This is a genomic window from Pseudomonas sp. NPDC087626 (genome assembly GCF_044743405.1).
Lineage (GTDB): Bacteria > Pseudomonadota > Gammaproteobacteria > Pseudomonadales > Pseudomonadaceae > Aquipseudomonas.
This window is the reverse complement of sequence record NZ_JBIUWJ010000039.1, coordinates 1-53,070: the sequence shown is the minus strand read 5'-3', so window position 1 is coordinate 53,070 and position 53,070 is coordinate 1. Positions and strand designations below refer to the sequence as shown.

The 53,070-nt window shown below is 62.5% G+C and carries 44 protein-coding genes; 16 read left to right on the top strand and 28 right to left on the bottom strand.

The genetic code is table 11. The annotated features are described in order from the left end of the window. Window positions 1–290: 290 nt before the first annotated feature. Together ACIOVD_RS24720 and ACIOVD_RS24715 are read right to left on the bottom strand one after the other, a co-directional pair. On the bottom strand, window positions 291–686 hold the full coding sequence (locus ACIOVD_RS24720; protein ID WP_159993879.1) for a DUF4440 domain-containing protein: 396 nt from the start codon (window positions 684–686) through the stop codon (window positions 291–293). Further along, on the bottom strand, window positions 686–1,921 hold the full coding sequence (locus tag ACIOVD_RS24715) for an MFS transporter (protein WP_401130749.1): 1,236 nt from the start codon (window positions 1,919–1,921) through the stop codon (window positions 686–688). The genes ACIOVD_RS24720 and ACIOVD_RS24715 overlap by 1 nt, the downstream gene beginning before the upstream one ends. Window positions 1,922–2,031: 110 nt before the next feature. On the opposite strand from ACIOVD_RS24715, the gene ACIOVD_RS24710 reads away from it, so the two are divergent. Then, complete coding sequence (locus ACIOVD_RS24710; protein WP_401130747.1) at window positions 2,032–2,913, top strand: LysR family transcriptional regulator; 882 nt, start codon at window positions 2,032–2,034, stop codon at window positions 2,911–2,913. Window positions 2,914–3,020: 107 nt separating this feature from the next. Here ACIOVD_RS24710 and ACIOVD_RS24705 read toward each other — a convergent pair whose 3' ends face one another. The 18 genes from ACIOVD_RS24705 to ACIOVD_RS24620 form a co-directional block, all read right to left on the bottom strand. Further along, on the bottom strand, window positions 3,021–3,845 hold the full coding sequence (locus ACIOVD_RS24705) for an SDR family oxidoreductase (protein WP_159993883.1): 825 nt from the start codon (window positions 3,843–3,845) through the stop codon (window positions 3,021–3,023). A 35-nt stretch (window positions 3,846–3,880) separates the two neighbouring features. After that, the gene (locus ACIOVD_RS24700) at window positions 3,881–4,345 is read right to left on the bottom strand and encodes a multidrug transporter (RefSeq protein ID WP_159993885.1); all 465 of its coding nucleotides are present in this window, start codon (window positions 4,343–4,345) and stop codon (window positions 3,881–3,883) included. Between the two features lie 151 nt (window positions 4,346–4,496). Then, the gene (locus ACIOVD_RS24695) at window positions 4,497–5,948 is read right to left on the bottom strand and encodes a mannose-1-phosphate guanylyltransferase/mannose-6-phosphate isomerase (RefSeq protein WP_095171920.1); all 1,452 of its coding nucleotides are present in this window, start codon (window positions 5,946–5,948) and stop codon (window positions 4,497–4,499) included. 225 nt (window positions 5,949–6,173) lie between these two features. Next, window positions 6,174–6,827, bottom strand: a complete 654-nt coding sequence (locus tag ACIOVD_RS24690; protein WP_095171922.1) for an alginate O-acetyltransferase AlgF — start codon at window positions 6,825–6,827, stop codon at window positions 6,174–6,176. Between the two features lie 14 nt (window positions 6,828–6,841). After that, window positions 6,842–8,017 (bottom strand): alginate O-acetyltransferase, encoded by a 1,176-nt coding sequence (locus tag ACIOVD_RS24685; protein ID WP_401130744.1) that lies wholly within the window; start codon window positions 8,015–8,017, stop codon window positions 6,842–6,844. Between the two features lie 11 nt (window positions 8,018–8,028). Then, the gene (locus ACIOVD_RS24680; protein ID WP_401130742.1) at window positions 8,029–9,507 is read right to left on the bottom strand and encodes an MBOAT family O-acyltransferase; all 1,479 of its coding nucleotides are present in this window, start codon (window positions 9,505–9,507) and stop codon (window positions 8,029–8,031) included. Window positions 9,508–9,701: 194 nt separating this feature from the next. Then, complete coding sequence (locus ACIOVD_RS24675) at window positions 9,702–10,823, bottom strand: mannuronate-specific alginate lyase (RefSeq protein ID WP_320333697.1); 1,122 nt, start codon at window positions 10,821–10,823, stop codon at window positions 9,702–9,704. Between the two features lie 8 nt (window positions 10,824–10,831). After that, window positions 10,832–12,280: an alginate O-acetyltransferase gene (locus ACIOVD_RS24670; RefSeq protein ID WP_095171929.1), complete on the bottom strand. Its 1,449-nt coding sequence runs from the start codon at window positions 12,278–12,280 to the stop codon at window positions 10,832–10,834. An 11-nt stretch (window positions 12,281–12,291) separates the two neighbouring features. After that, the gene (gene algG / locus ACIOVD_RS24665) at window positions 12,292–13,872 is read right to left on the bottom strand and encodes a mannuronan 5-epimerase AlgG (protein WP_320333698.1); all 1,581 of its coding nucleotides are present in this window, start codon (window positions 13,870–13,872) and stop codon (window positions 12,292–12,294) included. 26 nt (window positions 13,873–13,898) lie between these two features. Then, complete coding sequence (locus ACIOVD_RS24660; protein ID WP_401130739.1) at window positions 13,899–15,386, bottom strand: alginate export family protein; 1,488 nt, start codon at window positions 15,384–15,386, stop codon at window positions 13,899–13,901. Then, window positions 15,383–16,768, bottom strand: coding sequence for an alginate biosynthesis TPR repeat lipoprotein AlgK (gene algK, locus ACIOVD_RS24655; RefSeq protein WP_194240663.1), 1,386 nt, complete (start codon window positions 16,766–16,768; stop codon window positions 15,383–15,385). Before algK ends, ACIOVD_RS24660 begins: the two co-directional genes overlap by 4 nt. 165 nt (window positions 16,769–16,933) lie before the next feature. Next, entirely contained in the window at window positions 16,934–18,103 is a 1,170-nt protein-coding gene (locus ACIOVD_RS24650; RefSeq protein WP_401130737.1) for a PilZ domain-containing protein, read from the bottom strand. Between the two features lie 35 nt (window positions 18,104–18,138). Then, entirely contained in the window at window positions 18,139–19,620 is a 1,482-nt protein-coding gene (gene alg8, locus ACIOVD_RS24645) for a mannuronan synthase (RefSeq protein WP_095171938.1), read from the bottom strand. 103 nt (window positions 19,621–19,723) lie between these two features. Then, the gene (locus ACIOVD_RS24640; protein WP_159993898.1) at window positions 19,724–21,040 is read right to left on the bottom strand and encodes a nucleotide sugar dehydrogenase; all 1,317 of its coding nucleotides are present in this window, start codon (window positions 21,038–21,040) and stop codon (window positions 19,724–19,726) included. Between the two features lie 810 nt (window positions 21,041–21,850). After that, window positions 21,851–22,630, bottom strand: coding sequence for a peroxide stress protein YaaA (yaaA, locus tag ACIOVD_RS24635; protein ID WP_401130734.1), 780 nt, complete (start codon window positions 22,628–22,630; stop codon window positions 21,851–21,853). 941 nt (window positions 22,631–23,571) lie between these two features. Next, window positions 23,572–23,916 (bottom strand): cupin domain-containing protein, encoded by a 345-nt coding sequence (locus tag ACIOVD_RS24630; RefSeq protein WP_095171292.1) that lies wholly within the window; start codon window positions 23,914–23,916, stop codon window positions 23,572–23,574. 104 nt (window positions 23,917–24,020) lie between these two features. Beyond that, on the bottom strand, window positions 24,021–24,392 hold the full coding sequence (locus tag ACIOVD_RS24625) for a MerR family transcriptional regulator (RefSeq protein ID WP_095171290.1): 372 nt from the start codon (window positions 24,390–24,392) through the stop codon (window positions 24,021–24,023). 55 nt (window positions 24,393–24,447) lie between these two features. Then, the gene (locus ACIOVD_RS24620; protein ID WP_401130731.1) at window positions 24,448–25,023 is read right to left on the bottom strand and encodes an NAD(P)H-dependent oxidoreductase; all 576 of its coding nucleotides are present in this window, start codon (window positions 25,021–25,023) and stop codon (window positions 24,448–24,450) included. A gap of 223 nt (window positions 25,024–25,246) precedes the next feature. Between ACIOVD_RS24620 and kynB the strand changes: the two genes are divergently transcribed. Both kynB and kynA read left to right on the top strand, forming a co-directional pair. Further along, the gene (gene kynB, locus ACIOVD_RS24615; protein WP_401130729.1) at window positions 25,247–25,912 is read left to right on the top strand and encodes an arylformamidase; all 666 of its coding nucleotides are present in this window, start codon (window positions 25,247–25,249) and stop codon (window positions 25,910–25,912) included. After that, window positions 25,909–26,763, top strand: coding sequence for a tryptophan 2,3-dioxygenase (gene kynA, locus ACIOVD_RS24610; protein WP_095171285.1), 855 nt, complete (start codon window positions 25,909–25,911; stop codon window positions 26,761–26,763). The genes kynB and kynA overlap by 4 nt, the downstream gene beginning before the upstream one ends. A gap of 78 nt (window positions 26,764–26,841) precedes the next feature. On the opposite strand, the gene ACIOVD_RS24605 is transcribed toward kynA, so the two are convergent. From ACIOVD_RS24605 to antA, 4 genes are all read right to left on the bottom strand, one after another. Beyond that, the gene (locus ACIOVD_RS24605) at window positions 26,842–28,245 is read right to left on the bottom strand and encodes an amino acid permease (RefSeq protein ID WP_401130726.1); all 1,404 of its coding nucleotides are present in this window, start codon (window positions 28,243–28,245) and stop codon (window positions 26,842–26,844) included. A 77-nt stretch (window positions 28,246–28,322) separates the two neighbouring features. Next, entirely contained in the window at window positions 28,323–29,345 is a 1,023-nt protein-coding gene (gene antC / locus ACIOVD_RS24600) for an anthranilate 1,2-dioxygenase electron transfer component AntC (protein ID WP_159993635.1), read from the bottom strand. Between the two features lie 134 nt (window positions 29,346–29,479). Next, window positions 29,480–29,971: an anthranilate 1,2-dioxygenase small subunit gene (gene antB, locus ACIOVD_RS24595; RefSeq protein WP_401130724.1), complete on the bottom strand. Its 492-nt coding sequence runs from the start codon at window positions 29,969–29,971 to the stop codon at window positions 29,480–29,482. 2 nt (window positions 29,972–29,973) lie between these two features. After that, on the bottom strand, window positions 29,974–31,362 hold the full coding sequence (gene antA, locus ACIOVD_RS24590; protein ID WP_095171278.1) for an anthranilate 1,2-dioxygenase large subunit: 1,389 nt from the start codon (window positions 31,360–31,362) through the stop codon (window positions 29,974–29,976). Between the two features lie 399 nt (window positions 31,363–31,761). Between antA and ACIOVD_RS24585 the strand changes: the two genes are divergently transcribed. Further along, window positions 31,762–32,775 carry an AraC family transcriptional regulator gene (locus tag ACIOVD_RS24585; RefSeq protein ID WP_320333591.1) on the top strand — a complete coding sequence of 338 codons (1,014 nt, stop codon included), beginning with the start codon at window positions 31,762–31,764 and terminating at the stop codon, window positions 32,773–32,775. A gap of 12 nt (window positions 32,776–32,787) precedes the next feature. Here ACIOVD_RS24585 and ACIOVD_RS24580 read toward each other — a convergent pair whose 3' ends face one another. Then, a complete protein-coding gene (locus ACIOVD_RS24580) occupies window positions 32,788–33,261 on the bottom strand; it encodes an Lrp/AsnC family transcriptional regulator (RefSeq protein WP_095171274.1) in 474 nt (157 codons plus the stop codon). Between the two features lie 186 nt (window positions 33,262–33,447). Here ACIOVD_RS24580 and kynU point away from each other — a divergent pair, with 186 nt between their 5' ends. Both kynU and ACIOVD_RS24570 read left to right on the top strand, forming a co-directional pair. Next, the gene (kynU, locus tag ACIOVD_RS24575) at window positions 33,448–34,698 is read left to right on the top strand and encodes a kynureninase (protein ID WP_401130721.1); all 1,251 of its coding nucleotides are present in this window, start codon (window positions 33,448–33,450) and stop codon (window positions 34,696–34,698) included. A gap of 179 nt (window positions 34,699–34,877) precedes the next feature. Continuing rightward, window positions 34,878–36,281 carry an amino acid permease gene (locus tag ACIOVD_RS24570; protein ID WP_401130719.1) on the top strand — a complete coding sequence of 468 codons (1,404 nt, stop codon included), beginning with the start codon at window positions 34,878–34,880 and terminating at the stop codon, window positions 36,279–36,281. 19 nt (window positions 36,282–36,300) lie between these two features. Here ACIOVD_RS24570 and ACIOVD_RS24565 read toward each other — a convergent pair whose 3' ends face one another. Beyond that, window positions 36,301–37,185, bottom strand: coding sequence for a LysR substrate-binding domain-containing protein (locus ACIOVD_RS24565; RefSeq protein ID WP_401130717.1), 885 nt, complete (start codon window positions 37,183–37,185; stop codon window positions 36,301–36,303). Window positions 37,186–37,477: 292 nt separating this feature from the next. Here ACIOVD_RS24565 and ACIOVD_RS24560 point away from each other — a divergent pair, with 292 nt between their 5' ends. Further along, on the top strand, window positions 37,478–38,242 hold the full coding sequence (locus ACIOVD_RS24560; RefSeq protein WP_095171267.1) for a sulfite exporter TauE/SafE family protein: 765 nt from the start codon (window positions 37,478–37,480) through the stop codon (window positions 38,240–38,242). Here ACIOVD_RS24560 and ACIOVD_RS24555 read toward each other — a convergent pair. Continuing rightward, window positions 38,232–38,546: a putative quinol monooxygenase gene (locus ACIOVD_RS24555; RefSeq protein WP_320333594.1), complete on the bottom strand. Its 315-nt coding sequence runs from the start codon at window positions 38,544–38,546 to the stop codon at window positions 38,232–38,234. The genes ACIOVD_RS24560 and ACIOVD_RS24555 overlap by 11 nt on opposite strands. 203 nt (window positions 38,547–38,749) lie before the next feature. Between ACIOVD_RS24555 and ACIOVD_RS24550 the strand changes: the two genes are divergently transcribed. From ACIOVD_RS24550 to ACIOVD_RS24525, 6 genes are all read left to right on the top strand, one after another. Further along, the gene (locus tag ACIOVD_RS24550) at window positions 38,750–39,346 is read left to right on the top strand and encodes an NAD(P)H-dependent oxidoreductase (protein WP_401130714.1); all 597 of its coding nucleotides are present in this window, start codon (window positions 38,750–38,752) and stop codon (window positions 39,344–39,346) included. A gap of 44 nt (window positions 39,347–39,390) precedes the next feature. Further along, on the top strand, window positions 39,391–40,302 hold the full coding sequence (locus tag ACIOVD_RS24545) for a LysR family transcriptional regulator (protein ID WP_095171262.1): 912 nt from the start codon (window positions 39,391–39,393) through the stop codon (window positions 40,300–40,302). A 139-nt stretch (window positions 40,303–40,441) separates the two neighbouring features. Continuing rightward, window positions 40,442–42,109, top strand: a complete 1,668-nt coding sequence (gene ggt, locus ACIOVD_RS24540; RefSeq protein WP_401130712.1) for a gamma-glutamyltransferase — start codon at window positions 40,442–40,444, stop codon at window positions 42,107–42,109. Window positions 42,110–42,456: 347 nt separating this feature from the next. Then, window positions 42,457–43,806: a GntP family permease gene (locus ACIOVD_RS24535; RefSeq protein WP_401130710.1), complete on the top strand. Its 1,350-nt coding sequence runs from the start codon at window positions 42,457–42,459 to the stop codon at window positions 43,804–43,806. 13 nt (window positions 43,807–43,819) lie between these two features. After that, the gene (locus tag ACIOVD_RS24530; RefSeq protein ID WP_095171256.1) at window positions 43,820–44,680 is read left to right on the top strand and encodes a MurR/RpiR family transcriptional regulator; all 861 of its coding nucleotides are present in this window, start codon (window positions 43,820–43,822) and stop codon (window positions 44,678–44,680) included. A gap of 1 nt (window position 44,681) precedes the next feature. Next, window positions 44,682–46,151 carry an amidohydrolase family protein gene (locus ACIOVD_RS24525; protein WP_401130708.1) on the top strand — a complete coding sequence of 490 codons (1,470 nt, stop codon included), beginning with the start codon at window positions 44,682–44,684 and terminating at the stop codon, window positions 46,149–46,151. Between the two features lie 517 nt (window positions 46,152–46,668). On the opposite strand, the gene ACIOVD_RS24520 is transcribed toward ACIOVD_RS24525, so the two are convergent. Further along, complete coding sequence (locus ACIOVD_RS24520) at window positions 46,669–47,697, bottom strand: AraC family transcriptional regulator (RefSeq protein ID WP_095171252.1); 1,029 nt, start codon at window positions 47,695–47,697, stop codon at window positions 46,669–46,671. Between the two features lie 211 nt (window positions 47,698–47,908). Here ACIOVD_RS24520 and ACIOVD_RS24515 point away from each other — a divergent pair, with 211 nt between their 5' ends. From ACIOVD_RS24515 to ACIOVD_RS24505, 3 genes are all read left to right on the top strand, one after another. After that, the gene (locus tag ACIOVD_RS24515) at window positions 47,909–49,504 is read left to right on the top strand and encodes an FAD-binding oxidoreductase (protein WP_320333599.1); all 1,596 of its coding nucleotides are present in this window, start codon (window positions 47,909–47,911) and stop codon (window positions 49,502–49,504) included. Between the two features lie 4 nt (window positions 49,505–49,508). Next, window positions 49,509–51,092, top strand: a complete 1,584-nt coding sequence (locus ACIOVD_RS24510; protein WP_401130705.1) for a glycerol-3-phosphate dehydrogenase/oxidase — start codon at window positions 49,509–49,511, stop codon at window positions 51,090–51,092. 75 nt (window positions 51,093–51,167) lie between these two features. After that, entirely contained in the window at window positions 51,168–52,736 is a 1,569-nt protein-coding gene (locus ACIOVD_RS24505) for an FGGY-family carbohydrate kinase (RefSeq protein ID WP_095171246.1), read from the top strand. Window positions 52,737–53,070: the final 334 nt, after the last annotated feature.

The following is a 53,070-nucleotide window of genomic DNA, read 5'->3' as shown; positions in this document are numbered from 1 at the left end:
CGGCGGCCCACGGATTCAAGCCGGAGTGAGGGCACACCGAGCCCAAGCGAGGTGCCGAGTGGTGGGGCAAGAGCCTTTTGCTTACTTTTGGGCTCTCAAAAGTGAGCCGCTGTAAAAGCGGAACCATAGGTGGCCGTTACCGCAGAAATGGATATGTACCCCGCCTAATCCAACACGCCAGAAGCCCAGAGGCCGCCACGGTAGCAAGCTCCTCCCTCGCCACAGGCCGCTACAAAGTTGGGTAGATACCTATGGATATCGCAGGCTCGACAGCTGCTACAGGCACCTCGTCATTGGCAGAAGGTTTCGTGCAAATGCCGCCACAGCAATTTGCCTGACGGCAGTTTCTCGATCACCACCGTGGCCCGGCGATCGTTGAGGACGCCGCTGGCATCCGACTGCAACTCGCGGTAGCTGAGGGTCGCGCCTTGGGCATGCTGGTCGAGCCCGCGCATGTCGCTCAAGTCGATGCGCAGCCCCGGACGCGCACCGCCCAGGGTTTCGAACAGTTGCTGCAAGGCGGCAATGTCCAGGCTGTTGCCATTGGGGGCAATCATCGAGAACTGCGGGGAGAAGCGCGCCAGCAAGCGCTCCAGTACCCCCCGATCGGGCGTGCCGGCGAACCATTGTTCGATGTTGGCGAGGGTCTGGGTGACTTCAGTAAAATAATCGCGATAGTCGTTCATCAGGTTTTTTCCAGGAGTGGGTGGGCGGTGACGAGCGCTTTCACGCCCGATGAATCAAAGCGCAATACGGCCCACAGCGGTACCAGCGAGAGCAGTGCGGCAGCCAGGAAACAGCGTTCGAAGGCATACGCCGAGTGCGGGCCGAGGACGCTGAGCAAGCCACTTAGCACGGCGCCGCCGAGGCAGAAACTCAGTTGCCGATTGATGTTCCACAGGGCGCTGGCGTGGTTCATGCGCGCGGGAAGAATGTCGATAAAGGCCAGGGTCTGCGCGCAACTGCTGCACAGGCTGCCACCCAGGCCCATCAAGGCATAAGCCAGCACCGGCAGCCAGCCTTGTGGTTGCTCGATCAGCACCAGCAGGCCAATGCCCAGGCTTTGCAGGAGGGCGCCGACCACCAGCAATGGCTTGGGACCCCAGCGGTTGAAACCCCGTTTGCCGACGGCAATCGCCAGTGCCGAGCCCAGCGCCCAAGGCAGCATCAGGGCGCCGATCTGCGCGTTACCCCAACCCTGTTGGTGCAGGTACAACACGGCAATCAGACTGGTGCCGATGAACACGCCGGGGATCAACAGGTAGACCCACATGGCCAGCCGCAAGGACGGGCTGTGCAACAACTGCAGGTCAAGCAAGGCCGAGAGTGTGCCCGCGCCATACTGGGCGCGCTGCACGACCCGCGGCGGATCGGCCTGCAACCAGCAAGTCGCGAGTACCAGGGCCAGCAGGGTCAGTGGCAGATTGAGGTAGAACACCCAGCGCCACGACAGCGCTTGCACGATCAGCCCACCCGCGGCCGGCGACAACGCGGGGACCAGCAACGCGACCGACATTACCCAGGTGGTCAGTTGGGCCCGTTGTTGCGCCGGGAATTGGCGAAACGCCAAGGCCTGGCCGAGGGGGATCAACAGGCCTCCGCTGAGCCCTTGCAGCAGTCGCCAGCCGATCAGCGCTTCAATCGAGTCGGCACCGGCCACCAGCAGTGAGGCGCCGCCGAACAGCAGCAGTGAAGCGAGGATCAACCGCCGCTCGCCGAACCGCGCCGCCAGCCACACACTCAATGGAATGATCAAGGTCAGGCCGAGCATGTAGGCGTTGCTGATCCACGCCAGTTGGGTCACCGAGGCGTGCAATTGCTGCGCGATGTCGGGGTAGGCAATGCTGGCGACGAACATGTTCATCAGGTCGAGGGCAAACCCCAGCAGATACACCAATGCGACTTTCCAGCGATAGGCCATGACGACTTCCCGGTCAAAGAGACGGGCAGGGTAGTGCGCTGCAAGTGCTAGAGAAACACTGGTTTGCCTGCTAGTTTGTCAAAATTATTTTGACAAGGAATGCCCTCACCATGGTCAGCCTGGACCGTTTTGATACCTTCAAGGCCGTCGTCGAGGCCGGCTCATTGACCGCAGCGGCCGATCTGCTGGGGCAGACCCGGGCGGTGGTCAGCTTCAATCTCAAGCGTCTGGAAGCCGAGTTGGGGGTAACTCTACTGACCCGCAGCACCCGGCAACTGGCGCTGACCGATGCCGGTGAGCGTTTTTATCTGCGCTGCCTGCGCACCCTGGATGAAGCGCGCCTGGCGATCGAGGAGGCGCGCTCCGAGCACACCCAGCTCAAGGGCACGCTGCGAATCACCACCACCCTGGAATTTGCCCTGGCCCAGGTGGTGGGCGCGCTGGAGGTGTTTCGCCAGGAGCATCCGCAGTTGAACATTCACTTGTCGACGTCCTCGACCCATGCCGACCTGATTTCCGAACGGTTTGACGTGGCGATTCGTCTGGGGCGGATGCACGACTCCAACCTGCGCGCCGTGCAGTTGTCGACCTTCGAGATTTACCCGGTGGCGACGCGCACGCTGCTCGAACGCCACGGGCCAGTGATCCGCCTGGCCGAGCTGGAGGCACTGCCGACCCTGGGGCACGGCCGGGTGCCCGAGTTGACGGTCACGGACCCCGCAGGCACTGAGCATGTCTATCAACCGCTGCCTGGGAAAACCGCAATCATCGCCGACAACTCGGCCACCCTGCGGGCATTTGCCCTGACCGGGCAGGGGGTGGCGATTTTGCCTGAATGGCTGGTTGCCGAGGATCTGCAGCAGGGTCGATTGCAACGCTTGTTGCCCGATCACCGGTTTGCCCTGCAGGGGGTGTATGCCTTGTACCCGGACACCCGGCACTTGCCGCTGAAAGTGCGGGCGTTTATTGATTTCATGAAGGATTGGAGCTGAGGTTGGCGGGTACCTGTTCGGACGCCATCGCGGGCAAGCCCTGCTCCGACACCTCTCCTGTGGGAGCGGGCGCCCGCTTGCGGCTTGCCCGCGATGCTTTTCGAGCTTCAGAGCTGCCCGCGCAAGCCAAACCGCTTCATCAACACCGACTCCAGCAAGCCCTTGGGCAGCAACCCCGCCAACAGTGGCAGGGCGCGGCTGCCGTTGCCCAGGCGCAGCAGGCGCGGTGGTCGGTCTTGCTGCACGGCCTTGAGCAGGTCGGCGGCGAACTCGCTGGCGGCGGTCGGCTTGTCCTGGGACGCCTTGGCCCGCGCCCGAATACCTTCGCGCAGCGGCCACCAAGGTGACTGTTGGTTGAGCAACTGTTCGGCCTCAGCCCCGGCATTTTTCGCAAAGCTGGAAGCAATCGCCCCCGGCTGCACTTCCAGCACCCGAATGCCGAACGGTGCCAGCTCCATGCGCAGCGCGTCGCTCAAGGCATGTACCGCGGCCTTGGAGGCGCAGTAGGCGCCGGCAAACGGGGTGACCAGCACCCCGGACACGCTGCCGATATTCACCACCAGGCCCTTGTTGTGGCGCAACAGCGGGAACAGCGCACGGGTGACGCCGACCAGGGCGAACACGTTGGTTTCGAACTGGCGCTGCATGGCCGGCACCCCGCCATCGAGCAACGGCCCCATGGCGCCATAGCCGGCATTGTTGATCAATACATCCAGGCCGCCATGCTGCTGGTTGATCTGTTCGCTCAGTTGCTCGAGTGCCGGGCCATCGTTGACGTCCAACTGCACGGCGGTGAAACCGGCGGCGGCGAGGGTCGTCACATCCTCAGCCTTGCGCGCAGTGGCCCAGACTTGGTAACCGGCCTGTTTGAACACATCGGCCAGGGCGCGGCCGATGCCACTGGAACAACCGGTGATTAACGCGATGGGCATGGCGCGATCCTTGTGCAATCAGCAGAGAAGGGGATTCAGTCGGAGAAGCTACCTTGTAAACGCTCGGCACGAAACTCCAGCGTTTGTGGACGATAGCCAGGGCGCAGCGGCGGCATCGGCAGGCAGTCTTGCCAGTTGGCCCCGGCCTGCAATTCACCTGGGCCGCGGTAGCGCGGTGCGGCGTATTGATTGTCCGCCAGGTTGACCGTATCGCCCGGTGCATAGGCGCCGATCCGCCACCGCAATTCGGTCAGCGGCACAGCGTTGCCGTTGTTCATTTTCAGCAGCAACGGCCGGTCCGCCGGGCACTGCTCGGGGGCGTAGCTGATGCGCAACTCCAGGCGTGCCAGTTGCTTGACCTCGCGGTTGTCCAGCCATACCACCCAGATAGCCACCAAGCCCAATCCAAGCGCCGCCGCCAATGACACCGGCAAGGCCTTGGCCGGATAACGCAACAACAGAATCAACCAGGTGATGACCAACAGAACGCCGATGAACATGGAGCAAACCTCGCAAGCGGGAAACAGCATCCTACCTAAGCGTAGGGGAGGTTGGCGACCAGGCTGGCTGGGGATGCAAAAAAGCCCCCGCCCAACCTACTGCGGATAGGGGACGCAGTCGGCTGGACGGAGGCTGGTTTGTTGCCCGTGATTATTGCGCGATAGTTTTCACCGACACCCCACGCTCAAGCGGGGTGGAGCGTCCGTAGATATCCTCGAACCGCTCGATATCGTCCTCGCCCAGGTAGCTGCCCGATTGCACCTCGATGATCTCCAGCGCGATCTTGCCCGGGTTGCGCAGGCGATGCACCGAGGCGATCGGAATGTAGGTCGACTGGTTCTCGGTCAACAGGAACACGTTTTCATCGCAGGTCACCTCGGCGGTGCCGCTGACCACGATCCAGTGTTCGGCGCGGTGATGGTGCATCTGCAGCGACAGGCAGGCGCCCGGCTTGACCGAGATGTGCTTGACCTGGAAACGCCCGCCCATGTCCACCGAGTCGTAGGAACCCCATGGGCGGTAGACCTCGCAGTGGTTCTGGGTTTCGCTGCGGCCCTGTTCGTTGAGGGTGTTGACCATCTGCTTGACGCCTTGGACCTTGTCCTTGTGGGCGATCATCATCGCGTCCTTGGTCTCGACCACGACGATGTTGTCCAGGCCGATCACCGACACCAGTTTGCCGTTGCCGTGGATCATGCAGTTGCGGCTGTCCTGGATCACCACGTCGCCCTTGCTGACGTTGCCGTTGCTGTCTTTCTCGTGCACGTCCCACAACGACGACCAGCACCCGACATCGCTCCAGCCGGCGGTCAGCGGCACCACGCAGGCGCGCTGGGTTTTTTCCATCACCGCGTAGTCGATGGAGTTGTCCGGGCAGCAGGCGAAGGTGGCTTCGTCGAGGGTCAGGGTGTCGGCATCCTGCTCACTGCGTTCAAGGGTCAGCAGGCAGGTGTCGTAGATGTCCGGGTCGTGCTTTTTCAGCTCTTCGAGGAAACGACTGGCGCGGAACAGGAACATGCCGCTGTTCCAGAAGTAGCCCCCGGCCTGGACGAACTCGGTGGCGCGCTTGACGTCGGGTTTTTCGACGAAGTGCGAAACCCGGCTGACGCCTTCGGGCAGCAGCGCATCGTTGCAGGACTTGATGTAGCCATAGCCGGTTTCAGGTTTAGTGGCCGGCACGCCGAACAGCACCATCTCACCGCGCTCGGCGGCCACGGTGGCCAGGGCCAGGGCGCGTTGCAGGGCTTTCTGGTCTTCGAGCACGTGGTCGGCCGGCAGCACCAGCATCAACTCGTCGCGACCTTCGTTGAGCAGCATCATCGCGGTCAGCGCCACGGCCGGTGCGGTGTTGCGCCCGAAGGGCTCCATGAGGATGCGCTGGGCCTCCAGCTTGCGGTTGCTCAGTTGCTCGTTGACGATGAAACGGTGGTCCTTGTTGCAGACCACGATCGGTGTGTCCATGCCATCGAACACCAGGCGCTCGAGGGTCTGCTGGAACAGCGTGTGTTCACCGGTCAGGGCGAGGAACTGCTTGGGGAACTGTTTACGCGAAAGCGGCCAGAGACGTGAACCGCTACCACCTGACAAGATCACTGGAATCATGGTGTTACTCCTCGAAAATCGTTTGGATAGAGCTACGAACGCTGTGTCGTTTCACTCTTGTTCTTGTTCCGTGTCCGGATTGACGCCTCGGTCCTCTGTAGGAGCGAGCCTGCTCGCGATGGTCGTCAACGAAAACGCGTGCTGTCTGGATAACGCGTTGTCCTGACGTTTTTCGCGAGCAGGCTCGCTCCTACAGGGGGGACATATGCCAGTCCGGAAAATTTGTTAGCGCGTCGACACCGGGCGTTTCACCCAGACGGGCGACAGGCTGCTGCCGTTGCCGGTGACGTACAGCACCGCGGCTTCACCGCGTTCCAGGGCGACGGGCTTGAGGTCGCCGACTTTTTTCTCGCCGTCGTACAGCGCCAGGCTGACTTTCACCGGATTGATCTCGCGCTCGCCACGACCCTTGGCGGCGACGGTCTTGACCACTTCGGTCTTGCCATCGGCAGTCTTCAGGGTCAGGGGCTTGTCGGTGAGGTTCTGCACCCGTACCAGGGACTTCTGCTTGTTCTTGAACGGCGGTTCTTCGATCAGTTGCGGCTGGCCACTGGCGTTGTTGACCAGGGTGTAATAGTGATCGGCGGCCAGCTTCACCGGCAGGGTCTGGCTGCCGACCTTGGCGCTGTAGTCGCCGCCAGGCATGAAGCTGAAGTCACTGCTGGCCAAAGGCGCGACTTCGCTCAGGTTGGTGCTGCCGACCGTAGCGCTGACTTCGGCGTTGCTGGCGTTGTAGATGCGCACGAAGCTCGAGCCCTTTGGTGCGACGGGACCGTAGAGGGCGGCATCGCCGGCGAACGCCGACATCGACAGCATGCTCATGCCGGCAACGAGGGCGAAGGTCTTGGCGAGACGACGAGGATTGGAAGTGCAAGTCATGGGAGTTACCTCTTTCAGTTTTGCGCCCGGTCGGGCGTCTCGGATTGAGTGTTTGCGGCTACGTTCTGTTGGCGCGCACCGGCTTGTTTGAGTTCCGCGACCCACTGCGGGTCGGCGTCGCCGATTTCGTTGTTCACGGGCAGATAACGTTCAGGAAACTCCCAGATCAGCACCTGGGGCGGGCTGTTCTTGAAGTCGTCACTTTTCAGGTAGCTGAGCATCGGCAGGATCGGCCCGTGGCCGTCCTCGGCGTAACTCACCACGTCGCTGTTCAGCGCTTGCTTGAGCGCACCGACAAAATTCCAGCTGGGGTTGGCGCTGTAGCTGGTGCCGATCAGGGCCACCGGCACTTCGCTGTTGGCGAACAGCGCGTCGTCACCGGCAGGCTGGTCGACAGCTGCCACGGTGTTGCGCTTTTGCAGCGACTCTTGCGCCGGCATCAGGTTTTCGAACAGCGGGTCCAGCGGCAGGAATAGACGCAGGTCGCCCTTGTGGGTGATCTTTTCCGCGGGTTCAGTGATGAAACGCTGTGGCTCGCCACTCAGCGGGTACTTGTCGGCAATGGTTTTAGCCAGACGGTTGGCGGCGATCTCGGCGCCTTCCGGGGTCCAGTGGGTGTCGGTGCGCAGGAACACTTGCTGGCCCTTCTGCTTGGCCGCTTGCAGCGGGCCGAGCAGGTCCGGGGCCGGGATTCGGTCGGCGGCCAGGCGCTGGTGGAAGTCCTGGTAGAGGTTGGCGTGGATGCTCGCCGGCTTGACCTCGCCCAGGTGTTCCGGGTACAGGCGCACCTTGGCTGGCACCACCGCCATCACCAGTTGCACGCCGCGCGCCTTGAGGGTCTGGCGCACGCCCTCGACCAGCGCGTAGTTGCCTTGCAGGTTCAGCTCTTCGTTGACGATCGGGTTGAACTCTTCATCGCTGTACAGCCACTGATCGCGGCCGAGCACCACGCCCGGACGGCCTTCGTTGAACAGCTTGAAGTCCAGCGCGGCCCACAGGTTGGTGCCCAGGCGCTTGATCGGGAACTGCTCGTCGTAGTGGGTTTCCACGGCCTTGCTCCAGCGACCGTTGAGCACGGTCGCCTCGGCGTTGGTGCTGAAGCCGAAGAAGCTGCGTACCGACCACAGGCCCAGGACCATCAGGGTCACCAGGAACAGGGCGATGTAGAACACGCGTAATGAGCGGGTCATGGTCAGATCCCTCAGAACTGGAAGTAAAGGAACGGCGAGAAGCTTTGCGCCGAGAGTTTCAGGATGGAGGCGAGGAACAGCAGCAGGACCAGGGCGCGCATGGCGTAGCGTGGCCATACCGCCACCGTGCCACCCGCCAGCACCAGGGCATCGGCGCCGGACGCCATGTTGGCCGTTGTGCCGTGAGGGGCTGCCGGGCGGTTGCGGTAGAAGTCCCGCAGGCCAAAGAAGGCCAGGGTCGCGTAGGCCACCACCAGGGTTGCCACTTGCAGGCCGGTGAGGCTGGCGCGGTTGAGCTCCGACAGCGACCAGTCGCTGAAGCTGAACATGGCGCCGTACATCCGCCCGGCGACATGCAGGTTTTCAGCGCGGAAGATCACCCAGCCCATCACCACCAGCAGGAAAGTCAGGGCCCAGCGGATCGGGTTGAAGCTGTGCGGCGAGGTGTTGAGACCGATGGCTTTCTCGATCGCCAGCCACATGCCGTGCCAGGCCCCCCAGACGATGTAGGTGATGTTGGCGCCATGCCACAGGCCACCGAGCAACATGGTCAGGAACAGGTTGCGGTAGGTGGTCAGGGTGCCTTTGCGATTGCCGCCCAGGGTGATGTACAGGTAGTCGCGCAGCCAGGTCGACAGGCTGATGTGCCAGCGCCGCCAGAACTCGGTGATCGACTGGCTGATGTACGGTTGCTTGAAGTTTTCCATGAAGCGGAAACCCATCATCAAGCCCAGGCCGATGGCCATGTCGCTGTAGCCGGAGAAGTCGAAGTACAGCTGCGCGGTGTACGCCAGGGCCCCGAGCCAGGCGTCGCCGGTGGTTGGGTTCTGCAGGGCGAAACAATGGTCGGCGACCACCGCCAGGGTGTCGGCGATGAACACTTTCTTGATGAAACCCTGCATGAACCGCGTGCAGCCCTCGGAGAACTTATCGAGGGTGTGGGTGCGGTGGTTGAACTGGTCGGCGAGGTCGCGAAAACGCAGCACGGGACCGGCGATCAGGTGCGGGAAGATCGCCACGAACGCCGCGAAGTCGATCAGGTTGCGGGTCGCCGGAGTGTCGCCACGGTAGACGTCGATGATGTAGCTGATGGACTCGAAGATGTAGAACGAGATCCCGATCGGCAACAGCACGTGGGTCAGGATGAATGGCTCAAGCCCTACCGAGGTCATCATGGCGTTGATGCTGTCGACGCCGAAGTTGGCGTACTTGAAGTAGCCGAGGATGCACAGGTCCACGCCCACGCCCAGCAGCAGCCAGCGTTGGGCCGGCTTGGTGCGCACGCCGGCGGCACCGACCTTGAGGCCGATCCAGTAGTTCCACAGCGTGACGGCGGCGAACAGCGCGAGGAAGTCCACTCGCCACCAGGCATAGAACACGTAGCTGGCGATCAACAGCAGCAGGTTGCGATAGCGTTGCCCGCTCAGGTAGTACAAGCCGAGGAAGATCGGCAAGAACAAAAACAGGAACACGTTGGATGAAAATACCATCCCGATCTCTCCTAGTTGAACTCACATTCAAGGGCCAACGGCCCCCCCAAACCCCCCGGTCGAAATTTGGAGGGCATACATCTTCACTGTGGGAGCGGGCTTGCCCGCGATATCGGTCTGACACATCACCAATGTTGTCGACTGATCCACCGCTATCGCGGGCAAGCCCGCTCCCACAAGGTTTCGTGTTGGTCTTAAGAGCCTTTGCCCTTCTCATGGCTCGGGTCGTAGACCCTGGTCAGGTCACCCCCCAGGCGGAAGGTCTTGAACGGTTGCATCTCGCGCTTCTTCTCCAGCACATCCGGCGTGCAGGTGTAGAGCGAGCAGTAGGGTTCGAGCCAGGCGAATTTCGAGTCGACTTTAAGGTCGGTCATGTCCTGCTCCTGGCCGTTCTTGTCCTCGAACTCGTCCGGGTCCTTGACCCCGGCGAGTACCCGGTCGCCCAGGCGCTTGAGCGCGCCCTGGTTTTCCTGGCGCAGGTCGACACCGTTGACCTGGGCGAAGCTGGCGATCATCGCCAGCGGCGGCAAGGCGTAGTTGTGGTAGGCCAGTGCCCGCTGTTGGCGCTTGAGTTCGTTGGGCAGGAAACCTTCGGCGTCGACCTGGTTGGCAGCGACCTTGAATTCCTTGACGGACCAGTCGAACAGATCGCGGCGGTTGGTCGCGACGGCAGTGGCCATCACCGACCAGGCGGCCCAGTACGAGTGGTTGTTGGTTTTTTCCAGCGGCAGGTTGTCCCAGTCGCTGACGACCTGGTCGGCCATTCGGCTGAACCAGGCCTCGATCTGTTGCGCTTGCTGTTGGTGAGTCGCCAGCGGCTGGGAGCTGGAGAACTTCAGGCGGATGTAGGCCGAGGCCATGCTGCCCAGCGCCCATTTGCGCATCGACTTGCCGGTATGGTTGAAGTCCTTGGACATCAAGGCATCGGCGCTGGCCCAGGCGCTCAACTGGTTGAGCGTGCATTCGAGCTGTTGCGCACGACCGTCGCGCATGAACTGCATCACCTGTTTGCTGGTGCCCCGTTCGATGCGAGTGATGTCGGCGGTGGCGTCGCGAAAGGCTTTTTCCGATTGCACGTTGAGGGTCGAGCGAGCCTTGTCGGAGCCTTCGTATTTGCTGCGAAATTGCAGCGCGCCGGTGTAGGGCGTTGGCGTGGCGTCGCAATTGCTCTTGCTGTCGCCAGTCTTGAATTTCTCCACCGGGGCCAGATAGCCCTGGGGCGGACGCAGCGGCGCGGCGGCCTGCGTGACGCCGGCGAACAGCGCCAGGCTGAGCAGGGCGGGCGCCAAACGGCTGTGCAGTTTTCGGTTGTGCATGGCAGACCTCATTGCCCGACCTGGGCGGTACGTTGCCCAGCGCTCGGGAATACGTTGCGTTTGCAGATTTTCGCTTCGACTTTCTGTGGCGCAGCACCCGCTTGCGGGCCCTGGACTTCAACGGCCAGCAGGTTCTGCGTGGCCCAGTCTTCGTCGGTGCGCAGTTCAAAGGCGAAACGACCGTCGGTGTCGGAGGTTTCCGGTTTGTCGATCTTGATGTCCTCGTGGCGACCGTTCATGTACCAGAGGGTGGCTTGCAGGGTTTTCACCGAAGGGTCGGCGAAGCGGATGTCGATCTGATGGCTGCTGTTGCGCAGGTCCATGTTCTTGCTGTTGACCATCAACTCGTTCTTGCCCGGCTTGAGGGTCGAGTTGCTGCTCAGGAGCGCGTCCTTGCCTTCGCAGCCGTTATCGAGCAGGGCCATCATCTGGCGGTAGATGGTTTCCTGGTCCAGGCGATACAGCGGCGAGAACTCCCAGATGAGGATCTTCGGCGGGGTTTTCTGGAACTCCTCGCTGCCCAGGTACTGCAGCATCGAACCTTCCAGGCCACCGCCGGGGAAGGCAACGTTGAGGATGTCGGCGCCGATGGCCTCTTCCAGGAAACCGGCGAAGTTGTAGTTCTTGCCGCTGTGGCTGGTGCCGACCAGGGTGATCTGTGGGTTGCCGGCATCGCTGAAGAGGTCACCGTCCGCCGCCTCGCCCTTGGGCTCGGTGGTGAACTGGTCCATGTACTGGATGGCGTAGCTGGTGCCGCACAGTTGCCCGGCCATGTTATGCAGGGTACCGGTCTTGCCCATGCGCCCAGACTTCTTGGTCTCGAATTCACGCTTGGGAATGTCGGCGAATTCGGGCAGGTGCTTGACCTTCTCGGCGACGATTTTCGCCGTGCGCTGGGCGCCATAAGGGGTCCAGTGCTGGTCACCGCGGAAGTAGAAATCATGCGCGGGCAGGGTCTCGGGCAGCGCTTCGTTGGTCAGCGGCGAAAGGTCCGGCACCACGTAGCCCATCTCGGCAAAACGCGCGAGCATGCCCTGGTAGTTTTTCAGCGCCTTGTCGTAATCGAACGCGGCCTTCTCTTGTGGGTTGAGCTTGTTGCGGTTCACCAGGCCACGGGTCGGCTGGTAGACCACCACCAGTTCAATGCCCTTGCTCTTGAAGGCTTCGCGCAGTTGCTTGAGGCGACGAAAGCCTGCCGGCGTGGTGGTGAATTCGGTGCGCAGGTCTTCCTGGGTACGGAACAGCCAATCGCCCTGGGCTTGCACCAGGGTGGTGAAGTTCTGTTGGTAACGCGTGGTGTAGTTTTTCGCGTCATGGGCTTCGGGGCACAGGTTGCAGCACGGCTCGGCACTGAAGTTCGGTGCCTTGGCCGCATCGGCGCTGGCCGCGTCACTGACGCTGAACAGGGCGGCGGCCAGGCCGGTGAGGCTGAGCAGTTTGATCAAGTGGGGTTTCATGAATGTCATCCTCAGTCGCGCATTTCGGTCTGGCGTTCGACGGGGTCGATCAGCACGGCTTTTTGCTGGCGCACCAGCAGGTCGAGGATTTCGTCCTGGCGTTCGCCGAGGATCCCCGAGAAGCTGATGCCACTGGATTTGGTCGGGGCAAGCATCGACACCCGGTACAGCTCGACGCTCAGCGGCGAGTCGATGGACAGCGGTCCGCTGCCGTTGGCGGCCAGCTCACCGCCGACCACGATCAGCGACACCTGGGCGTCGAACGGGTCGAGCTTGATGTCGCGGTCGGTGTCGGAAAGGTCCTTGATGTGGCCGTAGACCCCGGTCAGGCCGTTGGCCATGGCGATGTTTTCGTAGAGGCGGATGTTCACGCTGTTACGAATGCGAATGCCGTGGCGCCGGTTGCTGATCACCTTGTTGCCCCACAGCAGGTTGTCGCCACTCTCGTAGAGGGTGATGCCGTCGGTGTGGTTGCGGTAGATCTCGTTGTAGGCCACCAGGTTGTTGACGCTGTTACGGTCGATCACCAGCCCCGACAGTTTGTTGTCGTAGCTGCGGTTGTTGAAGATGAAGCTGTCGTTGACTTCCCGGGAAATGATGATGCCGTGCTTCTTCTTGGTGCCATGCACGGTGTTGTCGGCAATGATCAGCCCGTGGGAGCGGTCATGGGGGTCGATGCCGTAGACGATGTTGTCTTTGTAGGTGTTGCCCTTGACCACGAAGTCGCGGGTTTCATAGCAGTAGAAGCCGTACCACATGTCCGAGAATTCGGAGTCGATGATCCAGCCGCTCGGTTCCGAACGCTTGAGCACCTTGGCCATGTTCGGCGTGTACTGGGAAATACTCACCCCGTAGGACTTGCTGTTGGCGTAGCCGAAGCTGGCCATCTGGCTGTTGACGATGTAGGTCTGGGTGCCGCCCCAGGCCAGCAGGAACGGGCGGAATTCCTTGGGCGAGCGGAAGGTCGCCGGGCCGTTGGTTGATTCGCGCCAGCCGGTGATTTTGCTGTCGCGCACAAACAGCTGGCCGTCGTTGACCAGGAACGAACCGGCCTCCTCGGACAAACGCAACTCTTGGGTCTGCTTGTCGATATCGAGGATTCCCTTGGCGCCGACCACGATCGGCAAGCGGGCCAGGAACACCCCGGGCGAGGTTTCGCTGAAGTACTGTTTGGGCAGTTTTTTACTCAGGTCCTTGAGGTTGAGGTAACCGTCGTCAATGAAGATCGCCTGGGGGATGCCGTGTTGGCGCACCACCCATTCGGCCATCTTGTTGTCGCCGCCGATGAAGTCCTTCAATGCGTTTTCCTGCATCATCCGCCGCACGCTGACCTTGCCGGCCTTGCTGCGCACGATCTTGGCTTCCACCGCTTGCGCGGTGTAGCCGGACAGGTCGGGCAGCGTCGGTGCCGCCAGTTCCAGGGGCGCCGTCGGCGCACTGCTGACGGTGTAGGTCTTGGCCTGTTGCAGCTCCTTGGCCACGGTCACCGGCTGGCTTTTGCCCACCGGCGCGCCAGGCTCGACGCTGGCGAACGCAGCGTTGCCCGCCAGCAGCAGGGCGGCGGCCAACAGGTTGATCGCAGGGTTGTTCATCCGGGGCACTCCCTTGGCGGCTCGCATCAGAAGCGCCAGATCACGTCGACGAACGCGCGGTGCATGTACGAGTCGACCTGGTTGCCGTAGGCATCGCCGGGCTTGAACACACCGCCACGAAAGCGCACCAGCGCCGCCGGTTCGTCGATCGACTTGCTCAGGCTGGCCGGCAGCAAGCCTTGCTTGAAGTACTTGGTGACCACCAGGTCGACTTCCTGGCCGAGGTCCTTGTTACCGTCTTCCAGCGGCAGCGAGGTGCTCGACAGCAGCGCGCCGGTGACGTCGTCGTAGTTGTTGTCCACGGCATTGATGCCGTTGCTGCCGACCGGCTTGTTGCCGTCGACGCGCCAGAACTTGTGGTAGACCAGGCTGGCGTCGTAGTCGTCCTGGAGCATCCAGGAACCGAACAGGGTGGCGCTCTGCATGTTGTTCATTTCGCCACGGAAAGCCTCGCCAAAACGGTGGACCCGGGCGCGGGTGCCGGTGTAGTTGGAGCGGTTGCTCTGCAGGCCGTTCTGCTCGTAGTCGGCGCTGGAACGGGCGTAGGCGGCACCGACCTGCCACTTCGGATCGAGGCGCAGGCGCACCCCCAGGTCGGTGGCCCAGCCATCGACATCGCCGCTGCGTTTGGCCTCGGCCGGGTGGCTGCCATCGGCGTTGAGCGGGTTGACCGTGTCGCGCTCGCCGGACATGCCGGTGACGCTGGCCCAGTAATTGACCGTATTGGTATTGCGCCAGTTGTAAGCGTCGCTGTTGGCTTCCAGGCCGACCCAGCTCAGGTCGCCATTCTGTTTTTTGTCGCTGGCGTCGCTCGCCTCGCCCGGTGTCGGGTAATCGAGCTTGCCGTCGTCATGGGTGTGATGGGCGCGCAGGCCGACCCATTGCCCCGGTGTCCATTGCGTTGCGATATCGCCGAACACATGCAGGCGGTCCTTGTCCTGAGGGGCCAGTTCGGTGAGGTCGGTGCGGTATTCGCTGAAGCGTTCGGCGATCCCGACGTTGGCTTTCAACAGGGTGGTGTCGAAGGTCCAGTTCAACGCTTCGATGTTGGTGTCGCGCCATTGTCCGTCGTCGTTGCGCAGGCGTTGGCGACCGAACTTGAGAACCTCGCCGGGGTAAGGGGTGAGGCCGCCGTAAGCGACCCAGAACTCGCGCATGGCCAGGTAGTTCTTCTTGCTCTTGCGACCGTCGTCGTTGCTGCCCTGGGTGCCTTCGGTGTCGGACTGCTGCAGGGTGTCGGTCTCGATGATGTCGGTGGAGGTCACGGCCTGGCCCATGGCGTAGGCGCTCCAGTTGCCGCTTTCGCCATAGACCCACGGACGCAGGTCCAGGCCCACGCCGTTGACGTCGCCGCCAGGCGCGGTGCCCAGGTCGCGGTCGTCTTCGGATTGACCGGTGATCTTCACGTCCAGGCCCATGTGCTTGGTATCAGTCATCGCGGCCAGGGTCGGGCAGGACCACAGCAGGGCGAAGCTCAGGCCGATGCCAGCCTTTACAAAGGGATTCAACTTCATAGGGATTCCTCACCATCTTCTTGCAGGGCCTGCACGTTCAAGGGGGTCTGGCTTACGGCGCCACGGATTGCCTGTTCCTGTTGCAACAGGCGTTGCGCCTCGGCCAGTTGCGCGGGCGGCAATTGGGCTTCGAGTGTCTGTGCCAGCTCAGTGGCTTGCGGGGTGTTCTGGGCCTTGGCCAGTTGGCTGAAAACATAGGCGTTGAGCAGGTTGGGCCGGGTGCCCTTGCCTTGGGAGAACAGTTGGGCGATGGCGAAGTCGGCACTGTTCTGGCCATTGCGCGCAGCGGTCAGCAGGTGCTCCAGGGCTTTTTGCGAATAGACCTGGCCCAGGTAGCCCCGGCGGTAGATCTGGCCGAGGTAGTAGTCGGCGGCGACTTCTCGGCCCACGGCTTTCTGGAAGTGGGATTGCGCCTGCTTGGCGTCGGCCGGCACCCACTTGCCGTCGTAGTAGAGTTTGCCCAGCAGCAGTTCGGCCCGTGGCTGGTCGGCCGCGCGGCCGTTTTCCAGGTACTCCATCAGCTTGTCGACATCCCCCAGTTCAGGGAAGTCGTAGAGCAACTGGGCCAGGCTGACCCAGGCGGCGGGGTAGGCGGGGGCGATCTGCTCCAGCATGGTCTGGGCGGTTTTTTCGTCCGGGGTGCCGAGGCTGGCATCCGCCAGGACCCGTGCCACGCTGTCCATGCGCTGGGCCGACACGGTGCCGCGGCTGAAGCCGGCCTGCAGTTGCTTGAGCAGTTCAGCTTGTTGCTCGGGTTGGGCACGTTTCTGATAGACCGTGGCCAATTCGACGTAGCAGATGTCGGTGCTGCTCAGCGCCACTTTGCAGATTTTCTCGATGTCATCCAGGTGCTGGTCGTAGGTGCCCTGGGTGCGATACAGCAGCACCTGGGCCAGGCCGGCTTCCGGGTAACCGGCGCTGCGCCATTGGCTGATCTGCTGCTGCGCGTTCACGTTGGGAAAACTGTGGGGATACTGCAGGTAGAGCATCGCCAGGGGGATCAGGGTATTGCCCTCGCCATTGGCGAAGGCCTTTTTCAGCAGGCCTTCGGCTTCGTGCTGCTCGGCTTCGCTGGAACCCGGCTTGGCCACCAGCAGGCGGCCCAGACGGGCCTGAGCTCGTGGCGAGATTTCGGCGGCAGCCCGGTAAGTGGCTTCGGCGGCCTTGATCTGCGCCGGGTCACGGGTTTCCACCTGCAGGTCGGCCAGGCCAACCTGGGCTTCGCTGTAACCCAGCTCGGCCAGTTGTTGATAGTTCTGCTGCGCCAGCGCGGTGTCGCCACGCTTCAAGGCTTCATTGGCCAGGCGCTGGTCGGGCAGGCCGGCGCAGCCACTGAGGCCGATGGCCAGGGCCAGTGCGCAGAACGCATAACCCTTGTGCAAATAGGCTTTTGTGGGAGCCGGGCTTGCCCGCGATGGGCATGGTTGGGTGTGCCTGGCGGACCGAGGCGTTGCTTTCGCGGGCAAGCCCGCTCCCACAATGGCTCGCTCCCACAGAGGCTGCGGTGTTCTTTGGAATGGGGGCGTGATCACAGGCATGTCCTCCGCTTAAAGACCTTTGGTCATGGCTTTGTCGATCAGCCAGTTGAGGGACGGACCACGGTCGCTGCTGACTTCCACCGGGCGGCCGGCGAAGGTGCTGTCCAGGGGAGCGTCAGGCTTGATCTGCACGCGGATGTCGGAGGACAGGTCGGCGCTGTTGAGGCTGGTGCTGCTGACGATCTTGCCGCTGCGCAGCTCGTCGTCGCCGGCCACCTGGAAGTTCACTGCGGTGCCTGGGCGCACGTCGGCGAACTGGCGATAGGTGAAGCGCGCCTCGACGTTGGCCTGGCTGTTGCGCGGCACCAACTGGAAGATCACATCGCCCTTGCTGGCGTACTGGCCGTCGGCAACCATCTGCTGGGCCACGGTGCAGTCGCAGGGGGAGGTGAGGGTGCCGGTCATCTGCTTGCCGAACAGTTCCTCGACCTTGGCCGGCTGCAACTGGTCTTCGTCCAGATGGCCCTTGAGTACGTCGAGCATGCTGGTGCTGAAGGTCGCCAGGGGCGCGCCCTTGGCGGCCACGCCGTCGGTTTGCACCAGGCTCTGCACCGTGCCATCGCGGGGCATGGTGACGTTCATTCCCGGCACGCTGACCAGGCCCGCCTGGGCATGGCTGACGAAGTACATGCCGTACACCGACTTGAGGATGAAGCCGAACGCCGCCAGGCCAATGACGAAGATCCCGGCGCTGAAGGTCACCGCCCGCAGGCGACCGAAGGCGGTCATGCCGCTGCCACCGTCCTTGAGCTTGCGCGCCTTGGTGAAGTTGTCCCGTTGCAGGGTCGCCAGCACGTCGCCCATGGTCACGATATCGCCAGATAGGTGCGAGGTGATCAGGTGGCGCAAGGTCGAGATGTCCTGGGGTTCCAGGTTCTGGAACTGGCAGCCGACGCGACCGGTCTGGCGGTCGAACGAACGGACCATCAGCTCGACGTCCATGGCCAGGCCAAGGTTGTCGATCAGAAACTGCAGCCGCCCCTTTTTCACCTCACCGACCTTGAACGGGATCTGCCCACCATTGAAGCTCAGGCCACCGGCCGACAGGTCGATCAGGCGCGCCTCCACGGGCGTGCGGTCCGGGCCGAAGAAGCGCAGCTTGGCCGGGATCTTGACTCGGGCGTGTTGGCGTTGGGCTTCGGATTCATGCACTACGTTGACGTTCACGGCGGTATTCATAGGGGCGATTTCCTAGTTAATTCAGGCAAGGCGGGTCAGACCATCAGCAACAGCGCGGCGACAAAAATGCTGCCGGCGGAGAAGGTCATGGTCCGAGACGACCAGGTGTTGAACCAACGTTGAAAGCTGGCCAGGTCACGGGTCAGGGAAGTGGGCTGGCGAGTCCAGGACTGTTGATCGAGGCGGAAGAACACGTAGATCTTCACCAGCGCGCCAACGATCTGGTTGTAATAGAGAATCACCGGGTAGGCCGGGCCGATCCGGTGTCCGGAGCAGGACAGCAGCAGGGTCAGGAGCAGCCGGGTGATGCCGATCCACAGCAGGTACACCAGGATGAAGGCGGTGCCGTACTTGAAGCTGGCGATGATCGCCACGGTCAGGCCCAGCAGTGAGGTCCACATCGACACGCGCTGGTCGAACAGCACCACTGAGGTGAACAGGCCCAGGCGTTTCATCCCCAGGCCCAGGGCCCGGGAGTTCTGCCGCAGGTTGTTGCCGTACCAGCGGAACATCAGCTTGCGACTGGCCTTGATGAAGCTCTTCTCCGGTGGGTGCTCCACGGTGTTGATCGCGGCATCCGGCACGTAGAAAGTGTCGTAGCCCAGGCGCATCAGGCTGAACCAGCTGGATTTGTCGTCACCGGTGAGGAACTTGAAGCGGCCCAGGCGCCAGTGCTGCAGCGAGTCGCTTTCGACATCGGCGATGAAGTCCGGGTTGGTGACCACGGTGGCGCGGAACACCGACATGCGCCCGGTCATGGTCAGCACGCGCTTGGACAGGGCCATCGAGCACATGTTGATGTGGCGCTGGGCGAAACGCAGCTTGTGCCATTCGCTCATGATGTAGCCGCCGCGCACTTCGCAGAATTCGTTGGTGGTCAGGCCGCCGACGTTCTCGAACAGTTGGAACCACGGCACGGTCTTGCGCACGACACCTTCGGCGAGCACGGTGTCGCCATCGATCACGGCGACCACGGCGCGGTTGTCCGGCAGGTGGCGGGAGATGGCGCGAAAACCGTAGGCCAGGCCGTCACGCTTGCCGGTGCCAGGGATGCGCACGAAGTCGAGTTTGACGTGAGCCGGCGGGTTCATTTTTGCCCACAGGCTTTTCACCAGCAGCTCATCGGACATTTCCACGATCGAGCAGACCAGGGTGGTCGGGAAGCCGCACTCGATGGCTTCGCGGATCACCGAGCTGTACACCTGGGCGGTGGTCAACGCGTCGATACGAAAACTGGTGACCATCAGAAATACATGGGACGGGTCCGCCGCGCTGCCCAGTTTGCGTACTTTGCGCCGCAGGTGCGGGTAGACCACGTAGAGAAACAGCATGCCACGCAGAAAGTGCGTGGCACCCATCGAATAGCGCCAGATACCCACGGCGCCAATCAGGAAAATAAAGTCCTTGGACTCTGCGTCAAAGGTGGACGTGGGCAACAGCAAGGCCAGGCCCATCAACAAACATAAAAACAACAGCCAACCGGCGGCCTGGAGTAGGCCGTGTTTTAGCCTGTGCATAATCGCAATCCTAAAGTCAGTTACGAGCTTCGAGCTTCAAGCTGCAAGTGAAGAGCTTTTGAACTTGCCGCTTGAAACTCGAAGCTCGAAGCTCGCGGCTGTCTTACCAGCAGATGCCTTCGGTGCGGCCGCTGACGCTGGTGGCCTTGGACATGAAGCCCACCAGGTCGATGACCTGTTTGCCGTGGGGCGCGTCCTGGGCCAGGGCGCGGAACTTCTCGTCACGGTTGCCGAGGATGATCACGTCGCAGTTGTCGATCACCGAGTCGAAGTCCGAGTTGAGCAGGGACGAGACGTGGGGGATCTTCGACTCGATGTAGTCGCGGTTGGCGCCGTGAACCCGGGCGTACTCGACATTGCTGTCGTAGATGCTCAGGTCGTAGCCCTTGCCGATGAGCATTTCTGCCAGGTCTACCAGCGGGCTTTCGCGCAGGTCGTCGGTGCCCGCCTTGAAGCTCAGGCCGAGCAGGGCGATCTTGCGTTTGTCGTGGCTTTCGACGATGTCGAAGGCGTTCTGCACCTGTGACTCGTTACTGCGCATCAACGAGTTGAGCAGCGGCGCCTCGACATCCAGGGAGCTGGCGCGGTAGGTCAGGGCGCGCACGTCCTTGGGCAGGCAGGAACCGCCGAAGGCGAAGCCCGGGCGCATGTAGTACTGGGACAGGTTGAGGGTCTTGTCCTGGCAGACCACGTCCATCACATCGCGGCCATCGACGCCGACGGCCTTGGCGATGTTGCCGATTTCGTTGGCGAAGGTCACTTTGGTGGCGTGCCAGACGTTGCAGGTGTACTTGATCATCTCGGCCACGGCGATGTCCTTGCGGATGATCGGCGCGTCGAGTTCTTCGTACAGCGATTGCAGAACGTCGCCCGAGGCGGTGTCGAATTCGCCGATCACGGTCATCGGCGGCTGGTCGTAGTCCTTGATCGCCGTGCTTTCACGCAGGAACTCTGGGTTGACCGCAACGCCGAAGTCGATCCCGGCCTTCTTGCCCGAGCAGTCTTCGAGGATCGGGATCACCACGTTGGCCACGGTGCCCGGCAATACGGTGCTGCGCACCACGATGGTGTGGCGGGTGGTCTTGTCACGCAGGACAAAACCAATCTCGCGGCATACCGCCTCGATGTAGTTGAGTTCCAGGTCGCCGTTTTTCTTGCTGGGCGTACCGACGCAGATCATCGACAGGTCGGTGTCGCGAATGGCCTCGGCGAAGTTGGTGGTACCCCGCAGGCGACCGGTCTGGATGCCTTGTGCGAGTAGCTCGCCCAGGCCCGGTTCAACGATCGGCGAACGACCGGCATTGATCATATCGATCTTGTCTTTGGCGACATCGACGCCGACGACGTCATGGCCTCGTGCAGATAGGCAACCGGCACAGACTGCACCGACGTAACCCAAACCAAATATGCTGATGCGCATCGCATTTACCTCTGTGTTTATCACGCCATTAAATGGCCGAAGTTAATAGTGTTCAGCGGTCGTAATTAACGCGGAAGTTCGGCAGGCGAACACCGCACTTCCTTCTATTGGCATGCTCAGTGGCGAGTGTCTAAATAAGTGCACTCAAGTTGTGCGTAACTTGGCCTGATTGTGTTGGCTCGCCCTGATATGCAGCCGGGCGTCCTTTGGGGCGCCGTGGTGCAACTGTCGGGTGATCCTGAGGTTCGGCAAAATGCCAGTAACCTCAACCACTTAGGTGCCTGCATTGAGCACGCTTATGGGGGGCGCAGCCTTGGCCTTTGGGCAATAGTGAGGTGAGGGGTCTCCTGTCGTTCACTGTTATCCCGGTTTAATGGTGCAGCCTGCCAAGTTCAATGTGACAACTTGGTGAGTGGCTTGGCACTTGGCGTAAGTTATCTCCTACAGCGACATGGAGAATCGTTACCGGTGGTATGAGCGGCGTATTTTCAGATAGTTCATGGCCGTTCATCCCCCACTCTGAAATTTCTTGAAATATTGGCAAAGATGGCACTGCTCTCATATTGATAGCACTTGCCGTTTGGCCCTTTATTAATGGGGAGTTAATTGACGGGGATAGTTTTATGCCACTACCGGGTTAAAAAAATGGTGCCACTAGTGAAAAAAATCACCCTTGTCGAGTGAAATTAAAGTTAGCGCATTGGGGTGGTGGTTTTTTGGCGCCATAAGAATGGCGTAATGGCGTGCAGAGAGGAGAAAGGGGAGGGGGGCGCACGTACCGCTGGTCGGGCCGTGCGCCAGGTAGGTGCGTCAGTCCTCGGCGTGGTCGCGCAGGAACACCAGGCTGTCGGGTTTCGACTGCTCGGCGCTGTAGCGGTAACCCTGCTGGTCGAACTGCTTGAGGTCGGCGGGGTCGTTGATGCGTTCCTGGATGACGAAGCGGCTCATCATGCCGCGGGCCTTTTTCGCGTAGAAACTGATGATCTTGTACTGGCCGTTCTTCAGGTCCTTGAACTCGGTATTGATGATCCGGGCATTCAGGGCGCTGCGCTTGACCGCCGAGAAGTACTCGTTGGAGGCCAGGTTGAGCAGCACATCGTCGCCTTGCTCGGCCAGCGCCTCATTCAACCATTCACTGATCTGCGTGCCCCAGAACGCGTAGAGGTCCTTGCCCCGGGCGTTGGCCAGCTTGGTGCCCATCTCCAGGCGGTAGGGCTGCATCAAGTCCAGCGGGCGCAACAGGCCGTACAGGCCCGAGAGCATGCGCAGGTGTTGCTGGGCATAGTCGAAATCGGCTTCGCTGAAAGTCTGGGCATTCATCCCGGTGTAGACGTCGCCCTTGAAGGCCAGCAGCGCCTGCTTGGCGTTCTGCGGGGTGAACGCCGGGGTCCAGCTGCCAAAGCGCGCGGCATTGAGGCCGCCGATCTTGTCGGAAACGTGCATCAGTTCGCTGATCTGCGCCGGGCTCAACTCGCGCAACTGCTGGATCAGTTCCTGGGAATGATCGAGGTATTGCGGCTGGGTGAAGCGCTGGGTGGCCGGCGGTGTTTGGTAATCGAGGGTCTTGGCGGGGGAAATCACCATCAGCATGAAGTCGTCTCCTTTAATCGTGCGGGGATTCTAGGGGGTTGGGCGGTTTGACTCCAGCTATCAGGACGATAGGTGCCGGGCGGTGTGCGTGTGGTAGGAGCAAAGCTTGCTCGTGATGAACGATAAGCGGATTTTGCGCACATACCGCGTCGCGCCAATCTCGCCAATCGCGGCATAGGTATCTACACAACTGTGGTGCGACGTTGTACCTGTGGGCCTCTGGGGTGTTGGATTAGACCGAGTACATATCCATTTTTGCGGTAATGGCCTCCTATGGTTCCGCCTGACGGCGGCTCACTTTTGAACAGCGCAAAAGTAAGCAAAACGCTCTTGCCCCACCACTCGGTGCCTCGCTTAGGCTCGGCATGCCCGTACTCCGACATTGATTTGGGGGGCCGCCGCAATGGGCCCTCCCTGGCCCAGTGCGGCTAAACCGGCGTCCTGCCGGTTTACCCCCCAAATCAATATCGAAGTACGGCCAGCGTGGTTAACGGGGCGCCCAGGATCAAAAACAAAGCGAGGCGGCCTTAAAGCCGACCTGATCGCTAGGGCATGCGCGGTGTGGCTTCTACTTCCTAAGACGCTGACGAAGTCAGCCATCTTTTGATCTGGCTTTGGCTTTGGCTCTGGCTTTTGATCCTGGGCGCCCCGTTAACCACGCTGGCCGAACGCAGGCTTGAAGCCGTGGGTAACCCGGCAGGACGCCGGGTTAGCCGCCCCGCGCCATGGATGGCGCGTGGCGGCGGCCCACGGATTCAAGCCTGCGTGAGGGAACACCGAGCCTAAGCGAGGTGCCGAGTGGTGGGGCCAGAGCCTTTTGCTTACTTTTGGGCTCCAAAAGTGAGACGCCGTAAGGGCGGAACCATTAGCCGCCCTCACCGCAGCAACGGATATACCCACAAAGCCAAGATCAAAAGATCACCCTTTACCGGCTGCAATCCTCAGGCAAACACGAAGTACTTGCGCACAGTCTCCACCACTTCCCAGGTGCCTTTCATCCCCGGCTCGACCACAAAGATGTCACCCGCACGCAGATGGATCGGCGCCATGCCGTCCGGGGTGATCACGCAGTAGCCCTCCTGGAAATGGCAGTACTCCCACTTCACATAGTCGACTCGCCATTTGCCTGGCGTGCAGATCCAGGTGCCCATGATCTTGCTGCCATCCTCGCTGGTGTACGCGTTGAGGTTGACGGTGTGCGGGTCGCCTTCGAGCTTTTCCCATTTGCAGGCGTCGAGCACTGGCAACGGGTGGGTATCACGAAGGACGGTAATGGGTTGGGACATGCTGACTCCGAGCGTTGGGCAGGAATGAAGTCCCACCCTATAGCGCCCGGCGCAGGCTCGGTTGTCTGTGCTCGACACTCAGCTGTCCAGAAACGCGCTGGGCCTCAGACCCGCTCCAGCGTGCACTGGTCCTGCACCTGGGCCAGGCTGGCCTGCAACGCGCTCAATTGCTGGTGTTGGCGGGTCAGTTGCTTGATGGTGTCGGTCAGTTGCCGCTTCTTGTCCGTGATCGCCTGGTGCGCCAGGTTCCAGGGCGGAGTCTGGCCACGGTGCGGCTCGAACATCGCCTGCATTTCCTTGAGCTTGAAACCCAGTTGCTGGGCGCACTTGATGAAACTCAGCAACTCGACGCTCTGCTGGTCGTAGATGCGGTACTTGCCCTGGCGCTGGGCAGGCGGCAACAGGCCGATGTCTTCGTAGTGACGAATGCTCTTGATGGTGGTGCCGGACAGTTTCGCCGCTTTACCGATGTACATGAAAAGTCCCTTTTTCGTGGATGTCCCGGATAACGCGGCGGATTATCCCTGAGACTTACCCCTGAGCGATAGCCTTGGCGCGTGCCAGCCAGGTCTGGCGCTGACGTGCGGTCGAGTTCAGCAGCGGGCCGAAGGTCAGGGTGGTGCGCGGGCGGATGCCGCAGAACGCCAGGGTGGTCTTGCGCACCTGGTGCAACCCGGGCATGCGATACACCCAGCGGTAGTACCAGGGCGGGGTGTCCATGGTCACCAACAGATCGGCGGTGCGCCCCAGCAGCAGCTTTTGCGGAAAGGCTTTGCCCGGGCGGTACTTGAAGGCAAAGCCGGGAAGCAGCACCCGGTCGAAAAAGCCCTTGAGCAACGCGGGAATGGCCCCCCACCAGATCGGGTAGACCAGTGTCAGGTGCTCGGCCCAGGTGATGTCCTCCTGGGCCTTGAGCAGGTCGGCTTCCAGTGGCTGGACCTGCTGGTAGCCTTCGCGCAGGATCGGGTCGAAACTCAAGGTACCCAGGCGCAGCTCGCGCACTTGATGCCCGGCCTCCCGGGCTGCCTGCACGTAGTGATCGGCGAGGGCGCCGCAGAAACTCTGGCTCGAAGGATGGCCGAGAATCACCAGTATCCGTTTGCTCATGTGCTTACCCCGCGATAGTCGAGGCGCGAGGATAAAGTCGACCCCACGGGGGAGAGTCAAGGGGCGCGGCGAATGCTGCTGGCGTAGCGTGAAATATCTATCGGCTAAACGGTGATTTTTTAGCATTAAGTGCGAAACATTTGCTGAATGCCGAAGTTTTTCGCAAGAAAGTTCAGGGGTTTCGCTCGTATCATTCACGCGTGAGCAAGCCGAGATTTGAACAATGAAAAAAACACCATCCTGGTGGGACATCAGCCCACCCTTGAGCACCGCGACGCCCACCTGGCCGGGTGATACACCCTTCCAGGAAGAGCGGGTCTGGACGTTCGGTCCCGAGTGCCCGGTCAACGTCGGGCGCATTACCCTGTCGCCGCACACCGGCGCCCACGTCGACGCGCCCCTGCATTACAGCCCGGACGGTGCGCCCATCGGCGAGGTGTCGCTGGAGGTCTACATGGGCCCGTGCCGCGTCCTGCATTGCCTGGACAGCGGCGCCCTGGTGCAGCCCGAGCAGCTTGCCGGGCGCCTGCAGCAGTTGCCTGAGCGGGTGCTGTTGCGCACCTACCGCCAGGTACCGCTGGCCACTTGGGACCCGGACTTCACTGCCGTGGCCAAGGACACCGTGGACCTGCTGGCCAGCCTCGGCGTGCGCCTGATCGGTATCGATACACCGTCCCTCGACCCGCAACAATCCAAGACCATGGACGCGCACAACGCCGTCGCTCGCCATGGCATGGCGATCCTCGAAGGGATCGTCCTCGATGACGTGCCGGAAGGTGACTACGAGCTGATCGCCTTGCCGCTGCGCTTTGCCAATCTTGACGCCAGCCCGGTCCGGGCGATTTTGCGTCCGCTGAATACATCGCCACTTGAGGAGCCTGCGCAATGAGCCAATGTCCCTATTCCCCGGGCAACCAGACAGACGAATGGCATAACGCCGAGCTGAATTTCTCCGACTCCATGAGCTACGGCGACTACCTGGACCTGGGGCGGATTCTCAGCGCCCAGCACCCGTTGTCGCCGGACCATAACGAAATGCTGTTCATCATCCAGCACCAGACATCCGAGCTGTGGATGAAACTGATGCTGCACGAACTCAAGGCGGCCCGTGAGCACGTGCGCCTGGGCGAGCTGCCACCAGCGTTCAAGATGCTGGCGCGGGTGTCGCGGATCTTCGACCAACTGGTGCATGCCTGGACCGTGCTGGCGACCATGACCCCCACCGAATACCACGCGATCCGGCCATTTCTCGGGCAGTCGTCGGGCTTCCAGTCGTTCCAGTACCGCGAGATCGAATTCATCCTCGGCAACAAGAGCGCCACCCTGTTGCGCCCCCATGCCCACCGTCCGGAACTGCTGGCCGAACTGCAGCAGTCGCTGGCCACGCCATCGCTGTACGACGAGGCGATTCGCCTGATGGTCAGCGCCGGCCTGGCGATCGACCCGCAGCGCCTGACCTGCGACCCAACCCAGCCAACCGCCCATGACGCCTCGGTCGAAGCCGCCTGGCGAGTGGTCTACAAGAACCCGACGCAATACTGGGACCTGTACCAGTTGGCCGAGAAATTCATCGACCTCGAAGACTCGTTCCGCCAGTGGCGCTTCCGCCATGTGACCACGGTCGAGCGGATCATCGGCTTCCAGCCAGGCACCGGCGGCACCGAAGGCGTGGGTTACCTGCGCAAGATGCTCGACACCGTGCTGTTCCCTGAACTGTGGCGCGTACGCTCCACCCTCTGAACACAGGGATTGTGGTTTACGCAGACAGTAAAAAGCCCCGGCATTCAGCGAATGCCGGGGCTTTTTATTGGCTGACGGTTATCGCGCGACCGACAGCGCTCGTGTGCGGGCAACCCGCATGCGGTAGGCCACGTACAGGATCGCGACCCAGACCGGAATCGCGAACACCGACGCCCGTATGCCCGGGATCGCCAGCATCACGCAGACGATCATGAGCATGAAGGCCAGGCACAGATAGTTGGTGTAGGGCGACCAGAATGCCTTGAAGCCCGGGACGATGCCTTTGAGGTGCATGGCCTTGCGGAACTTCAAGTGCGTCAGGCTGATCAGCGCCCAGTTGATCATCAGCGAAGCAACTACCAGGGCCATCAACAGCTCCAGCGCACCGTGGGGTGCCACGTAGTTGACCACCACGCACAGCAGGGTGACCAGCGCCGAAACGCTCAACGCCAGCAGTGGCACGCCTTGCTTGGTCAGCCTCATCAACTGCTTGGGTGCATCGCCCTGTTCGGCCAGGCCGTAGAGCATGCGGCTGTTGCAGTAGACGCCGCTGTTATACACCGAGAGCGCCGCGGTCAGGACCACGAAGTTGAGGATCTGCGCCGCCGTGTCGCTGCCGATCAAGGCAAAGATCTGCACGAACGGGCTGCCGCTGTAGGCATCGCCGGAAGCGCCGAGGGTCTGCAACAGTTGGTCCCAAGGGTACAGCGAGAGCAGCACGGTGAGTGCGCCGACGTAGAAGATCAGCACCCGGTAAACCACCTGGTTGATCGCCTTGGGAATCACTTTGCGCGGCTCGCTGGCCTCGGCAGCGGTGATGCCCACCAGCTCCAGGCCACCGAAGGAGAACATGATGAACGCCATCGCCATCAGCAGGCCGGTGGTGCCATTGGGGAAGAACCCGCCGTGCTCCCACAGGTTGCTCACCGAGGCCTGCGGGCCGCCGGTACCACTGAACAGCATGTAGCAACCGAGGGCGATCATGCCGATGATGGCCACGACCTTGATGATCGCGAACCAGAACTCCATCTCGCCGAACACTTTGACGTTCATGGTGTTGATCAGGTTGACCAGCACAAAGAACACCGCCGCGCTGACCCAGGTCGGCACCTGCGGCCACCAGAACTGGATGTACTTGCCGACGGCGGTCAGCTCCGCCATGCCCACCAGCACGTACAGCACCCAGTAGTTCCAGCCGGACAGGAAACCGGCAAACCCGCCCCAGTAATTGTGGGCGAAGTGGCTGAAAGAACCGGCGACCGGTTCCTCGACAATCATCTCGCCGAGCTGGCGCATGATCAGGAAAGCGATGAACCCGGCAATCGCATAGCCGAGAATCATCGAGGGGCCCGCTGACTTGAGTACACCTGCGGAGCCGAGGAACAACCCTGTGCCAATGGCACCACCCAAGGCGATCAGCTGGATATGTCTGTTCTTCAGCCCTCGCTTGAGTGTGCCCTGTTGCTGTATTTCATCCGCCATCTGGTTACCTTCTAGTTGTTTTGGTCCGGCTGTGTTGCACCCCGACAGCTTATTCAATTACCGCCCGTTTGTGAGCGTCAGACGTTGCTTTCGGTGAATTTTTCGTAATATAGCTGCACCTTTTCCAGGCTTTGCGCCGCCAGCCAGGTCTTGATCGACTCGACCATCGGCGGTGGTCCGCAGACGTACATGTCGGCGGCGCTGTCGCGCCATTGGCTGGCATCGAAGTGCTCGGCGATGTAGCCGCGCTTGCCGGTCCAGGCTGGCGTGGGTTCGCTGACCACCTCGGTGTAGCGAAATCCCGGCAGGTGCTGGGCGTAGGCCTGGATGCGCGCGGCCTCGCACAGATCGGCTGCATCGCGCACCCCGTAGTACAGGTGCACCGGCTGATCACAACCGCGTGCGGCCATTTCGTCGAGCATCCCCAGCAGCGCCGACAAACCGGTGCCGCCGGCCACCAGCACCAGTGGCCGGGTGATGTGGCGCAGGTAAAACGCCCCCAGTGGCGCTTCCAGTTCGATGCGATCGCCGACCTGGCAACGCTGGCGGATGTAGTTGCTCATGGCGCCGTCCGGCAGCAGGCGAATCAGGAACTGCAGCTGATTGCTGGCGTCGGGGCGGTTGGCGAACGAGTAGGAACGTTTGCTGCTGGTGCCGGGAATCAGCAGCCGTGCGTATTGCCCCGGGAGGAAGTCCAGCAGCGGTGCGCCGGGCTCCAGCGCCAGGTGCAGGATCGCGGTGCTGGCCGAGACCTGGGTGACCTGGCTGACGGTGCCGCTGAGCTGGCCCGGCCCGGCGGCGTTGCACAGGCTGGACGCGAAGTCGAAGTAGAAGGCGGCATCGGACTTCACCCGGGTCTGGCAGGTGAGCATCTTGCGCTGTTGCAGGTCCAGGCTGGAGAGGGCTTCCTCATCCACATAGTCCTGGCTGTAATCGCCGGATTCACAGCGACCCTGGCACGTGCCACAGACCCCTTCGCGGCAATCCAGGGGAATCTTGATGCCATTGCGCAGCGCGGCATCGAGCAGTATTTCGTTGGCCTGCACGGGAAAGAACAGGGTCTTGCCGTCGGCAAAGCTGAACGCGACCTTATGGTTCATTCACAACTCCAAAAAAGCCGTAGCAGCTGTCGAGCCCGCGAGGCTGCGTTGCGTGTTCGCAGGACCGCCCTCGGGGATTGGCGCGCCTCGGGGGCCGCTACGCAGCCCAACGCAGCCTCGGCAGCTGCTACAGGTCACAGGTGGTAGAAGTCGAGCACCGAGTTGATGGTGTCGTTGAGCAGCAGCACGTGCTTGCGGGTGATCAGCCAGCTGTCGTTGTGCGGCGTCAGGCGATAAGTGGCATTGCCATAAAACTGCTCGGAAGCGGCCAGGCGGTAGAACAGGGTGTGCCAGTTCAGGCGCACCTCCAGTTCGCCCTGGGGCAGCTCACTGATCCGCACGTTATTGATCAGGTGCAGGGTGCGCGGCATGGGCGTGGCCGAGGCGGCCTTGCCGGTGCGCAGGCGAAACACCCGGTCTTCCAGGCCAGAACGGTTGGCGTAGTAGATCAGCGACATCTCGCGCTTGGGGTCCTGGGTGTAGACGTGCTCGGAGTCCCATTGCGGCAGGTGGAACTCGCTCTGCTCAGCGAACAGTTGGAGGTAGGCGTCCCAGTCCTTGGCGTCGCACAACTCGGACTTACGGTAGAAAAACTGCTCGATCTGATACTGCAATTGCGCATTCATGGTCACACCTCACGCAGCTTCAGGGATTGTTTGTCCAGGCCGTCGAGCAGGAACTTCTGCCAGTTGGCATGCTGGTTGACGTACAGCCCTTCGTGGGTGAACTCGGTGCCGGTCATGGCCGGAGAGATGCCGATGGCCTCGCTGTTGGGCGTGGCGCCCGTGGCCCAGCGATGGCTGCCGCGGGAGATATCGCTCCAGCGCTCCAGGCGTGCCTGGAAACCGCGCTGGGCTTCACGGAACTCCACCAGGTCGTCTGGAGTGCCAAGGCCGGAGACGTTGAAGAAGTCCTCGAACTGGCGAATGCGGTTTTCCCGGTCGGCGTCCGACTCGTTTTTCACCCCCAGGCACTGGCTGATGATCTCGGTCTTGTTCCACGCCACCGGGCGGATGATGCGCAACTGCGAGCTGATCTGGTCGAGGAAAAACAGGCTCGGGTAGACATTCAGGTTGCGCAGGCGATGCATCATCCATTCGGCCTTTTGCTGGCCGTGTTCTTCGATCAGGCGCGGCATGATGGTCGCGTAGCCGGAGCGTACCGAGGGGTTGGGCATGTCACTGAACAGCACGCTGTGCCCGTTGTTGAAGGCGAACCAGCCGTCATCGGTGTTGGCATCGCCGGCACCGAGCTTGCTGTAGTCCAGGGTGCTGCCGCCGGCGCTGCCGTTTTCGCTGTTGACCTGCTGGCGATGCTGCACCGTGGCCACGTAGTTATAGTGAACCGTGCTGACGTGGTAGCCATCCAGGCCATTCTCGTTCTGCAGTTTCCAGTTGCCATCGTAGGTGTAGGCCGACTTGCCGGGCAGCACCTCCAGTTCGCCGGTGGGCGACTGGGCGACCATCATGTCGAAGAACACCCGGGCGTCACCCAGGAAGTCTTCCAGGCTGTCGCTGCCCTGCACATCGAGGCTGATGAACACAAACCCCTTGTAGCTCTGGATGCGCGCCTTCTTCAGGCCGCGAGTGGCCTTGTCGAAGCCTTCCGGGTACTCGCCCGGGGCCTTGACCTTGACCAGGCGACCGTCGCTTTTGTAGCACCAGGCATGGAATGGGCAGGTGAAGGTCGATTGGTTGCCCTTGCCGACCCGGGTCAGGGTGGTGCCGCGATGCTGGCAAGCGTTGATCAGTGCATTGAGCTGGCCGTCACCGTCGCGAGTGATGATCATCGGCTGGCGTCCGGCACGCATGGTGACGAAGTCGTGGTTATTGGCCAGCTCGCTTTCGTGGCAGGCGTAGATCCAGTTCTTCTCGAAGATCAGCTCCATTTCCAGGTCGAACAGCTGCGGCTCGGTGAACATCTCCCGGGCAATGCGAAACACGCCCTCCACCGGACGGAAGTCCAGGCAACCTTCGATAAACGTTTTCCACTGCTCGAGGTTTTTCTCGCCACTCATGGGTCTGCGCCTTTTTTTATTCAAGCTAATCGGTGCGCACATTAGAGAGAGCGGGGCGGGGCAGGGTCTATCCGGTTACTCGACGAAGGCAATCCACAAAATCCGCTGGGGCCGACAACGGGCAGTGGGTGCGGGTAACACGTGGGCAGCGAATACCCATCGCTGCGCCCCAAACGATGAACGGCTGCCCCAACCGGCAGCATTGAGGTACTGTTTTGCCCAGTTTGGAGGACTGTGCCAGGGCAACTATCCTGCTCTGTTGCGCCGGGTTATCCGCTTATTCGGCGATTGCTATCCATCGACTCAGGGAGCGGGTCGAGTGGTCTGGAACTTGCTCCGTCCAAACCAGAGGTGCGCCGTCAGAGTGCACTGAAAAAATATTGCCGTGGGTGTGCCGTGATGAGTAGCAAAGCCGATCCGCAGAGTCGCGATATTCGTATCGATCACTATGACCTTGAAGGGGCCAGGACCTGGATGTCCGGTATCTGTGGCCCTCATCGCCTGGAAACCGCCACCCCCGAGCGGATCCGTTTTCACCACAGTGCCAATGTCTTCAAGTCGATGGCCACCACCCTCGGTACCATCGAGTACGGCACCGACGTGACGGTGGATATCGAAGACGCCGAGCACTTCAGCAGCTACAGCCTCAGCCTGCCGCTGGTGGGTGAGCAGGAACTGCGCAAGAACGGCAGCCTGCTGCGCTCGGATCGTGACCAGGGGGTGATCATTTCACCGAACGAAAACCAGGTGCTGGCGATTTCCGGCGACTGCCGCAAGGTCCAGGTGGTGATCACCCGGGCGGCCATGAGCGAGTCCCTGGAAGGCATCCTGCAACGTCCGCTCGACGCACCGCTGCGCTTTGAACCGTTGATGGATGCGGTGGATGGCGCATCGGCCGCGTGGTGGCGCATGGCGCGCTATTTCATTGCGGAGCTTGAGCACAGCAGCTCGCTGTTTGACCAGGTGACCTTCACCCGCGACATCGAAAGCTCGTTGATCAAGGGCCTGATCCTCGCCCAGCCCAACAACTACTCCGAGGAGCTGCGCGGGGTGCTGGGGGTGAAGGTGCCGCACTACCTGGTGCGGGCCAAGCAGTACATCCACGACAACGCCCGCGAAGCCTTGCACCTGGAGGACATCGAGGCCGCGGCAGGGGTGTCGCGGTTCAAGCTGTTCGAGGCGTTTCGCAAATACTTCGCCCTGTCGCCCATGGCCTACCTGAAAAAACACCGCTTGAATGCAGTGCGCCAGGACCTGCTCGAACACGGTCAGGCGCGCAATATCTCCGAGGTTGCCATGGCCTGGGGCTTTACCCACATGGGGCGTTTTTCCGCCGAGTACCGCAAGCTGTTCGACGAGTCCCCCAGCGCGACCGTGCAGCGTAACGAAGCCCGGCGCATGCGCGGGCTGTGAGCTGTTGCCGGGCTACTTGCGCGCGACCAGGTCCAGCAGGTCGTCGCGCTCCTTGATCTTCTGCAGGACGATTTCCGAACGGATATCGGTGACCCCCGCCGTGCGGTTGAGCTTGTTGACGATGAAATCCGAGAAGTGCTTGAGGTTGCGCGCCTGCACCCGCAGCACGTAGTTGCTGGCGCCGGTGATCACGTAGGCGGTGGCCACTTCCGGCCACGACTGGACCTTCTTGATAAAGGTCTCGTGCCAGTCCTCCGTGTCCTGGCGCAGGGACACATGGACAATGGCCTCAAGCTCCACCCCCAGGCGCTCGGCGCTCAGTTCGGCGCGATACCCGGTGATGATTCCCTCGCTCTCCAGCAGGCGTAAACGACGCAGGCAGGCCGAGGGTGACAGCGAGACCTTTTCCGCCAGTTCCTGGTTGCTGATGCGCCCATCCTGCTGCAGGTGATGGAGGATCCGCAGGTCTGTGGAGTCGAGATTCATGGTTTGAATAAATCCGCGTTTTTATCGGTTGGATTCGAATAATCTTCGAGATAACTACTATATGACCTCGCACTTTGCACGAAAATTCTGCAAGCCTTCGTTCATTATTTGCTCATCGTGCAAGTGCGAAAACCTCCGGAAATCGGTGCTCGCCGGCCGCATGCCACTTAAAGAACAGGACCGACAATGACCACAAGAAACGCTTGCCTGGCGCTCGATGCCGAGGACTCCCTGGCCCCTTTGCGTGAACAGTTTGCCTTGCCAGCCGGGGTGATCTACCTCGACGGCAACTCCCTGGGTGCCCGCCCGGTCGCCGCTCTGGAGCGTGCCCAGGCAGTGATCGCCCAGGAGTGGGGTGACGGCTTGATCCGCAGCTGGAACAGCGCCGGCTGGCGTGACCTGCCACAACGCCTGGGCAATCGCCTGGCCAGCCTGATCGGCGCGGGCGACGATGAAGTGGTGGTCACCGACACCACCTCGATCAACCTGTTCAAGGTGCTCGGTGCAGCGCTGAAAGTGCAGGCCGGTCGTGCACCGGAGCGCAAGGTGATCGTCAGCGAGTCGAGCAACTTCCCCACCGACCTGTACATCGCCCAGGGCCTGATGGACCTGCTGCAACAAGGCTACAGCCTGCGCCTGGTGGACACCCCCGAGGCGCTGGCGCAGGCCATCGACCAGGACGTCGCGGTGGTGCTGCTGACCCACGTCAACTACAAGACCGGCTACATGCACGACATGGCGGCCATGACCGCGCTGATCCACGAATGTGGCGCGCTGGCCATCTGGGACCTGGCTCACTCGGCGGGTGCGGTGCCGGTGGACCTGCGCCAGGCCGATGCCGACTACGCCATCGGTTGCACCTACAAATACCTCAATGGCGGCCCGGGTTCGCAGGCGTTTGCCTGGGTCTCCCCGAAGCTCTGCGACCTGGTTGCGCAACCGTTGTCGGGCTGGTTCGGCCACGTCCGCCAGTTCGACATGGAGTCCGGCTACGAGCCGAGCAAAGGCATCGCGCGCTACCTGTGCGGTACCCAACCGATCACCTCGCTGGCCATGGTCGAGTGCGGTCTGGACATCTTCGCCCAGACCGACATGCCCAGCCTGCGCCGCAAGTCCCTGGCCCTGACCGACCTGTTCATCCAGTTGGTCGAGGAGCGCTGCGCGGCCCACGACCTGACGCTGATCACCCCGCGTGAACACGCCAAGCGTGGCAGCCACGTCAGCTTCGAACACCCGCAAGGCTACGCGGTGATTCAGGCTCTGATCGCCCGGGGCGTGATCGGCGACTACCGTGAGCCGCGGATCATGCGGTTCGGCTTCACCCCGCTGTACACCAGCTTCACTGAAGTGTTCGATGCGGTGCAGATCCTCGGCGAAATCCTCGACCAGGAAACCTGGGCCCAGGCGCAGTTCCAGGTGCGCCATAGCGTGACCTGACTCATAGACTCACCGGATCCCTGTAGGAGCGAGCCTGCTCGCGATGGACGTAAGCACGACACGTTGAAGCAGATTCACGCGTCATCGTTGACGTCCATCGCGAGCAGGCTCGCTCCTACAAGGCCCCGGTGTCTGATCGACGATGTGCTCTAAAAAAATAATATCCAGAGGACAGATACATGAGCGAAGCCGGTGGCTTTGACACGATTTCCAAGCGCGAGCAGGGCCTGCGGCGGCAGTTGACCTCGGGGCAGATGAGCATGATCGCCATTGGCGGAGCAATCGGTACCGGGTTGTTCATGGGCAGCGCCTACGCCATCGGCTATGCGGGGCCCAGCGTGCTGCTGAGCTACGCGATCGGCGCAATCATTACCTTGCTGTTGATGGGCTGCCTGGCGGAAATGACCGTGGCCCATTCCACCTCCGGTTCATTCGGCGCCTACGCCGAGTTCTACGTCAGCCCGCTGGCCGGGTTCCTGGTGCGGTACGCCTATTGGGCGGCGATTGTGCTGGCGGTCGGCACGGAAGTAACGGCGGTGGCGATGTACATGAAGTACTGGTTCGCCAACGTGCCGGAGTGGATCTGGATCGTCTCGTTTTCCAGCGTGCTGATCGTGCTCAACGCGATCAGTGTGAAGACCTTCGGCACCTTCGAGTACTGGTTCTCGACCATCAAGATCGGCGCGATCGTCGGCTTCATCATCCTTGCGGTGTACGTGGTGTTCGGCTCTGGCAACCCGGAGTACGGGGTGCAGCATTACACCGCCCATGGCGGCTTTTTTCCCAATGGCCTGCAGGGCATGTGGGTGGCGGTGATCGTGTCGATCTTCAGCTACCTGAGCGTGGAAATGATCGCGGTGGCGGCCGGCGAGGCCGAGGACCCGGAGCGGGCGGTGAAAAAAGCCTTTCGCGCGACCATCGTGCGCCTGGTGGTGTTCTACCTGCTGACCCTGGCCCTGATGCTGGCGATCGTGCCGTGGGTCCAGGCCGGGCAGGCGCAGAGCCCGTTCGTTACCGTGATGCAGACCATCGGCATTCCCGGGGCGACCGGGGTGATGAACTTCGTGATCCTGATTGCCGCGTTGTCGGCGATGAACAGCCAGTTGTACATCACCACGCGGATGATGTTCAGCCTGTCCCGTGGCGGTTACGCACCCAAGGCCATGGGCGCGCTGAGCAAGAGCGGGATCCCGCTCAACGCCCTGTTGCTGTCGAGCTCGGGCATCGCCCTGGCGACGCTGCTGAACCTGTTGTACCCAGAAAGTTCGTTCACCCTGATGATGGCGATCTCGATGTTCGGGGCGATTTTCACCTGGTTCATGATCTTCCTCACCCACTACTGCTTCCGTCGTTATCACCAGCGTCACGGTGAGAAAAAGCTGTCCTTTCGCATGCGCTTTTTTCCCTACAGCACCCTGCTGGGACTGGTGTTGATGGCCGCGGTGATGATCACCACCTACTTCACCGATGCGTTCAAGATGACCCTGGTGTTCGGCGTGCCGTTCCTGCTGATCCTGTCGGCGGTGTATGGGCTGTTCTTCAGAAAACCCAAGCCGGCCACCACCAATCTCGAAAACGCCTAACCCCCGTGCTCCTACATCATCAATCCGTGGATAGCGCATCGAGCAAGGCGCTGGCATAACGCGGCAAGGCCTCGAACGAGCGGGCGCACAGCAGCAACTTGCGCTGCGCCCAGGGCTCATCCAGGGCGCGGCATTTCAAACCCTGCCCGGCGGCAAAGCGCTGCACCGCCGCCCGCGGCACAATCGCCAGTCCTGCGCCATGGGCGACCATGCGCATCACCCCGTCAAACCCCTCGGCCCGGATGCGCATCGACATGCGTTGCCCGCTGTGCAAGGCCTGCTCTTCCAGATAGATCGCCAGCGCGTTGTGGGCATTGAGCCCAACGTACTCATGGGCCAGGGTCTGGCTGAAACTCGGTGCTCGAACGCTGGCGAGAGGGTGGTCGTGGGGCATGACCAGCACCAGCGGATCGTCGCGAAACGGCCGGGTGTCCAGGCCCGAAGTGTCCACCGCATCGGACACAATGCCCAACTCGGCCGTGCCTTGATGCAGGGCGTGGGTGATGCGCAGGCTCGGCAGCTCTTGCAGGTCGATGTCGAGGTTGGGGTGAGCGCGCAGAAAATCCGCCAGTAACTCGGGCAAGTACTCGGTAATCGCCGTGGTGTTGCACAGCAAGCGCACCTGGCCTTTGACGCCCTTGGCGTATTCCGCGAGGTCCTGTTGCAGGTGTGCGGCCTGTTGCAGCATCAGCCGCGCATGTTGCGCCAGTGCCTTGCCAGCGGGCGTCGGGCTGACACCCCGGCGCCCGCGCTGGAAAAACGCGGTACCCGCCGAAGCTTCCATCCCGCGGATCCGCGCACTCGCCGCCGCCAGTGACAAATGACTGCTCGCGGCACCGGCGGTGATGTTGCCGGCTTCGAGGATGTTCAAGTACAGCCGCAGATCAACCAGATCGAAATGCATGGGTGGGACACCCTGTAGGAGCGAGCGCCCGCTTGCGGCCTGCTCGCGATGGACGTCAACGATAACGCGTGTTTCCTGAATAAACGCGGCGCTCTCAGGTTTGTCGCAAGCAGGCCGCAAGCGGGTGCCCGCTCCTACAAAATGACAATGGGCACACCCACGATACTGTAGGAGCGAGCCTGCTCGCGATGACGGCATCAGCCGCGATGAAATCTATGACTCTGTTAAAGCAAGAGGCAGCCTCAGTATATGGCAGATTTTCACAAGCCCGCGAACACGCCACGATAAGCCCATGAACACACTTCTGGCGTTTTACCAAAACCTCGGTCTGGCCCTTTCATTGCTGGTGATCGTGACCTTCCTGATGGCCGGCATGATCAAGGGGGTGATCGGCCTTGGCCTGCCGACCATCGCCATGGGCTTGCTGGGCCTGGCTATGGCACCGGCGCAGGCTGCGGCGTTGCTGATCATCCCGGCGACCCTGACCAACCTCTGGCAACTGGCGTTCGGCGGACACTTGCGCGCCCTGGTGCGGCGGTTGTGGCCGATGCTGTTGGCAATTTTTCTCGGCACCGGCGCAGGCACCCTGTGGCTGGGGATCGACGGCGGGCAGTGGGTGGTGCGGGCGTTGGGCGGCGCGTTGTTGCTCTACGCCCTGAGCGGCTTGCTGTTGCCCGCCTTGCGAGTCGGTGCCGGCCACGAGCGTTGGCTGGGACCGTTGTGTGGCGTGCTGACCGGGGTCATCACGGCGGCCACCGGGGTCTTTGTGATTCCGGCGGTGCCGTACCTGCAAGCGCTGGGGTTGGGCAAGGATCAATTGGTGCAGGCGCTGGGCCTGTCATTCAGCGTCTCGACCCTGGCCCTGGCCGCCGCACTGCTGTGGCGCGGCGCACTCGGCGGCGGTGAGCTGAGTGCGTCGCTGCTGGCGCTGATTCCCGCGGTGCTCGGCATGTGGCTGGGGCAATGGCTGCGCCAGCGGATCAGCGCCGTGCTGTTCAAACGGGTGTTTTTTATCGGACTGGGCTTGCTTGGCGCTCACCTGCTGGTCAACGGCTAGCGGATGACGGGCTGAGCATGTCGATCTGGCGGATCTCGAAATCGCGCTCCAGGTAATCCATGCGCTTGGCAAAGAATGCCTGCATGTGCGGCAGGTTCGAGTGCCGGTCCAGATCAGCCTGGGACGCCCAGATCTCGTAGAAGATGAACAGTGTCGGGTCCTGCTGGTCGCGCAGCATGTGGTACTCGATGCAGCCCGGCTCCGCGCGACTCGGTTCGACGTAGGCGTGGAACAGCGCGGCAAAGGCCTCGGCCTGCTCCGGGCGGGTTTTGGCGTGCAGGATAAAGCCTTGTTGCTGGTTCATGGAGAACTCCTCTTGAGTGGATGAGGAGAATTTTACGGCAACAATCAGCAGCTAATTCGTGCGTATAGGTCAAATGTATTTTGCCGCAACAGGGCTTATTCAGCAGGGGGGCGATCTATAACCTGCCGTCATCGAATCAAACCTTACTGACCCCGCCACCTGTTCCAGGCAGCGGTGGATCAAACCCAGATGACGAGGCTTGCATGAAAAAAGTTCTGTTGCTCAACGGTGGCAAACAATTCGCCCACTCCGACGGTCGCTACAACACCACCCTGCATGAAGCCGCGATGAGCGTGCTGGATCAGGGCGGTATCGACATCAAGGTGACCCACATCGACGAGGGGTACGACATCGCTGAAGAAGTCGCGAAGTTCCTCTGGGCCGATGTGATCATCTACCAGATGCCGGGCTGGTGGATGGGAGCCCCCTGGACCGTGAAAAAGTACATCGACGAAGTCTTCACCGAAGGCCATGGCAGCCTCTACGCCAGTGACGGTCGCACCCGCTCCGACGCCTCGCAGAAATACGGTAGTGGCGGCCTGATCCACGGCAAACAGTACATGCTGTCGCTGACCTGGAACGCGCCGCAACAAGCGTTCGACGACCCCACTGACTTCTTCGAAGCCAAGGGCGTGGACGCGGTGTATTTCCCGTTCCACAAGGCCAATCAGTTCCTCGGGATGAGCGGCTTGCCGACCTTCCTCTGCGTCGACGTGATGAAACGTCCGAACATCGAAGCCGACGTGGCCCGCTACACCCAGCACCTGAAGTCCGTGTTCAACTTGCCGGCCGCTGCATGAGCTAGTATCGGCAGCCAGAAGCGCTGCCGAGAACGAGGACACACGTGAAAGCCAGATCCGATGAGTTGCAGATTTTTGTCTGCGTGATCGAGTGCGGTTCGATATCCGCGGCGGCCGAGCAGGTCGGGCAAACGCCGTCGGCGGTCAGCCGCACGCTGTCGCGCCTGGAGGCCAAGCTCGACACCACGTTGATCAATCGCACCACGCGGCGCATGGACCTGACTGAAGAGGGCAAGTATTTCTTCGAGCAGGCCAAGCGCATCCTCGATCAGATGGAGGAACTGGAAGAACGCTTGTCGTCACGCCACAGCACGCCGTCCGGGCGTCTGCGGATCAACGCGGCGTCACCCTTCATGCTGCACGCCATCGTGCCCTACATCGATGAGTTCCGCCGGTTGTACCCGGACATCCAGCTGGAGCTCAACAGCAACGACCTGATCATCGACCTGTTGGAGCAGAGCACCGACATTGCCATCCGCATCGGTGCCCTGGCCGACTCGACCCTGCACGCGCGTTCGCTGGGCTGCAGTCCGCTGCACATCCTCGCCAGCCCCGCCTACCTGGAACGACACGGCACCCCGACCACCGTGGCCGAACTGGCCGGGCATACGCTGTTGGGGTTCACCCAGACCGAAACCCTCAACCACTGGCCGCTGCGCCATGTACACGGCGACCGCTGGCAGATCGAACCGAGCATCAGCGCCTCCAGCGGCGAAACCCTGCGTCACCTGGCGCTCGAAGGGCAGGGCATTGCCTGCCTGTCGCACTTCATGACCATCGCCGACCTCAAGGCCGGCCGCCTCAAGCTGCTGCTGGCCGAAGCCAACAGCGGCTACCGTCAGCCGATCAACGCGGTGTACTACCGCAACTCGCAACTGGCCTTGCGCATCCAGTGCTTCCTGGACTTTATCCAGGGCAAGCTGGCGGGCTACGCCAACGAGGTGTTCGACGGCTGATTCACCCCCAGGGCACGGTCAGTGCAACGCATCACAAAACGGCTGCCTGCGGGTGGCCGTTGGCGTTTTTGGATTGCTCAACACCCACGCCAGGGCCTATGGTTCCACCTGCCTCAATAACAAGAAAAGGATGGATCTCATGCGTTATGTTTTGTTCAAGACCCTGACGCTCGCCGTGGCGATTGCGGCCAGCTCGTCATCATTCGCGGCGCTGCTCGAGGGGGGCGCCGTGGCGGCGCCGAACCAGTATGGCGCCGACGTCGCCGCACAGATCCTGAAGAAGGGCGGCAACGCGGTCGACGCTGCGGTAGCAACCGCCTTTACCCTGGCGGTGACTTACCCGGAAGCCGGCAACATCGGCGGTGGCGGCTTCATGACGATGTTCATCGACGGCAAGCCGTACTTCCTCGACTACCGCGAAACCGCCCCGAAGGCGGCGACCCGTGACATGTACCTGGACGACAAGGGCGAGGTCATCGAGAACCTCAGCCTGGTAGGTTCCCGCGCAGCCGGCGTGCCGGGCACGGTGATGGGACTGTGGGAAGCGCACCAGAAGTTCGGCAAGTTGCCCTGGAGCGAACTGATCACCCCGGCCATTGGCTACGCCAAGACTGGCTTCAAGGTCGCCGACAAGCAGTACCAGTACCGCGAAGATGCGCTGAAGCTGTTCAACGGCACCACCAACTTCGCCGACTACTTCGGCAGCATGAAACCCGGCGAGACCTTCCGTCAGCCGGAGCTGGCCGCGACCCTGGAGCGCATCGCCGACAAGGGCGCCAACGAGTTCTATCAAGGCCAGACCGCGGACCTGCTGATCGCCCAGATGAAGGCCGACAAGGGCTTGATCACCAAGGAAGACCTGCACGACTACAAGGTCAACTGGCGCGAGCCGCTGACCGTCAACTGGCGTGGCAATACCCTGTACACCGCGCCGCCACCGAGTTCCGGCGGGATCGCCCTGGCGCAACTGATCGCCATCAAGGAAGACCGCGCCGCGGACTTCAAGGGCGTCGAGCTGAACTCGGCGAAGTACATTCACCTGCTCGCCGAAATCGAAAAACGGGTGTTCGCCGATCGCGCCGACTACCTGGGTGATCCGGCGTTTTCCGATGTGCCGGTCAAGCAGCTGACTGATCCGGCCTACCTGAAAAAACGCGCGGCCGAGGTCAACCCTACGGCCATCTCGCCAACCGAAAAAGTCCGTCCAGGCCTGGAGCCCCACCAGACCACGCACTTCTCCATCGTCGATGCCGACGGCAACGCGGTGAGCAACACCTACACCCTCAACTGGGACTACGGCAGCGGTGTAGTGGTCAAGGGCGCAGGCTTCCTGCTCAACGATGAAATGGACGACTTCAGCTCCAAGCCCGGCGTGGCCAACGCCTTTGGTGTGGTCGGCGGCGACGCCAATGCCATCGCCCCGGGCAAGCGCATGCTGTCGTCGATGAGCCCGAGCCTGGTGACCCGCGATGGCAAGGTCACCCTGGTCCTGGGGACCCCGGGCGGCTCGCGGATCTTCACCTCGATCTTCCAGGTGCTGAACAACCTCTATGACTACAACCTGCCGCTGGAAAAAGCCGTGGCCGCGCAACGCGTCCACCACCAGTTGCTGCCCAAGGACACTATCTACTACGACGCCTACGCGCCACTCACCGGCAAGGTCGCCGACGAGTTGAAAGCCATGGGCTACACCCTGGAAGACCAGGGCTGGGAGATGGGCGACATCCAGGCCATTCGTATCAACGGCAACCAACTGGAAACCGCCTCCGACCCACGGGGGCGTGGGGTTGGCAGTGTTGTGAAATAACCTGAAGCCCGCTCCTGTCGAAGGTCCGTGTCACGGCCTTCGGTTCAGGAGCGGGCTTATCGGGCCAGCGCCTCGCAGCAACAGACCCTCTTGCCCTGCGGCGCGCTTACCAATGCCTTCGCCGGCAAGTCGGCTCCCGCGCACGCAGATGGCCTCTAGTCCTGCGTCGCCCTTGTCGGGCATGAAAATCCCGCCTGCGCATTTTCATTAATCACGACACGACATATCCATTAGCGACACTTCTTGTCTGTGCGCGAAAGTTAGTTTCATTGCGTTTGAAAACACATCCTCGAAATGATTTATGAGTTTCACAACACATCGACGTGATCCTTTTCGAGGAGTACCGCATGGCACTGTCTTTCGGCTATTGGCTGCTGGTGTATGCCGCCGTGGCCATCATTGCACTGATCGTTCTGATCGCCCGTTATCGGCTCAATCCGTTCATCGTCATTACCCTGATTTCCATTGGCCTGGCCCTGGTGGCCGGGATGCCGCCGTCGGGTGTGGTGGGGGCGTACGAGGCGGGAGTGGGCAAGACCCTGGGGCATATTGCGCTGGTGGTGGCGCTGGGCACGATGCTCGGCAAGATGATGGCCGAGTCCGGAGGCGCCGAGCAGATGGCGCGTACCCTGATCGATCGGTTCGGTGAAAAGAACGCGCACTGGGCGATGGTCTGCATTGCCTTTCTGGTGGGCTTGCCGCTGTTCTTCGAGGTCGGTTTTGTGTTGCTGGTGCCGATTGCCTTCACCGTCGCACGGCGGGTCGGGGTGTCGATTCTGATGGTGGGTCTGCCCATGGTCGCCGGCTTGTCGGTGGTGCATGCGCTGGTGCCGCCCCATCCGGCGGCCATGCTGGCGGTGCAGGTCTATCAGGCGTCGGTGGGGCAGACCTTGCTGTATGCGATCCTGGTGGGTATCCCGACCGCGATCATCGCCGGCCCGCTGTACGCCAAGTTCATCGTACCGCGCATTCAATTGCCGGCGGAGAATCCATTGGAGCGGCAGTTTCTCGACCGCGAGCCACGGGACAGCCTGCCAGGCTTTGGCATCACTATGGCGACGATCCTGTTGCCGGTGGTGTTGATGCTGATCGGTGGCTGGGCCAATCTGATTTCCACGCCGGGCAGCGGCTTCAATCAGTTCCTGTTGTTCATCGGCAACTCGGTGATCGCGCTCTTGCTGGCGACGTTGCTGAGCTTCTGGACCCTGGGCCTGGCCCAGGGTTTCAGCCGCGAGTCGATCCTCAAGTTCACCAACGAATGCCTGGCGCCGACCGCCAGCATTACCTTGCTGGTGGGGGCGGGTGGTGGCCTGAACCGAATCCTGGTGGAGGCCGGGGTCACTGATCAGATCGTCAGCCTGGCCCATGAATTTCATCTGTCGCCACTGCTTATGGGCTGGTTGTTTGCCGCGTTGATGCGCATCGCCACGGGCTCGGCGACGGTGGCCATGACCACCGCGTCCGGCGTGGTGGCGCCGGTGGCCATTGGTCTGGGGTATCCGCACCCGGAGTTGTTGGTGCTGGCGACCGGCGCAGGCTCGGTTATCTTTTCCCACGTCAATGACGGCGGCTTCTGGTTGATCAAGGAATACTTCAACATGACCGTGGCCCAGACCTTCAAGACCTGGACGGTCCTGGAAACCTTGATCTCGGTGGTCGCGTTCGGCCTGACCCTGGGTCTTTCCTATGTGCTTTGAACAGGTGCGCTAAATGGACATCCTTTATCAGATCCGCGCCCGCCAGGACTCTTTCAGTGCCGGCGAAGGACGCATCGCGCGACTGATGCTCGAAGACGTCGGGTTTGCCGCCTCGGCCAGCCTCGACGAACTGGCCCGGCGCGCCGACGTCAGCAGTGCCACGCTGTCGCGGTTTGCCCGCAGTGTCGGTTGTCGCGACCTGCGTGACCTGCGCCTGCAACTGGCCCAGGCCAGTGGTGTCGGCAGTCGCTTCCTCGACCCGGCGGGGCGGCCGGCGCAGTCGGCGTTCTACCGGCAGATTGTCGGCGACATCGAGACCACCCTGCGCCAACACCTGTCGGGTTTCGATGAGTCGCGGTTTGCCGATGCGGTGAAACTGCTGGGCCAGGCGCGGATGATTCATGCCTTTGGCATGGGTGGCTGGTCGGCGCAGTGCAGCGCCGAACTGCAAGTGCGCCTGGTGCGCCTCGGCTACCCGATTGCCGCCTGCCACGACCCGGTGATGATGCGCGTAACGGCCGCGTCCCTGGGCCCGGAGCACGTACTGCTCGCCTGCTCGCTGACCGGCATCACCCCGGAACTGCTGGAAGCCGTGGAGCTGGCGCGCAGCTACGGCACGCGGGTGCTGGCGATCACCCTGGGCGACTCGCCGCTGGCCGCGCTGGCCGATGTGCTGCTGCCGTTGCAGGGGGCAGAAACCTCTTTCATCTACAAGCCGACCGCCGCCCGTTATGGGCTGTTGCTGGCAATCGACGTGCTCGCCACCGAGCTGGCACTGGCGCAACCTGAAGACAATCAAGAGCGTCTGCGGCGAATCAAGCTCGCCCTCGACGACTATCGTGGCGGCGATGACCATCTGCCGCTGGGAGACTGACATGCAGTACCACACGCTGATCCGCAACGCCTCGATCATCGATGGCAGCAACCGCCCCGCGTACCCGGCGGACGTGGCCATTTTCAACGGCCGGATCGAAGCCATCGGCGACTTGCGCGATGCCCATGCCGATGAGGTCATCGACGCGGCCGGACGGGTGCTGGCGCCAGGGTTCATCGATGTGCACACCCATGACGACACGGTGGTCATCCGCCAGCCGCAGATGTTACCCAAGCTCAGTCAGGGAGTGACCACGGTGATCGTCGGCAACTGCGGAATCAGCGCGTCGCCGGTGAGCCTGCGCGGCGATCCGCCGGACCCGATGAACCTGCTGGGCACCGCGGCCGCCTTCGTCTATCCGCGTTTTCGCGACTACCGCGCGGCCGTCGAAGCGGCGCACCCGAGCGTCAACGTGGCGGCGCTGGTAGGCCATACGGCGCTGCGCAGCAACCACCTCGACGACCTGTTGCGCACTGCCACGGCGCAGGAGATCAGCGCCATGCGCGGGCAATTGCGCGAAAGCCTGGAGGACGGTGCGCTGGGCCTTTCCACGGGACTGGCGTATGCCAGTGCGTTCAGTGCGTCTACCGACGAAGTGCAGCAACTGGCCGAGGAGCTGGGCGCGTGCAGTGCGGTCTACACCACCCATTTGCGCAGTGAGTTCGAACCGGTGCTGGAGGCCATGGACGAGGCGTTCCAGATCGGTCGGCATGCACGCAGCCCGGTGATCATTTCCCACCTCAAGTGCGCTGGGGCTGGCAATTGGGGGCGCAGTCCGCAACTGCTGGCGGCGTTGGAGCAGGCGGCGAAAACCCACCCGGTGGGGTGTGATTGTTATCCCTATGCGGCCAGTTCCTCGACCCTGGATCTCAAGCAGGTCACTGATGCCCATCGCATCACTATCACCTGGTCGACGCCGCACCCGCAGGTCAGTGGGCGTGATCTGCTGGATATTGCTGGCGAGTGGCACGTGCCGCTGCTGGAGGCGGCGCGCCGCCTGCAACCGGCGGGCGCGGTTTACTACGGCATGGATGAGGCGGATGTGCGGCGGATCCTGGCTCATCCGTTGTCGATGATCGGTTCCGATGGTTTGCCTGAGGATCCGTTTCCGCATCCGCGGTTGTGGGGGGCGTTTCCTCGGGTGCTGGGGCATTTCAGCCGGGATGTCGGGTTGTTTCCATTGCACACTGCGGTGCACAAGATGACGGGGTTGTCGGCGGCGCGCTTTGGCTTGCAGGCGCGGGGGGAGATTCGCCAGGGATATTGGGCTGACCTGGTGTTGTTTGATCCGTTGTTGGTGCGCGATGTGGCGGATTTCAGTGATCCGCAGCGGTCGGCGGTGGGGATTGATGGGGTGTGGGTCAATGGGGTTCGCAGTTATGTGGATGGGCGGGCGAATGGGCGGCGGGAGGGGCGGTTTCTGGCGCGTGAGGGGGATTTGCGGGTGGGGTTTGGGGTGTCGGTGAGTTAGGGTTTTTTGGGGCATATCCGTTGCTGCGGTAATGGCGGCTTAGGGTTTCGCCCTTACGGCGAGGCACTTTTGTCAGACGACACAAAAGTACCCAAAAAGTCTTGCCCCAGCGTTCGGCCCCTCGCTAAGGCTCGGGGTACCTTCGCTACGGTATCCATCAGGGGGCATCGCCTACGGTTTGCTTCGCTGCACCTCCTCTCGATGCATGCGGCTTCGCCGCACGGCGCTACGCGCCTGCCCCCTGATGGACACCTTCGCTCAGCCTGCCGAAGGGGCAGGTGGATCAAGATCAAAAGCAAGAGCACGGCGACCTGGCAGTCGGCCTGAGTGGTAAGAGCGGGCGAGGCGGCCTGCCGGCCGACCTGTTTGCCCTGGTGTCGCGTTCCCTTGTGGGAGCGGGCTTGCCCGCGATGGCGATCTGCGCCACACCGCATATCTCGGCAATACCCCAATCCCCTGTAGCAGCTGCCGAGCCCGCGAGGCTGCGTTCGAGGACGCAGTCCTCGCCGCCTTCGACTCAGTCTCCATCGGCCTCGCGGTGCATCTGGCGGAATTCGCCTGGGGGCATGCCGCGGCGGCTTTTGAAGGTGCGGTGGAAGGAGCGTGGTTCGGTGAAGCCCAGGTACTGGGCGATGTCCTGGATCGGCAGGGTGCTGTGCAGCAGGTAGTGCTCGGCCAGTTCCTGGCGCAGGTCATCGAGGATCTGCTGGTACGAGGTACCGGCCTGGTGCAGTTGGCGCTGCAGGGTTCGTACCGAGATGGCGAACTGTTCCGCCACCTGTTCCTTGCGCGGCAGGCCTTCCTTGAGCAGTTGGCGCAGGATGTTTTTCACCCGTTGTTCCAGCGAGGCGTCTTCCAGTGTGGCCATCAGGCCCAGGGCGTGTTCTTCCAGGGTGCGCAGTAATTGTGCGTCGGCCTGGCGCAGTGGCAGTTGCAGGTACGGCAGGGGCACGACCAGTGCTGAATAGGGCTGGCCGAACAGTACCGGGCAGTCGAAGAATTGCTGGTAGGACGCTGGGTCGGTGTCGCTCGGCAGCGCATGTTCGAACCACACCGCGGCGGGCGAGAGGTGGGTGTCGGCGATCCAGCGTGCATATTGCAGCCACGAACCCAGCACGTTTTCCACCAGGTGGCGGCGGATGCGCGGGCGCTGGTGGCGGCAGTTCCAGATCAGGTGCACGTGCTCGCCCTGCAGCTCGGCGCGGCTGACGCCCATGTCGCCTACCAGTTTCTCGAACGGCATGATGCGATTCATGGCGTCGCCCAGGGTCGCGCAGTTCATGGTGATGTAGCCCAGCACGCTCCAGGAGTTGGGCAACACGAAGCGCGCCGAATTAAGGCCGAACAACGGGTCGCCGGAGTGTTCGCAGAAATAATCCAGCAGGCGTTCATGGGCCTCGCCCGGCAAGCGCAGGCTGTTGTCGCTCAATTGCTCGACCTGCAACCCGGCCGCCGCCAGCGCCGGTTCGATGGCCAGACCCAGCTGTTCGGCATGGCGCACGTACTTGAGCAGCGGGGGGAGCGAGGTGTAGCCGAGGGATTGCATGATCGGGGTCCTTTGATCGGGGCAGACTGGCGCGGGTCAAGACCCTGAAAGGTAGTTTGAAAGCACAGCTAAAGTAAATGCCTGGAGCCGGGTTCGCGTGTTGGCTCAATTGGCTACTCGCGCTGGCCGGATGCGACCGTGACAGGCGCGGGGGGCTGGCTAGTATAGGCGCCTGAAATGTCACTTATAAGAACCGCAAAAGGACACACGCATGCGACGCTGGAACGGCTGGGGGGATGCAACCACGGTGGTCGAATTGCCGGCCCAGGGCGCGGGGTTTCTCGCCGCACGGGTGGGCACCGGACGGGCATTGCCCGACGCCACACTGGAAACAGCCCTGGCCCGGGTTCCGGCTTCGCGCCTGGCGGAGCACCCGCTGTATAGCGTGCAGGCCCATGACCGGCTGATGCATGCCCGTGGCCAGAGCCTGCCGGACTGGCTGGCGCTGCGTGAGGGCGCGTTGGGCGTCTACCCCGACGGGGTGGCCTTCCCGCAGAGTGCCGAGCAGATCCGCGAGTTGCTGGCGCTGGCCCAGGAGCGCGACCTGTGCCTGATTCCCTACGGTGGCGGGACTTCGGTGGCCGGGCACATCAATCCCCCGGCCTCCACCCGCCCGGTGCTGACGGTGTCCCTGGCCCACATGAACCGTTTGCTCGACCTCGACGAGCAGAGCCTGCTGGCCACTTTCGGCCCCGGCGCCAGTGGGCCGCAAGTGGAAAGCCAGTTGCGTGCCCGGGGTTACACGCTTGGGCATTTCCCGCAGTCGTGGGAGTTGTCGACCCTCGGCGGCTGGGTGGCGAGTCGGTCCAGCGGCCAGCAGTCGCTGCGTTATGGACGGATCGAGCAATTGTTCGCCGGCGGCACCCTGGAAACCTTCGCCGGGCCGCTGCAGATCGCGACCTTTCCGGCCTCGGCCGCGGGCCCCGACCTGCGTGAGGTGGTGTTGGGGTGTGAAGGGCGGTTCGGAATCATTTCCGAGGTCAAGGTGCGGATCAGCCCGCTGCCGGCCGACGAACGTTTTTATGGGGTGTTCCTGCCGAACTGGAGCCAGGCCCTGCAAGCCATCCGCCAGTTGACTCAGGCCCGTGTGCCCCTGTCGATGCTGCGCCTGTCCAATGCCGTGGAAACCGAAACCCAGCTGGCCCTGGCTGGTCATCCGCAACAGATCGCCTGGCTGGAGAAGTACCTGTCCCTGCGCGGGGCGGGTGCCGGCAAATGCCTGCTGACCTTCGGCGTGACCGGCAATCGGCGGCAGAATGCCCTGTCCCTGAGCCAGGCCCGCCAGCACTTGAAAGCCTTTGGCGGGGTGTTCACCGGGACCTTGCTGGGCAAGAAGTGGGCCCAGAACCGTTTCCGTTTTCCCTACTTGCGCGAGAACCTGTGGAACGCCGGCTACGTGGTGGACACCCTGGAAACCGCCACTGACTGGAGCAATGTCGACAACCTGCTCAATCGCATCGAAACCAGCCTGCGCGACGGCCTGGCGGCGGAAGGCGAGCAGGTGCATGTGTTTACCCACCTGTCCCATGTCTATGGCGAAGGCTCGAGCATCTACACCACCTACGTGTTCCGCCCGGCGGCCACTTACCCTGCCACCCTGGCGCGCTGGCAGGCGCTCAAGCACGCGGCCAGCCAGACCATTGTCGAGCACCACGGCACCATCAGCCACCAGCACGGCGTGGGCAAGGATCACGCCCCCTACCTGTTGCGCGAGAAGGGCGCGCTGGCCATGGAAACCCTGCAGGCGCTGAGCCAACACTTCGATCCGGCCGGGCGTCTGAACCCCGGCACCCTGCTGCAGGAGTGAGGGCATGAGCCAGGACTGGAATGCCGCGTGGCGCCAGCAGGTCTTGCCGACCCTGGCGCAGCAGAGCTGGGACCTGATCGTCATCGGCGGTGGCATCAGCGGCGCCGGGATCCTGCGCGAAGCGGCCCGTCGCGGTTGGCGCTGCCTGCTGCTGGAGCAGCGCGACTTTGCCTGGGGCACTTCCAGCCGCTCCTCGAAGATGGTCCATGGCGGCTTGCGCTACATCGCCAAGGGCCAGTGGCGCCTGACCCGCGACTCGGTCCACGAGCGCCAGCGCCTGCTCGACGAAGCGCCGGGGTTGGTGGAGCCCATGAGTTTCATGATGCCGCACTACCGTGGCGGGTTTCCCGGGCCGCGGCTGTTCGGCGGGCTGTTGACGGTGTACGACGCCCTGGCCGGGCGGCGTAACCATCGCTTTCATGACGCCCAGCAACTGCGCTACCTGGCCCCCGGGCTCAAGGAAGACCAGTTACTGGGCGGCACCTGTTTTGTCGATGCGCTGACTGACGATGCGCGCCTGGTGATGCGGGTGCTGGCGGAAGCGCGGGCGGATGGCGCTCTGGCGCTCAATGGCGTGCGGGTCGAGCAATTGCTGCGCGAAGACGGTCGGGTCTGCGGGGTGCAGGTCGCGGACAGTGAGGGTGGCGAGCCGTTGCAGTTGCGCTGTCGCACGTTGGCGGTGGCCACCGGGGCCTGGGCCGAGCGCCTGCGGCCCAATGATGCCCCGGCGCAGTTGCGCCCACTGCGCGGCAGTCATCTGTTGCTGCCGGGCTGGCGCCTGCCGGTGGCCCAGGCCTTGACCTTCCTGCATGCGCGGGATCGGCGGCCGGTGTTTGTATTTCCGTGGGAGGGCGCCACGGTGGTGGGCACCACGGACCTCGATCACCAGGATGATCTGGACCAGAGCGCGAGCATCAGCAGCGAAGAACTCGAGTACCTGCTGGCCGCCTGTGCCCAGCAGTTTCCCCAGGCCGAGGTGGTGGCAGACGATGTGCTGTCGACCTGGTCGGGGGTGCGTCCGGTGGTGGGCAACGCCCGTGGCGAGCAAGCGGGTAAGCCGTCCAATGAAACCCGCGAGCACGTGTTGTGGCTCGAATCCGGCTGCGTGACCCTGGCTGGCGGCAAGCTGACCACGTTCCGCCCGCAGGCCCTGGAAGTGCTAAAGGCCTGTGGGCAGATGCTCGGGCGCGAGGTCAGCGATGACGGTGCGCCGGTGTTTGCCAGCGTGCCGACATTGCCCATCCCCGGACTCAGCGCCAGCCAGTGGCGGCGCCTGGCCGGACGCCATGGCCGCGACTTGCCACGCCTGGCGCGGTTGCTCGAGCAACTGGGCTGCGCCAGCGTCGGCGCGAGCGACACCCTGTGGGCGGAACTGGCGTTCGCCTGCGACGCCGAACTGATCCTGCACCTAGACGACCTGTTGCTGCGCCGCACCCGGATTGGCCTGTTGCTGGCCCAAGGGGCGGCAGATTATCTGCCAGCCATTCGCCGTCTGTGCCAGCCCCGCCTGGGCTGGGACGATGCCCGTTGGCAGGCAGAAGAACAGCGTTATCGAGCCCTGTGGCAACGCCATCACGGTTTGCCATGAATCTCCCGTCAAGGCTGTTACGGGGCGTCAGTTGCCAACGATGTGTAGATATCAGTGCCCATTCAAGAGAGCTCCATGGATAACGACAAGAATAAGCGCTACCTGCTGGCAATCGACAATGGCACCCAGAGCGTGCGCGCGTTGCTGTTCGACCTGCAGGGCAATCTGTTGGGCAAGGGCAAGGTCGAGCTGCAGGCCTACTACTCCAGCCAGCCCGGTTGGGCCGAGCAGGACCCGGACTACTACTGGGCCAAACTGGGCGAGGCCTGCCAGTTGTTGTGGCAGCAGACCGGCGTCGACCGCTCGCAGATCGCCGGGGTGTCGCTGACCACCCAGCGCGGCACGCTGATCAACGTTGATGCCCAGGGCCAGGCTCTGCGCCCGGCCATCCTGTGGCTCGACCAGCGCCAGACCGAAGTCGAAGGCGGGATCAAGGGGCCCTGGGGCTGGCTGTTCAAACTGGTCGGCGCCCAGGCCACCGTGGACTACTTTCGCGCGCAGGCCGAAGCCAACTGGATCGCCCGGCATCAACCCCAGGTGTGGGCGGCGACCGACAAGTTCCTGCTGCTCTCGGGGTTTCTCACCCATCGCCTGTGCGGGCGGTTCGTCGACTCGGTGGGCTGCTGTGTCGGTTACCTGCCGTTCGACTTCAAGCGCCTGCGTTGGGCCGCGCCTGCCGACTGGAAATGGCAGGCGCTGGCGGTCCGTCCGGAGCAGTTGCCGAGCCTGCTCAAGCCTGGGGAAACCCTGGGCCACATCAGTGCCGAGGCCAGCCGGCACACCGGTATTCCCGAGGGCGTGCCGCTGATCGCCGCGGGAGCCGACAAAGCCTGTGAAGTGCTGGGCGCCGGCGTGGTCGACCCCGCCACGGTGTGCCTGTCCTACGGGACCACGGCGACCATCACCACGACCCGCTCGCGCTACCTGGAAATCGTCCCGTTGATTCCGCCGTACCCTGCCGCGGTGCCGGACCAGTACAACTGCGAAGTGATGATCTACCGCGGCTACTGGATGGTAAGTTGGTTCAAGAATGAGTTCGGCCTGCGGGAAATGCAGCAGGCCAAGGAGCAGGGGCTGGAGCCGGAGCAACTGTTCGACGCCCTGGTCAACGCGGTGCCGCCTGGCTCCATGGGGCTGATGCTGCAACCCTACTGGTCGCCGGGCATCCGCGAGCCGGGGGTGGAGGCCAAGGGTGCGATGATCGGCTTTGGCGACGTGCACACCCGGGCGCATATCTACCGGGCGATCCTCGAAGGCCTGGCCTATGCCTTGCGCCAGGGCAAGGAGAATCTCGAGCGGCGTTCCAAACAGCCGATCCAGCGTTTGCGGGTGGCCGGTGGCGGGTCGCAGAGCGATGCGGCGATGCAGCTCACGGCGGACATTTTCGGCCTGCCGGCGGAGCGCCCGCATGTCTATGAAGCTTCTGGGCTGGGGGCGGCCATTTGCTGTGCGGTGGGGCTTGGCCTGCATGCCGACTTCCCTTCGGCAATCGCGTCGATGACTCGGGTTGGAACGGTGTTTTATCCACAGCCCGAGGCGCAGCAGATGTATGAGCGGTTGTACAAGGAGGTTTACCTGCGCATGTACCGTCAGCTCAAACCGCTGTACCAGAGTATTCGGCAGATCACCGGGTATCCTGCCTGATGTGTGGGCGCGAGCCTGCTCGCGATAGGGCCCGCACAGCCAACACCAGTGCAGCCTGGCACTGCGCTATCTTTGCTGGTGTCCGAATTTCCCCTGTGGGAGCGGGCTTGCTACCGTGGCGGCCTCTGGGGTATTGGATTAGGCAGAGTACATATCCATTTCTTCGGTAACGGCCTCCTATGGTTCCGCCTGACGGCGGCTCACTTTTGAACAGCGCAAAAGTAAGCAAAACGCTCTTTCCCCACCACTCGGCACCTCGCTTAGGCTCGGTGTTCCCTCACTCCGGCTTGAATCCGTGGGCCGCCGCCACGCGCCATCCATGGCGCGGGGCGGC

Coding starts and splice junctions, on each gene's coding strand:
- ACIOVD_RS24720 (WP_159993879.1), bottom strand. CDS start 686: ATGAACGACTATCGCGATTATTTTACTGAAGTCACCCAGACCCTCGCC.
- ACIOVD_RS24715 (WP_401130749.1), bottom strand. CDS start 1,921: ATGGCCTATCGCTGGAAAGTCGCATTGGTGTATCTGCTGGGGTTTGCC.
- ACIOVD_RS24710 (WP_401130747.1), top strand. CDS start 2,032: ATGGTCAGCCTGGACCGTTTTGATACCTTCAAGGCCGTCGTCGAGGCC.
- ACIOVD_RS24705 (WP_159993883.1), bottom strand. CDS start 3,845: ATGCCCATCGCGTTAATCACCGGTTGTTCCAGTGGCATCGGCCGCGCC.
- ACIOVD_RS24700 (WP_159993885.1), bottom strand. CDS start 4,345: ATGTTCATCGGCGTTCTGTTGGTCATCACCTGGTTGATTCTGTTGTTG.
- ACIOVD_RS24695 (WP_095171920.1), bottom strand. CDS start 5,948: ATGATTCCAGTGATCTTGTCAGGTGGTAGCGGTTCACGTCTCTGGCCG.
- ACIOVD_RS24690 (WP_095171922.1), bottom strand. CDS start 6,827: ATGACTTGCACTTCCAATCCTCGTCGTCTCGCCAAGACCTTCGCCCTC.
- ACIOVD_RS24685 (WP_401130744.1), bottom strand. CDS start 8,017: ATGACCCGCTCATTACGCGTGTTCTACATCGCCCTGTTCCTGGTGACC.
- ACIOVD_RS24680 (WP_401130742.1), bottom strand. CDS start 9,507: ATGGTATTTTCATCCAACGTGTTCCTGTTTTTGTTCTTGCCGATCTTC.
- ACIOVD_RS24675 (WP_320333697.1), bottom strand. CDS start 10,823: ATGCACAACCGAAAACTGCACAGCCGTTTGGCGCCCGCCCTGCTCAGC.
- ACIOVD_RS24670 (WP_095171929.1), bottom strand. CDS start 12,280: ATGAAACCCCACTTGATCAAACTGCTCAGCCTCACCGGCCTGGCCGCC.
- algG (WP_320333698.1), bottom strand. CDS start 13,872: ATGAACAACCCTGCGATCAACCTGTTGGCCGCCGCCCTGCTGCTGGCG.
- ACIOVD_RS24660 (WP_401130739.1), bottom strand. CDS start 15,386: ATGAAGTTGAATCCCTTTGTAAAGGCTGGCATCGGCCTGAGCTTCGCC.
- ACIOVD_RS24650 (WP_401130737.1), bottom strand. CDS start 18,103: ATGAATACCGCCGTGAACGTCAACGTAGTGCATGAATCCGAAGCCCAA.
- alg8 (WP_095171938.1), bottom strand. CDS start 19,620: ATGCACAGGCTAAAACACGGCCTACTCCAGGCCGCCGGTTGGCTGTTG.
- ACIOVD_RS24640 (WP_159993898.1), bottom strand. CDS start 21,040: ATGCGCATCAGCATATTTGGTTTGGGTTACGTCGGTGCAGTCTGTGCC.
- yaaA (WP_401130734.1), bottom strand. CDS start 22,630: ATGCTGATGGTGATTTCCCCCGCCAAGACCCTCGATTACCAAACACCG.
- ACIOVD_RS24630 (WP_095171292.1), bottom strand. CDS start 23,916: ATGTCCCAACCCATTACCGTCCTTCGTGATACCCACCCGTTGCCAGTG.
- ACIOVD_RS24625 (WP_095171290.1), bottom strand. CDS start 24,392: ATGTACATCGGTAAAGCGGCGAAACTGTCCGGCACCACCATCAAGAGC.
- ACIOVD_RS24620 (WP_401130731.1), bottom strand. CDS start 25,023: ATGAGCAAACGGATACTGGTGATTCTCGGCCATCCTTCGAGCCAGAGT.
- kynB (WP_401130729.1), top strand. CDS start 25,247: ATGAAAAAAACACCATCCTGGTGGGACATCAGCCCACCCTTGAGCACC.
- kynA (WP_095171285.1), top strand. CDS start 25,909: ATGAGCCAATGTCCCTATTCCCCGGGCAACCAGACAGACGAATGGCAT.
- ACIOVD_RS24605 (WP_401130726.1), bottom strand. CDS start 28,245: ATGGCGGATGAAATACAGCAACAGGGCACACTCAAGCGAGGGCTGAAG.
- antC (WP_159993635.1), bottom strand. CDS start 29,345: ATGAACCATAAGGTCGCGTTCAGCTTTGCCGACGGCAAGACCCTGTTC.
- antB (WP_401130724.1), bottom strand. CDS start 29,971: ATGAATGCGCAATTGCAGTATCAGATCGAGCAGTTTTTCTACCGTAAG.
- antA (WP_095171278.1), bottom strand. CDS start 31,362: ATGAGTGGCGAGAAAAACCTCGAGCAGTGGAAAACGTTTATCGAAGGT.
- ACIOVD_RS24585 (WP_320333591.1), top strand. CDS start 31,762: ATGAGTAGCAAAGCCGATCCGCAGAGTCGCGATATTCGTATCGATCAC.
- ACIOVD_RS24580 (WP_095171274.1), bottom strand. CDS start 33,261: ATGAATCTCGACTCCACAGACCTGCGGATCCTCCATCACCTGCAGCAG.
- kynU (WP_401130721.1), top strand. CDS start 33,448: ATGACCACAAGAAACGCTTGCCTGGCGCTCGATGCCGAGGACTCCCTG.
- ACIOVD_RS24570 (WP_401130719.1), top strand. CDS start 34,878: ATGAGCGAAGCCGGTGGCTTTGACACGATTTCCAAGCGCGAGCAGGGC.
- ACIOVD_RS24565 (WP_401130717.1), bottom strand. CDS start 37,185: ATGCATTTCGATCTGGTTGATCTGCGGCTGTACTTGAACATCCTCGAA.
- ACIOVD_RS24560 (WP_095171267.1), top strand. CDS start 37,478: ATGAACACACTTCTGGCGTTTTACCAAAACCTCGGTCTGGCCCTTTCA.
- ACIOVD_RS24555 (WP_320333594.1), bottom strand. CDS start 38,546: ATGAACCAGCAACAAGGCTTTATCCTGCACGCCAAAACCCGCCCGGAG.
- ACIOVD_RS24550 (WP_401130714.1), top strand. CDS start 38,750: ATGAAAAAAGTTCTGTTGCTCAACGGTGGCAAACAATTCGCCCACTCC.
- ggt (WP_401130712.1), top strand. CDS start 40,442: ATGCGTTATGTTTTGTTCAAGACCCTGACGCTCGCCGTGGCGATTGCG.
- ACIOVD_RS24535 (WP_401130710.1), top strand. CDS start 42,457: ATGGCACTGTCTTTCGGCTATTGGCTGCTGGTGTATGCCGCCGTGGCC.
- ACIOVD_RS24530 (WP_095171256.1), top strand. CDS start 43,820: ATGGACATCCTTTATCAGATCCGCGCCCGCCAGGACTCTTTCAGTGCC.
- ACIOVD_RS24525 (WP_401130708.1), top strand. CDS start 44,682: ATGCAGTACCACACGCTGATCCGCAACGCCTCGATCATCGATGGCAGC.
- ACIOVD_RS24520 (WP_095171252.1), bottom strand. CDS start 47,697: ATGCAATCCCTCGGCTACACCTCGCTCCCCCCGCTGCTCAAGTACGTG.
- ACIOVD_RS24515 (WP_320333599.1), top strand. CDS start 47,909: ATGCGACGCTGGAACGGCTGGGGGGATGCAACCACGGTGGTCGAATTG.
- ACIOVD_RS24510 (WP_401130705.1), top strand. CDS start 49,509: ATGAGCCAGGACTGGAATGCCGCGTGGCGCCAGCAGGTCTTGCCGACC.
- ACIOVD_RS24505 (WP_095171246.1), top strand. CDS start 51,168: ATGGATAACGACAAGAATAAGCGCTACCTGCTGGCAATCGACAATGGC.